We start from the raw sequence: 57,671 nt of genomic DNA on the forward strand, positions 1-57,671 counted from the left end.
TTTGGATAGCTGCAAGTGGAGAGAGATATTTTGATACGATGAAATAAAGGAGGATGACGCTAAATACTACTACAATAATGACAACAATAGCTTGAATAAATGCAGCTTTATGAATAGGTTTATTTATAATATCAGCGCTTTCGGTAATACAAGCTGTATAAGCAAAGACTTTAGTACAAGTTCCAAGTCTTTCTTGTCCTTTTAATCCATAGGTAAAAAAATTATAATTTCCATTAGCCTTATATGCATTTAAAACTGGAGAATGATCAATAGACGGATTTAATAATTCTTTATTGGTTGCAGCAAATATTTTATTTTCTTCATCAAATAAAAAAGTATTTCCAGGAGTTTTTGCAACTAAATTTTGTAAATCTTCAGATGGCATATCTATACCTAACACCCCAATAAATTTACCATCTTTATAAATAGCTTTAGAATATGTTATCACATATTGTTTTGTTGCAGTATCTAAATATGTTGGTGTAATAAAAACATTATTCGTTTTTAACGCTCCTTGATACCATTCTTTTGCTTTTATATCCAAATTATCATATAAATTAGGCATTATTTTTTTGTTATCATTAGCTTGTTCGCTGAGTAAAACTTTTCCATTTGCTAAACCTAAATAAGTATTTAATGCGTCTGTACTATGGCGATAATATTTCAATATTGGACCAACATTGTTAATAATATTTTCTTCGGTATTTAAAGATTGATAAGGTAAATTTATTATATCTTTTTCTAAATTCTCGGTAAAAGATATATTTGTTGACCTAAAATTTTCAACAGTAGATTGCGTAACTTTAAGCAGGTCAGTTTGATTTTTAAGAGTACTTTCATGTAGTGAGGTTTTTGTAAAATAAAAACTTACAATACCTAGAATAATTAAGGCAAAAATTGCAATTAAATTTGCAATGAGAGAAAGCTTAAATTTTATACTATTCATTTTTTTCCTTTATTTGTATTTATTTTTAAATTTAAAATTAAATCTAGTATTATTTTATCAAAAAATATAAAATATTTCTTGACTTTTATCTTGAAAATTTAAAAATTTAATTATATTAATTGAAAATTATATGTATTTTTCTAAAAAGTAGCATTAATATAAAATAATAAAATATTTAGTTAAAAATTGAATTGTATGAAATTTATATTTATAAAGGATTAGAATGGCTTATACGATCATAGAGGTAGAAAGAAAAACAGGAGTTTCTAGTAGAACACTTAGGTTTTGGCTAGATAAAGGTTTATTTCCCTTTGTGGAAAAAGATAAAAATGGAGTGCGTTATTTTAGTGAAAAAGATTTAGAATGGGTGATTTGGGTGGATTGTTATAGACAAATTGGCATGAGTATCGAGGATCTTAAAAGATATATTTTTTTATGTGCTAAAGGAAAGAGTACTGCAAAAGAGAGATTAGAGATTATTTTAAAATTAAAAGAAAAAACACTAAAGGATATGAAAAAATTGGAGAATATTATAAAAAAACTTGATTTTAAAATAGATTATTATGAAAAAATGGTTATGGAAAATAAAGATGAGCTAAATCCTTTAAGTAAAGATTATATTAAACGGAAAAAACGAGTAAAAATTTAAAAATATTTAATTTTATTCTTGACTTACACCAGATGTTAGGTTTTATACTTTTGATTAACATGATAGAAAAATGTTTTAATAATTAAGAACTATTAGTTTTTAATAAAAAATAAAAAAAGGATAAAAATGCAAAGAAGAAAATTAAGAAATTTGGAAGTAAGTGTCTTAGGACTTGGTTGTATGGGAATGAGCTTTGGTTATGGAGAAACTAAAGATGAAAAAGAGATGATAACACTCATTCATAGGGCAAAGGATCTTGGTATTGATTTTTTTGATACAGCCGAAGTTTATGGTCCTTTTATTAATGAAGAATTAGTAGGTAAAGCAATAAAACCTTTTAGAAATGAAGTGGTATTAGCAACAAAATTTGGTGTCAGGATTGAGGGTGTTAAGCAAATTGTCGATAGTACACTTAGTAAAATCAGACAAAGTTTAGAAGGTAGTTTGAAGCGTTTGCAAACAGATTGTATAGATCTTTATTATCAACATAGAGTCGATACAAATGTTCCAGTTGAAGAAGTTGCTAATTTAATGAGCGAGTTTTACAAAGAAGGAAAAATTAAGGCTTGGGGTATGAGTGAAGCAGGGGTGCAAAGTATTAAAAAAGCTCACGCAGTATTTCCGCTTAGTGCGGTTCAAAGTGAGTATTCTTTATGGTGGAGAGAACCAGAAAAAGAACTTTTAAAAGTTTTGGAAGAATTAAATATAGGTTTTGTTCCTTTTTCTCCTTTAGGAAAAGGATTTTTAGCAGGTAAATTTGATGCAAATTCTACTTTTGAAAATAATGACTTTAGATCACAAGTTCCACGTTTTAAAAGCGAGAATTTAAAAGCTAATTTGGATTTAGTTTATGCATTAGAAGATATAGCAAAAGCTAAAAATGCTACTTTAGCACAAATTGCTCTTGCTTGGGTTTTAGCACAAAAAACATTTATTGCACCTATTTTTGGAACAACAAATTTACGAAGATTAGAAGAAAATATTAATGCTGTTAATATTGATTTTACTCAAGAAGAATTAAATCATTTAAAGAGTATTTTAGAAAAAATAATAATCAAAGGGGATCGGTATGCCGGTGAAGCAGCTCTTAGAGTTGGGAAATAAAAAGTTTGGTTTATTTCTTATTGTAATGGTTTTATGTAGTTTTGTTAAAGGAGTGTAAATGCAAGAACTTGAAAGTAAAGGAATTCATGGAAGTTTTAAAGGCGATAGTAAATTTTTTAGCAAAAATGTAAAAGTTTCTATGATGTTTAAATCAAACGAGTGGAGAAATTTTAGTGGAGCTTTGGTTGAATTTGAAGCCAGTGCTAGAAGTGCATGGCATACTCATCCTCAAGGACAAACCTTAATCGTAACAGAGGGTGAAATCATCACAAAAGTTCTAGGTCAAAAAGCCTTTATAGCCAAAAAAGGCGATGTGATAAGCTGTCCTATAGGAGTAAAGCATTTTCATGGTGCGACTAATACAAGTAGTGGAGCACACATAGCACTTACAGGCGAGAAAGAAGGTAAAAATGTAGAATGGCTTGAGCTTGTAAGTGATGAAGAATATGAAAATGCCTTAAAAGAAGCAAGAGAGTAAAGAAATTTGTAAATAAAACGCAAAAATTTTATAAAAACTTTTATGTTTTTTGGAGTATTTTAAATGCTCTTTTTTCGCAAATTTTAAAAACCACAAAGGATAAAACCATGCAATTAAGACAAAAAGCAAGAGAAATTTTTGAAAAACTCTTAGGAGGAGCAAAAAAGGATCAATTTTTTGCAAGTGATAAAGAGTATTTTATCAATCACATAAATTTTACTTTTGACGAGAGTTTTGTAAAAGCAAATTTGGATACACAAAAATATTTTTTAATCACCCTTGCTTCTACTTTAGCAGTAGGTGGAAAAATAGAGTTTAAAGCTTTACTTCAAGGTGCAATCAAGAATGATATAAGTCCTATTGTCATCAAAGAAGTGATTTATCAAGCTACGCCTTATGTGGGTTTTGCTAGAGTATGTGATTTTTTAAGTCTTTGTAATAAAGCATTTAAAAAACTAAATATTGCCTTATCTTTGACTTCACAAGACACCACTACGCAAGAAAATCGCAAAATAAAAGGCAGGGAAATACAAAATGCTATTTTTGGTGAAGCCAATATCACTAAAATGATAGAATCTACCCCAGAAGATAAAGCTTTTATAAATGATTTTTTGAGTGCGAATTGTTTTGGAGACTACTATACACGCACAGGACTTGATCTAAAAACTAGGGAGCTTTTAACCCTTGTGTATCTTATCTCACTTGGTGGGCTAGACAATCAAGTAAAAGCTCACATACAAGGCAATCTTAACATGGGACAAAGTAGAAAAGATTTGCTAAATATCATTGCAGCTCTTATTCCATATATCGGTTATCCAAAGGCTTTAAATGCAATTGCTGTGTTAGATAGTTTGACTTTATAATTTTTTTATGTTAAAAATTTATGTTGCATTTTTATTGAATGAAAGGATTAAAAAATGGACTTTAAAACTTTATTGAATATAAAAGAAAAAAGATTACAAGAATGCCAAGAATTGATAAAAAAGCTTGAAAAGGAAAGAAGCAATTATGAAATTGCAAATTGTAAAAATATAAAAGAAATAAATATAAAATTAGAAAAATTGATAAAAAAAGAAATTTTATTTTTTGAAAATTTAGAATATGAAAAATTTAAAAATAATCCCCAAGAATTTGATGATTTAGAAGATGAAATTTATTTTTATTTTGATTTATATATGATAAATATTTCCAAACTAGAGTTAAAAGAGCTTGAGTTTAACTCTAAAGTTGAATTTAAAAAATATGAAGAACGCTATGAGACAAGAAAAGATAAAAAAGATTTTATTAAACTTTCAAAATCAATTTTGCAAACTTCAAAAGATTTATTTCAAGTTACAATTTTGGCTGGATTTTCCATAATTATTTTTATACTCATTCTACATTCTTTGCAAACAAAAACCATTCCTTTTTTGGATAGCCAAAAGGCAACTGCTTTGGCAATTACAGGAGTTTTATTTGGAGGAATTTTTAGTTTTTTCTACATGGGAATATTTTCTTTTTCAAGAGAACTATATAAACAATATTTTAAAATACCAAAAAGAATCCCTTTTATAATTTATATCACTTCATCCATTATCACTTTTATCACATTACAGAAACCCAGTATATTATTATTAATATCTATTGCTATTGTATTTATAGTTGCAAATGGTGCATTATATTTTTTTGGAAAAAAATATAGAATTTCATCAAATAACTTTGAAATTTTTGCAACACAAACAATGTTAATATTTGTAATATATATAGCTATTGCTATTATTAGTGTTTTTATCATCATTAAATCTCAAGAAGTTAATTATATTTATCTGGGTATTGGTTATTTAATTATTTTTATATTTTTTAGTCTTCAATTGTGTTTTAAAGACTTTAAAAGTTTTAAATTTTTTGCTTTGATTAACACTATTATCTTATTTTTATCTATTATGTTTTTAAATGAAAATATTACTTCTTATTTGAAAATAGGCAATTTTAAGGTAGAAGAAATGACACTAAGTAAAAATAAAATTGTAAAAAATAAATTATTAGATAATAATATCAGCTTTATTGAAAATGAAGAAGGTTTAAAAGTAAAAGATTTATATATTCTTTCAGATGCAAAAGATGTATATTATATACAAAGCAAAAAAGAAGAAAATAAGAAACTAAAAAAGTCATTTCTAATAGATAAAAAATATGTTTTAGATAAAGATTTTTGATAAAAAAGGAAAGTTAAAGTGCAAAGTATAAGTTAAAATATTTTACTTTAGTATAAATTGCACTTATTTTTAAATATATCAGTTTAAAAGAACTTAAAGACTATAAAAATGCGAAATAAAAGCAGTTTCTATTAAAGAAAAATAAAATAACTTTATAATTTTCTTAAAATTTTGCAATATTTTTTTACATTTTTTCGATAAGAAAAAAGCTTAAAGTCATTCTTTTTTGCTACAAATTTGGTGTTTTTGTGAAATAAATTTTCAAGCTTTTTTCTTGTTTTTTCAATTTGTTCAAGTGAAGTAGTATTAAAAGAATTTAAGATAATTTTTATTTCTTTTTGCTTTAAAAAGTTTAGAATATCAGTATTTTGTTTACCTAGCCAAATTTCAAAACCAAATTTAAGTCCGACTTTAAAACTAAGCATATCAAAAAGTGTTTCACGCATAGAATTTAACAAATAATTTGACATTATAAATTGTTTTCTTAAAAGAGCTTTTTCTAATTTTGTAAAAGTAAAATAAAACTCATTGCATATTTCATCAAAATCTTTTTCTGTTGGTTTCTTAATGCAAAAAACATTCTCATTTTGAGTTTTCTTAAATCTTTGATCTTTATCTATAAGCGCTTTGCTTAAAGGTTCAAATTTATAATAATGTTTCAATGATTTTAGGGGGATAAATTTAAAGTCTATTCTCACTCCATTTTTAAAAATTACCAAAAAACTCACCCAATTTTTAGGCAAATCAGCTTTATAGAATTCAAAGCTTTCAGGCGCTTGATAAAATAAAATTTTTCCAAAATTTTTAATAAATTTAGGTAATTTTGCTTTTTTGATATCTTTGCTTTTGTTTAGGTTTAATAATTTTCTCAAATTTTTAGATTTTAGAAAAAATGAAATATCATAATCTTGATATTTATCCTTTTTAGCTTTCTTATTTACTCTTGAACCTTCAAGTGTTATAAGACGAATTTGTTTATAAATAAAAGCAATATTTTTAATTTTTTCTAAAATTCTTTTTTTGCTTTGCATCTAAAAATTCCTTTTAAAAAAAATCTTAAAAGTTTTATATTTATATAATAATGATTTTTATCCATTTTGATATACTTTAAAAATATTAAATTTTCATAAATTTTTAAGATATTTTTATATTTTATTAAAAATTCTATCCTTGTTTAAGGATAAGAAAATAAAATCTCTAAGAAATCTTCGCTATAAAAATTTGTTTTATTTTATATATTCCATTCATTTAAAATCGCTCCTTTATCACACAATTTCTTTATATTTAGAAGTAGCTTTGGCGGTATAAATTCTTTTATATTTTAAAATTTCTAAAGATTTTTAACATTATAAAAAAATACGTTAAACAATCAAAAAATTTTAACACATCAAGTATTTTTCTAATTTTTAAAAAATTATTTTCACTCTTGACTTATAGCTACTCTAATGTTTTATAATTATAAAAAATCAAAAAAGGAGCAAAAATGCAATACAAAATTTTAGAAAACAATCGCATCGCAAGTAAAGGCTATGCAATGCTTAGCAAGGATGCGAAATTCACACCTTTTGAATTTAGTCGCCATGCTATTGGCGATAATGATATTTTGATTAAAATCCTATATGCAGGTATTTGTCATAGCGATATTCACACTGCAAGAAGCGAGTGGGGAGAGGCTACTTATCCTTGTGTGCCTGGGCATGAGATAGCAGGAGAAGTGATTGCTGTGGGTAAAAATGTGAGTAAATTTAAAGTAGGAGATTACGCAGGGGTTGGTTGTATGGTAAATTCATGCGGTGAATGCGATGCTTGCAAACGCTCACAAGAGCAGTTTTGCGAAAATGGCAAAACCATCTTTACTTACAATAGTTGTGATGTATTTCACGGCAATGAAAACACTTATGGGGGCTACTCAAACAACATAGTTGTAAGTGAAAAATTTGCCATTTGTGTGCCAAAAAGTGCACCGATGGATAAGGTTGCACCTTTGCTTTGTGCGGGTATTACCACTTACTCGCCTTTAAAATTTTCTAAGATAAAAGAAGGCTCAAGCGTTGCTATAGCAGGCTTTGGCGGACTTGGTATGATGGCTGTAAAATACGCTGTTAAAATGGATGCAAAGGTTAGCGTTTTTGCTAGAAATGAAAACAAAAAAGCCGATGCTTTGGCTATGGGTGTAAGCTCATTTTACACAAGCACTGATAAAAACGCCGTAAAAGAACGCTTTGATTTAATCATCTCAACCATTCCAACGCCTTATAATCCTGCCATTTATTTGGATTTACTTAAATTTGGTGGCGAAATGGCTATAGTTGGCTTACCTCCTGTGGAAGATAAGGTAAATATAGGCATAAATGAGCTTGTGCATAAGGCAGGCAAAAAGGTTTATGGTTCGTTAATTGGCGGTATTGCTGAAACTCAAGAAATGCTTGATTTTTCTTTAAAACATGGAATTTATCCAGAAACCGAGCTTATTACCCCACAAGAAATCGATAAAGCTTATGAAAATCTAACCTCAGGAAAGGCTAAATTTCGCTATGTTATTGATATGACAAAAGAATAATTTAATACTTATCAAAAACTACATCGCTAATGTCAAATCCTCTTTGCTTAGCGATGTCTAAAAGCTCTTTTGTGCTTTTTTCATCTATTATATTTCTTGCTAAAATCCAAAGATATTTTTTATCAGGACTACCCACAATGGCAACTTTATACTCGCTATCAATAAAAATGATTTCATAATTTACTCTATTAAAAAGGTTCATAAAGATATTAAATCTCACTGCTAATTGTCTATTTGAAACGATTTTTGCCTTACCTTTTATGCTTGAAATTTCATTTTCTTTACTGCAAAAATTCTCAATCTCTACATAAGGAACACCATTTTTATATTTAAGCTCGTATTTTGCCTTTGAATTTAGGCAAGATTTTTGAAAAAAGGCGGGTTTTCTAGCCATTTCAAGCCATTCTCCCATATAATTTTGTAAAGAAAGTTCGCCAATTAATTCAAGCATTTTTTTCCTTTTTGTCTTTCTCGCCCCATTTGCACATAGCTTGTAAAATGGGAATTAAACTTTGTCCGCGTTTGGATAAGCTATATTCTACCTTGGGTGGAATTTGAGCGTATTCTTTTCTGATAATTAAACCATCATTTTCTAGTTCTCTTAAGGTATTGGTTAAAGTTTTAAAAGATATGGAGCTTAAAAAGCGTTTGAGTTCATTATAACGCACGATTTCATAGCGAAATAAGCAGTATAAAATACTCATTTTATATTTTCCATTAATTAATGCTAGAGTATAGTTAAATCCACATTCTTCGAAATTGCACTGAGAATTCTCTTTAGTCATTTAACATTCCTTTAGTATAGTATCTTACTTTATTTTCTGTATTGAAAATGATATTATGCTAAGTTATAATTGTATCATAAAATTTAAAAAAGGATAAAAATGAAAAATATACTCTTGCTTAATGGTGCTAAAGAATTTGGAAGTTCAAAAGGACAGCTTAATTTAACATTGCATAATCATGCTTTAGAAATTTTAAAAACATTAGGATACGAAGTAGATCAAACTCACATAGATCAAGGATATGATCCTAAAGAAGAGATACAAAAATTTATAAAAGCTGATGCTGTGATCTATCAAATGCCAGCTTGGTGGATGGGCGAGCCTTGGATAGTTAAAAAATATATCGATGAAGTGTTTGGTTTGGGTGCTGGAGTGCTTTTTAAAAATGATGGAAGAACTCATGAAAATCCTAGTAAAAACTACGGAAAAGGTGGTTTAGATCATGGTAAAAAATACATGTTTTCTCTCACTTGGAATGCACCTCTTGAAGCCTTTAATGATAAAAATGAATTTTTTGAAGGAAAGGGTGTAGATATGGTGTATTGGCATTTGCATAAGGCTCATGAATTTATAGGTATGAAAGCTTTACCAACTTTTATGTGTAATGATGTGGTAAAAAATCCTCAAGTGGAAAAATATCTAAACGAGTATGAACTACACTTGAAAAAAATTTTTTAAAAAATTTGACTTAAAAATTTCAAGGTGTAACATTGACTCGAACAAAGTATTTGTATATCTTGCTTGTTTTAGTTATGTTTTTATGGGGCTCATCTTGGCCTACTTCTAAGATTTTATCAGCTTATGCTGATACTTCTGTGATTACTTTTTGGCGTTTTTTCTTTGTTTTGCTAGGCTCTTTGATGGTATTAGGCTTTTTAAGAATTCCTTTAAGGCTTGAAAAATCTATTTTAAAATGGGTGCTGATAGCAGGAATTTTAAATGGGTTTTATACTTTTGTATTTTTTATTGCCATTAAGCATGGTTTAGCTGGAAAAGGCGGTGTTTTGGTTACAACTATGATTCCTATTTTTTCTTATTTTATATTTATGATAGCGATATTATTTCAAAAAGATAAAAAATCAACTCACAAGATCACAAAGAGTGAAATTTTAGGATTATTTTTAGGTTTATTATCTGGATTTTGTTTGTTAAATTTAGGGAGTTTAGAAGATTTATTTGGTAAATTTAATATTTTATTTTTAACTTGTTCTTTTATTTGGGCTTTGATAGCAGTGTTTAATCATAAAGCCAAAGGAGCTCACCCTTTGGCGATTAACTTTTATATTAATCTCATTTCTGTTTTAATGTTTTCTTGGGTATTGTTTGATGTAAAAAGTTATGAAATTTTTCATTTTGAATTTAAATTTTGGATCAGTATGTTTGTCGTTGCTTTTTTATCAACTATTATAGGTACTAGTATTTATTATTATGGGATTCACATTTTAGGGAGTGTTAAGGCAAATTCTTTTGTTTTAATCACTCCTGCTAGTGCTTTAATTTGCAGCTATTTTATACTAGATGAGGTGCCAAATGCACTTACCTTGTTAGGTTGTGCCTTGGCTATAGGTGCTATATATTTTATCAATATTTATGGCAAAAAAGCTTAGATCATTTTCTATAACCGTGGCTATTTTTGTATAGTCTCCTGTGCTTTGTCCTACTGCCATTAAAATGATAGGAATACCACTTTTTGGTACCTGTATGCTTCCAAAAACTGCAGGATCTGAAATAATATCTGTTGAGTTTTTATGCTCTATACTTTTGCTAGATTCTGTATAAATCACCATTCTATCACACTTTATAACTAGTATTTAAAAAAGCATCTATGCCTTTTTGAGTAAAAACATCTTTATTTGTTCCTAAAATAACGCGTATAATAGGATCTTTTGAGCTTTTAAAAATAGGATTTTCACATTCTCTAGCTTCTAAATTAAAAGGTGTAAAAGTATCATGAGTATTTAAAATATCATCTTTTTGCAAAGCTCTTCCTTTAAAAATTCCAACTCTCATTTTAGCATCGCTGGATTTAGAGTTTAAAAAACTTTTTACTTCAAAGCTACCTGCTACGCATAAATACCCACGAAAACCTATTTTTGCTAAACCAAGTTCTAAAATATCGCCTTTATTTGCTTTATATACCTTGCAAGTTTTTATTTTTTGATTATTAAGCTTTGCCTCAAATTCAGCCCCACTTAAAACAAAATAATTCTCATATAAAAATTTATATTTTCCACCCTTTAAATAAAGCTCAATTCCTGCTTCATCTTGTTTGTTTCCAAGTAAGATATTTGTCATTCTTAAGGCATCTTCATCCATAGCCCCACTTCTTGCTATGCCAAATTTAGCAAATTTTTTTCTACCAAAGTCTTGCAAACTCGAATTTATAAATGCTTCAATGATTTTATACTCATAAATTTCCTTTTGATAGATTTTTTAGCAACTTGCTCTTGGAACTCAAAAAATTCATCTTTTGAAATGGCTTTAAATTTTAAAAACATACCCGCTTTTAAAAGAGTGGAATTTTTTCATCTTCTTTATCAAAAAATTCCAAAGATGTTCTAGCAATGATTTACCAATCCCCTGGACTTGAAATAAGATAAACTCCTGTTTGTTTATTGGCTATACCTACACTTCCAGCTTCTATTTTTGCTCTAGGGCTTGAAAGGCGTGGGGTAAAAAGTTTTTTGTCCAAACCTCCAAGATAAGGAAAACCTGCCAAACCTAGCATAAAAACAAGATAGTAAGGCTTAGTGTGAAGAGATATAAGTTCTTCTTTTTAAATTTGATTGAAATTCTAAATCCAGTCCAAATTCTTCATCATAACAAAGTGGAACTTCTATACAAAGACTTGAGTTTTGCTCCGTAAGTTTAATATCCTTTTTAATTTTTTTCAAAAAATCAAGCAAAGAATTTAAAGAAAGTATACAAGGATTAAAGTATATAAGCAAGCTTGCATAAGTACTTATCAACTCATCAATATTATAAATTTCACCTTCTTTTAGGGCTTTTTGTATCCTTTGTTTCGTGCTTAAAACATAAGCATTGATTTGAGGTGAAATTTCTTGTTTAATAAAAAGCAAAAGCAAAGCCTTGCTTCCACTAAAATGCACACTAAACATTGTTAAAACCTATATAAAATTTTCCAAAGCACAAATTTGAATTTGTTCTTTTTCTAAATTTTCTTTGATTTTTTTAACAAATTCTAAAGCTTGTACATTATCCCCATGAACGCAAATACTATCCGCTTTTAAATCAATTTCTTTGCCATTTATGCTTGTAACTTTGCCTTCTTTTATCATTTTTACAACGCGTTTATCGCTAAATTTTTATCAATAGCTGCTATATTATAAAGTGTGCCATGAGCTTAAAATATTATATTTTCATACTTTTTGTTTTAGTAAAGCCAAAGCTCCTAGTTGATACAAGCATGGTTTTTGACTTCTTCAAAGCTTATTTGCATATTGCGTCTTCCAAAACCCAAAAGATCAGGATAAGATGGGTGTGCTCCTATGCAAACACCATTTTGCTTGGCTAAATTTAAGGTCTTATCCATTACACAAGGATCACCCGCATGAAAGCCACAGGCGACATTTGCTGAGCTTACAAATTTTAAAATTTTTTTCATCCATTCCCATTTTATAGGTGTCAAAACTTTCCTCTAAATCACTATTTAAATCTACTTTGAACATTATTTGACCTTGTATATTTAATTATTGATTTTATTGTATCTAAAGAAGAATTTTAAATAAGCTGAAAGTTTTGAAAAATAAATAAAAAAGTTACAATAAGTAAAAATAATATTTTAAGCAGGCTAAAACCTGCTTAATTTTAATCTTTCCTTGTTTTTGCATCAACTACGAATAAAGGTTTATAGAGCAGTTTAAATCCGCTAATAAAACTTAAAGTATCGTCACTTGTAAGCCAATTGATAAATTTTTTAGCTTCAGTATAATTAACATTTTTGCAATGTTTAGGATTTGTTGCTATAACAGAATAAAAATTTTTAAGGCTATCATTACCTTCATTTACAATGACTAAACTTGGATTTCCTTTTTCACTGGCTTCATATTTGATATAAGTGCCACGATCAGTTAAAATCACACCTTTTTTTTCTTCAGCGATTTTAATGCTTGCTAGCATACCTTGTCCACTTTGTTGATACCAGTTTTCTTTTTCAGGCACACCACCAAGATCTTTCCAAAGACTTTTTTCTTTATTATCAGTACCCGATTTATCGCCTCTTGAGATGAAAGTGAGTTTTTCATTTTTGATAAGTTCTAAACTTTCTTTTAAATTTTTGCCTTTAAATTTAGAAGCTATTGATTTATCCGCAATGATGATAAAATCATTATACATCACAGGGGTTCTATCCACGCCAAAACCTTTTTTTATAAATTCTTTTTCTGCTTTTGGAGAGTGTACAAAAAGTACATCAGCATTGCAATCTTCACCCATTTTTAAAGCCGCACCTGTTCCTACTGCAACCCATTTTAAGGTATTGCCGCTTTCTTGTTCATAAAGAGGCTTTAGAGCATCTAAAAGTCCTGTATTGTCAGTGCTTGTTGTGGTTGCCATTTTAAGTTCTGCTGCACTTGCACTTAAAGCTAAAGCAAGGGCTAAAGAAATGATTTTTTTCATTTTTTCTCCTTATAAATTTACATAAAAAAATATTTTAGCATAATTATGCTAAAATTACTTATTTTAAAAAGGATATTTTTGGATTATATTTTTGATGGTTTTAAACAAGCTTTATTTTTACTTTTTAATGCTGATGAAAGTGTAATTTCAGCTATAAAAACTACACTTTTAAGCTCAAGTATTTCTATAGTTTTAGCTTTGCTCATAGGTTTTCCTTTGGGATTTATTTTAGGCTTTTTTGATTTTAAATTTAAACGCTTTATAAAACTTATCATAGATACTAGCCTTTCTTTTCCAACAGTTGCGGTAGGACTTATACTTTATGCACTGATTTCAAGTCGAGGACCTTTGGGAGAATTTGGACTACTTTTTACTATAAAGGCTTTAATTTTAGGGCAGTTTATTTTAGCACTTCCTATAGTGATCGCACTTTTTTCAAATTTGATAGAAAATATGAATAAAAAACATTTTTTACTTATAAAATCTTTTCACCTAAGTCCTTTAAAACTTGTTTTAATGATGATTTATGAATTACGCTTTGCTTTGATTAGCGTCGTTGCACTAGCTTATGGACGCATTGTAGCAGAAGTAGGAGTAGCGATGATAGTGGGTGGAAATATTAAATACGACACTAGAACCATAACCACGGCTATTTCTCTTGAAACCAACAAAGGCGAATTTGCTAGTGGTATAGCTTTGGCTTTGGTTTTAATTCTCATTGCCTTTTGTTTAAATTTCATTACACACAAACTTAAAAGAACATAAAATGATAGAAATTTCTAATCTTTTTTTCAACTATCAAAACAAAGAAGTTTTAAAAATTAAAAATTTAAAACTTGATACAAGTAAAATTAGCATCTTAATGGGAACGAATGGAAGTGGAAAATCTACATTTTTAAGAATATTAAAATTTTTAGAAGGAGATTTTTCAAAAAATATTTCTTATTTTGGAAATTTTAAACTTAATAATAAACAAAAGCGTGAAATTTATTTGCTTTTTCCAGAGCCTATTTTGTTAAATCGTAGCGTAAGGGCAAATTTTTTATTTACTTTAAAAACTTATGGGATTAAAGAAGATATCGAAGAACGTATAAAAGAAAGTTTGATGTTTTTAAATTTAGATGAAAGTCTTTTAAGTAAATATCCTAATGAACTTTCATCAGGACAAAGTCAAAAAATAGCTTTTGCTATAGCTTTAAGCGTAAGAGCGAAGTATTATTTACTTGATGAACCGAGTGCTTTTTTGGATAAAAATACTACGCTTTTATTTAAAAAAGCTATTCTTAAAATGCACGAAAATTTCAATACAGGTTTTTTAATCGCAAGCCATGATAAACATTTTTTAGATTCTTTGGCTCAAAAAAAACTTTATTTACACAGTGGAGAAATTTTAGAATTTGAAAATACTAATGTTTTTGAGCTAGAAAATCAAGGTGTAAAATTTTGTAATTTTATAGATTTTAGTAATTGTAAAAAATATAAAGATTTTAAAAAACCTCCAAGTAAAATTGCGATTGATCCTTATAAAATTTCTTTTTTTAATTCTAAAAATATCCCAAAAAATAATTATGAGTTTATTTTAGAAAAATGTTATATTATAGCACTTAGAAGTAGGAAAAGTGATGTTTTTATAAGGGTAAGTTGTATGGATAAAATTTTAGAATTTGCTTTAGAAAAACAAGAATTTTTAAAATTCGATTTAAAATTATACAAAGAACTCAGTCTTTATTTTTATGAAGATGCAATATGTTTCTTAAATTAACATACATTATAAAATTTAAATAAAATATTACAAATATTCTCATTTTTTATAAAATTTATCTTAATTATTTTTTAAATTTGTATTTAATACAAATAAACTCTTATATAATGTTTAAAAATAATCATAAAGGAGTTTTTATGCTTAATCAAAATAATCAAGAGCTTTTTAAGCCAAGTAAAGAATTTTCTCGTAATGCTCGTATAAAAAATTTATGTGAATACTATGATTTATGCGATGAAGCCAAGGAAGATTTTGAAGGTTTTTGGAAAAGACAAGCACTTGAGAAGATCGAGTGGTTTTCGCCTTTTTCAAGAGTGCTAAATGAGGATAAAGCTCCATTTTATAAATGGTTTGAAGGTGGAACTTTAAATGTAAGCTATCAATGTCTTGATCGTCATATGAAAACAAGACGCAATAAAGCTGCTTTGATTTTTGAAGGTGAAATGGGGGATTATGAAGTTTATACTTATAGAAGATTATTGCATGAAACTTGCAAGGCAGCCAATTTGCTTAAAAAATTCGGAGTAAAAAAAGGCGATAGGGTTGTAATTTATATGCCTATGATTCCAGAAACAGCTATAGTAATGTTAGCTTGTGCAAGGATTGGGGCTATTCATAGTGTGGTATTTGGAGGGTTTTCTCCTGAAGCCTTAAGAGATAGAATTATAGATGCAGGAGCTAAACTTGTAGTAACGGCTGATGGTGCTTTTCGTCGTGGCAAACCTTATATGTTAAAACCTGCAGTAGATAAGGCTTTAAGTGAAGGGTGTGAAAGTGTAGAAAAAGTACTTATAGTTATACGCAATAATGAGCCTATAGAATATGTTAAAGGAAGGGACTATGTTTATAACGAACTTGTGAAAAATGAGTCTTATAAGTGTGAACCCGAAATCATGGATAGCGAGGATTTGTTGTTTTTGCTTTACACTTCAGGATCAACGGGCAAGCCAAAAGGAGTTATGCATGCAAGTGCAGGATATATACTTTGGGCACAAATGACTATGGAATGGGTTTTTGATATTAAAGATTATGATAATTATTGGTGTAGTGCTGATGTGGGTTGGATTACAGGACATACTTATGTAGTTTATGGGCCTTTAGCATGTGGAGCAACGACTATAATGCATGAAGGAACTCCTACTTATCCAAATTCTGGGCGTTGGTGGAGAATGATAGAAGAGTATCAAATAAGCAAATTCTACACTTCGCCAACTGCCATAAGAATGCTTCATGCTGATGCGCCTGATGAGCCAAGAAAATATGATTTAAGTACGCTTGAAGTGCTTGGAACGGTTGGAGAGCCTATAAATCCTAGTGCTTGGAAGTGGTTTTATGATGAAATAGGGGGAGCTAAAAGTCCTATAGTCGATACTTGGTGGCAAACAGAAACAGGTGGACATATGATCACGCCTTTACCAGGCGCTACTCCTTTAAAACCAAGTTGTGCTACCTTGCCTTTGCCAGGAATTTTTGCAGAAGTTATTGATGAAGAAGGCAATAAAAAAGATGAAGGTGAAGATGGATTGCTTTGTATAACCAAACCTTGGCCTTCGATGATTCGTGGAATTTGGGGTAATGATGAACGCTATATAGAAAGTTATTTTTCTCAAGCTAGAAAAGATGGAAAAGCTGTATATTTTAGTGGCGATGGTGCTTTTTATGATAAAAATGGTTATATTACCATCACAGGAAGAACAGATGATGTGGTTAATGTTGCAGGACATCGTATAGGAACGGCTGAAATTGAAAGTGCTATTGCTAAACATCCAAGTGTAGCAGAATCAGCTATAGTGAGTATTTTGGATGCGATTAAGGGCGAGTCACTGTTTGCTTTTGTGGTTTTAAGTCCTGCATCCAGTTGTGATCTTGGCGGAGCTATAGAAACTTTAAAGGAACTTAATGACATTTTAAGAGTAGAGATAGGACCTATAGCTAAAATAGAAAAAATTCTTTATACTCCAGGTTTGCCAAAAACTAGAAGTGGTAAAATAATGAGAAGAATTTTAAGAACTATAGCAAGAGGTGAAGAAATCAAACAAGATATTTCAACACTTGAAGATTCTGGAGTAGTAGAAACCATTGTTAAATTGGCTAAGGCCGAGTTTGAATAACCAAGGTAAAAAGAACTTTGCCTTGTTTTGTTGCATAAAAATTCATAAAAATAAGCTATAATGATAAAAAAATAAAAGGAAATTTTTATGCTTCAAACTTGTATTTTCCCTGCGGCAGGTTATGGGACGAGATTTTTACCTGCAACAAAAACTTTACCTAAAGAGATGTTGCCTATCTTAACTAAACCTTTGATTCATTATGGGGTTGATGAAGCTTTGGAAGCAGGAATGGAAAATATGGGCTTTGTCACAGGGCGTGGAAAAAGAGCTTTAGAAGATTATTTTGATATTTCTTATGAACTTGAGCATCAAATTTCAGGTACAAAAAAAGAATACTTACTTGATGAAATTCGTTCTTTAATCAATCGTTGTACCTTTACTTTTACAAGACAAAATCAAATGAAAGGTTTAGGTGATGCGGTTTTAAAAGGTAAACCTTTAGTTGGCGATGAAGCTTTTGGCGTAATTTTGGCTGATGATTTGTGTGTTAATGAAGAAGGCTTAAATGTTATGGCTCAAATGGTAAAAATTTATGAAAAATATCGCTGCACCATCATAGCTGTGATGGAGGTACCAAAAGAACAAGTTTCAAATTATGGAGTAATTTCTGGAAATTTTGTAGAAGAAAATCTTATTATGGTTAATTCTATGATAGAAAAACCAAGTCCTGATGAAGCTCCAAGTAATCTTGCTATCATAGGAAGATATATTTTAACTCCTGATATTTTTGGAATTTTAGAAAATACTAAAGCAGGAAAAAATGGCGAAATTCAACTTACCGACGCGCTTTTAACTCAAGCAACCAATGGTATGGTTTTAGCTTATAAATTTCAAGGGAAACGCTTTGATTGTGGAAGCGTAGAAGGCTTTGTAGAGGCGACAAATTATTTTTACGAGAAAAGTAAATGTTAAACAATACACTTTTTTTTAAGCAAAGTGAAATTCACACTATAAGTTCTTATGCAAATCGTATTAATGATGAGGTAAAAAGTGGAGATATAGGGTATTATCATCTTATTGACACAAGTTTGAATTTAATCGATAAGAGCTTGAAATTTATTCAAGATAAAGAATATGTAAAAAATGTCGTTTTAGTTGGAATGGGAGGTTCAAGTTGCGGTGTAAAAGCCTTGCGCGATATGCTTTTTAATGAAAAAAGTAACCAAAGAGAGCTTTTTATACTCGATAACACAAGCTCACATTCTTTTAATAAGACTTTAGAAAAAATCAAGCTTGAAGAAAGTTTGTTTTTAATCATCAGTAAAACAGGTAGCACTATAGAAGTCGTATCACTTTTTAAACTTCTTATTGAACATTTTAAACTTGATATGCAAGAATTAAAAAAATACTTTGTTTTTATTACTGATAAGGATTCAAAACTTCATAAAGAAGGTGAAAATTTAGGTATTAAATGCTTTTTTATCCCTGCAAATGTAGGAGGTCGTTTTAGCATACTTTCAGCTGTGGGTATAGTTCCACTTTGTTTTTGTGGCTATAATGCCAAAGCTCTTTTAGAAGGAGCTAAAGCTTGTTTTGAAGATTTTTTTACTCGCAAAAAAGATGAAATTTTACAAAAGGCTTATCATTATTGCACACACAAAAATGCCAATATCAATGTGCTTTTTTCATATAGTGATGCTTTTAAAGGCTTTAACGAATGGTATATCCAGCTTATTGCTGAAAGTTTAGGTAAAAAGCAAGGCTATAAACGCATAGGTTTAACTCCTGTTGCACTCATTGGAGCAAGAGATCAGCATAGTTTTTTACAACTCATCATGGATGGACCTAAAAATAAAACTGTAACTTTTTTAAAAATCAAAGACGCTCAAAAAGCACCTATTATCCCTGATATTCATTTTAAATTTTTAGATTCTTTAAGTAATAAAGTCAATCTTCACGAACTTTTAAACGCCCAATGTGATGCAACTATGCATGCTTTAATCGCCGAAAATTTGAGTGTTGATGTGATAGAACTTGAAAAACTTGACGCTTGGCATGCGGGATATTTGATGTATTATTATGAACTTTTTACTTCAACTTGCGGTGTTATGCTAGGGATTAACACTTATGATCAACCTGGTGTGGAAGTTGGAAAGTTGATCTTAAAAAATATATTAATTTCTTAATCAAAATTCATTAAAAAAAGAGTATAATAATTTTAAGTTAAAATTATAATAAAAATTTTTAATTAATAATAATTATTATTTAAGAATTTTATACTATAATTTTAAAAATCAAAAAAAGGAGTCAATCATGTCAGTTACAAAACAATTATTACAAATGCAAGCAGATGCTCATCATCTATGGGTTAAATTTCATAATTATCACTGGAATGTAAAAGGTTTGCAATTTTTTTCTATACACGAGTACACAGAAAAAGCTTATGAAGAAATGGCAGAACTTTTTGATAGTTGTGCTGAAAGAGTTTTACAACTTGGCGAAAAAGCTATCATTTGCCAAAAAGTTTTAATGGAAAATGCAAAAAGTCCAAAAGTTGCAAAAGATTGCTTTACTCCGCTTGAAGTCATAGAACTGATCAAACAAGATTATGAATATCTTTTAGCAGAATTTAAAAAACTCAATGAAGCAGCAGAAAAAGAAAGTGATACCACAACAGCTGCTTTTGCGCAAGAAAATATCGCAAAATATGAAAAAAGTCTTTGGATGATAGGCGCTACTTTACAAGGTGCTTGCAAAATGTAATTTAAGGGGCTTTATGCCCCAATTATACTAACTAGGTTATAATATCCTTTTTTTAAAGGATAAAATTGAAAGTACTTAATTTTTTTTATGAAAACCATCCTAAATTTGAAGTAAGTTATGAAAGAAAAATTCAAATTTCAAAACTAAATATTATCATAAAAGGCCCACGATTTTGTGGTAAAAAAACGCTTATTTTTAATTTTTTATCTCAATTTAAAGCAAGTGAAATTTTGTTTTTAGATTTATATGATACACGTTTTGAAAAACAAAGTTTAGAAAGACTTTCTGATTTTCTGAATGAAAATTTACAAATTAAAATTCTTTGCCTTTATAATTTGGATTTTATTCCTAATTTAGAAAAAATTAAAATTCCCATCATCTTAAGTACAAATATAAAAGATTTAAATGTAAATGGGTTTGAAGAACTTGAACTTGATTATTTTGATTTTGAAGAATTTATTAGTGTAAGTAAGAAAAATTTACCTATAAATAATTTAGTAGGTCTTTTTTTGCAAAGTGGACGGAGTAAATTTGGAGAAAAAAACATACTTTTAAGACAAAGCTTTACTCTTTTAGAATTAGAAATTTTAAAGTATTTAGCTTTAAATTTGGGTCAGCAAATCAGTATTTCTAAGATATTTATAGAACTCAAAAAAAGATTAAAAACTTCAAAAGATAGTGTTTATCAAGCTATAAAAAAATTAGAAAATACTTATGTGATTTATACTTTAAAACATGATGAAAAAAAACTTCAAAAGATTTATTTTAAAGATTTTGGCCTAAGAAATAATCTTTGTATTTCAAAGGATTTTTCACATTTATTTGAAAATTTAGTTTTAAGCGAGTTGTTTAAATTTAAAGAAGAATTTTTTTATAACAAATACTTTAACTTTTATAGCCAAATATCTAAAATTGCTTATATTTCAAGTCCAACTTTAGATATTGATTTGATCAAGCTACGTGCTAAGAAAATTTTACCAAAGGCTTTAGAACTTGGAATTTTTCATGTGATTTTTATCACTCTTTCAAGCGAGGATAGTTTTTTTGAGCAAGGGATTAAATTTGAAGTCATATCTTTTGATAAATTTTCACTTGGATTTTAGGCGTTGTTTGATTTTGTATCGTATTTTTCAAGGTTGTATCGTTTGATGATTTTTGTAATAAGATTGATATAATATCCCTTGCGTTCAGAATAAGAATCTAAAGTTTTAATAGCCTCTAGCCCTGTTATCTCTTTGTCTTCGCTTTCAAATTTAGCTCTTACATCGCGAAACTTTTCATAAGCAAAATGACGATTTAAATTTAAAACATAAGAGTCAACACTATCTTGCAGACTATCAAAAATTTTAATTTTGTGTTTTTTATCTGGATGTCTTAGATCAGGAATTAAACCTTTCTCACCCCAAGTCCATTCTCCAAAAAGATTGTTTGCTTCTCTTGCGAAGCGACTGGTACCTGTAGCACTTTCAACTAAAGCTTGGGCTATACCCATGGATTTTGGAATTTTTTGAATACGTTTTTTATATTCTGCAAAATCATAAAGATTTTCAATGCGATATTTGTTTTTTATCGTGATAAGTTTTTCAAGATTTATTTGGTTTGAAGTCCTAAAGCCTGTTTTGTAAGCATCTTTAAAAAAGGCTTCGATAAAGGCTCTTTCTTGTTCAATTTTTTTAAAGCTTTGATCAAACATTTCATTCATTTTTATAAAAAAAATTTGTCTTTTTTGATCTATATCAAGTTTGTAATATTCCTCTCCAAATCCACTCTTTAGATCATCAGCAAAAAGTGGGATTAGAAAAAGACTAAGAAAAATTATAATTGGCTTCAAAACAATACTTTACCTTTCCTTCAAAAAACAATTCTTCATTTTTATATGCAAACCCTACCTCTTCACCACTTTTAGGAGTTATTTTAACTTTATTTTGTACTTTTTTATTTAAAAATGCCAGATAAAAACAAGCCCCCATTCCTGTGCCACAAGCTAAGGTTTCATCTTCAACTCCGCGTTCATAAGTACGAACTTTTAAATGATTTTCATCTAAAATTTTTACAAAATTAACATTGGCATTATATTTTTGTCTCATTTTTTGACAAAGCATTGTATCAAATTCATCTAAATTTTGACAAAAATGTACTAGATGTGGAACTCCAGTGTTGCAAAGTTGCCAAGTTTTTCCTAATTCTTCAAAAGTATTTTGTACACTTTTTATTTTGCCTAAAGATACTTCAACTTTATCTTGATTTACCTTTGCTTTTATTACTCCTGCACCGGTTAAAAAACTCATGTTAGGATTTATTTTGTTAATATGATGTGCAAAATGTGCCGCAGCCCTTGAGCCATTGCCACACATAGCAGCCCTTGAGCCATCGTTATTATAAAATTCCCATTCAAAGTCGTATTTTTCATGAGGCAATATCACGATAAAGCCATCCGCACCTATGCCTTCATAACGATTACAAAGTTCTTTAGCTAAAGCACTTCTATCTTCTTTTCTATCAGCATTTGTTATGACAAAATCATTCCCACTTGCACAATATTTATAAAATTTCACATTTTTCCTTTAGAAATTTCTTGTATTACTTTAACACATTCTTGCCTAAAATCGGCATAAGAATTAGTATTTTTAATGATAAAATCTGCTTTTTTAAGTTTTTCTTCAATATCTATTTGAGAATCAAGTCTTGCTTTTGCAGCTTCTAAGCTGAGCTTATCTCTTTGCATGATTCTTTTAAGGCTTAATTCTTTAGGTGTGTAAATTACAATGACTTTGCCTAAATTTTCATAAGCACCGCTTTCAAAAAAAAGAGGAATTTCTACAAAAAAAGCTTTATTTTCCTTATCTAGAATTTGCATTTGTTCTAAAATTTTAGCTCGAATTTTAGGATGAGTGAAATTTTCTAAGATTTTTTTAGCTTCTTTATTGTTAAAAACAATTTCTCCAAGGATTTTTCTATCGATTTTCTTTTCTTTTGTGAGTAAATTTTTTAAACTAAAGGGAGAAAAAATCTTTTCAAGTTCTAAAGCATTTTCATCTAAAATTTTATGAGCGATTTTGTCTGCGCTAATGCTTTTAAAGCCTAAAGAATTCGCTATTTCTATAAAAGTGCTTTTACCGCAAGCAATTGAAGCGGTTACAAAAAAAGCATTTTTCATCTTATGCCTTATTAAAACTTTTTTCGTTAAAATACCTTTTTAGTTCTTAAAGGAAAATAAATGAAAATTTCATATAAAGATGCAGGCGTAAGTATAGATAATGGAAATGCCTTTGTAGAGGCTATAAAACCTTTGGTTAAAGAAACTTTTAATGATAATGTTGTAGGCGGAATTGGTTCTTTTGCTGGTGCTTTTAGAATGCCAAGTGGTTTTAAAAAGCCTGTGATTTTAGGTGCAACAGATGGGGTTGGTACCAAGCTTCGCTTGGCAATTGATGCTAAAAAATATGATACTATAGGGCAAGATTTAGTAGCAATGTGTGTGAATGATTTGATTTGTAATTTTGCTACGCCTTTGTTTTTCCTAGATTATTATGCTACAGCCAAGCTCGAAGTAGAAGTAGCAAAGGCTGTTGTATCAGGCATTGCCAAGGGATGTAAGATGGCAAATTGTGCATTAATTGGCGGAGAAACTGCTGAAATGCCTGGAATGTATGCAAAAGATGATTTTGATCTTGCGGGTTTTGCAGTGGGTATGGCTGAAGAAGATGAGATTGATAGAAGTAAATTTGTTAAAAATGGTGATATTTTATTGGCACTTCCTAGTTCAGGACTTCATTCAAATGGTTATTCTTTAGCTAGAAAAGTACTTTTTGAAAGTTTAAAATTAAAATTTGATGACAAGATAGAGGGTAAAAATTTAATTGATATTTTGTTAGAACCTACAAGGATTTATGTGCGTGATTTTCTTACACTAAAGCCTTATATCAGTGCTCTAGCACATATTACAGGGGGTGGTTTAGTAGAAAATTTACCACGCGTTTTACCTCGTGGTATGGGTGCAACTATACGCAAACATCATCTTAAAACTCCTGAAATTTTTTATACTATAGGACAGGCTGTAGAAGAAAGCGAAATGTATAGAAGCTTTAACATGGGAGCGGGTTTAGTAATGGTTGTAGATCCTTCTAATGTAAGTAAGGTTTTAGAAAATTCAGATGCCTTTATTATCGGCGAAATTTGCATTAATGAAGGTATTGTTTTAGAGTGAAAATAAAGCGTCAATACGCTTTATTTGTGTATTTTAAGTTCTATTTTTGTAGTGTTTTGTTCTTTTGGCAAAGGATTGGTTTGTGCTAGATAAAAGGCTACGAGTACATTTACAAGCATAGCGATAAGTAAAAGAGGAGTGGTTCGTTTTATAATATCCATTGGAGCTACTTTTGCAAATCCAGCTAAAGCTATGATTCCGCCTGCTATTGGTGAAGCTGCACGACCTAAACAAGATGCAATTTCTATAGGTAAAACTAGAGTAATAGGTGCAACGCCTAATTTTGTAGCTATATCAGGAGATAGTTTTCCAAAAGCATTAAAAGCAGCAATTCCACTTCCCATAATCACTGTGGCAAAATAAACTAAAAAGCTTAAAATAGCTATACTCAAAAGAATTCCAAACCATGCAAAATTTCCTGTTCCAAGATTTGAAACCGCGTTAGCAAGGATATTAACTCCACCAAGTGCTTTAATGCCTTCAGCAAATACTCCAGCGGCGATGATTATGCTTACGACTGAGATAAAAATTTCAGCCATAGCTTTTAAAATCACCATCATATCTTCGCCTAATTTTCTAGCATTTCTGTGTCTTGCAAATTCAACAAGAAAAACTAAAGAAATGCTTACAAAATTTGCTGTTACAACATCGAGCTTGATAGTAAAAAAATACGCTGTAAATAAAAATACAACAGGTAACCAAGGAAAGAGTATGTAAAAAGTAGGGCATTTAGGATCAATGATTTGCGGAATTTCAACTTCATCATTTAAAACACCTTTTTCTTTATCTCTTTTATCAATCCAAGCAAAATAAAAAGGAATCAAGATGGCAATAACTACAACATAGGCAATCACACTATAAATTTGGTAATTTAAAAAAAGCCCTACGACATTATCACTTTGTCCTACTATATCTGCCATATTGATTGAATTTCCATCTTTTGGACCATAATCAAGCGCAATTAAAGAAAGCACACATACAGCTGTAATAGGACGGATTTTAAGTGAGATTAAAACAGGATAAATACATGCTAACAAAAGCAAAAGCAATCCAGCATAGCTAGAAATGACGATTTTTAAAGCCATTCCAACAACAAAAGTTCCACTTAAAATCAAGTATTTATTTTTGATTTTTCCTAAGGGTTTATTTGCTAAAAAAGCAAGTTTTGCCGAAGCATTGATATGTTTCATATAGGCAGCAAAACCTGCCACACTCATGATAATAAGTCCTACTCCAGAAAGCTGACTTTTAAAAGTCGCTGTGATAAAAGCATAGCTATCAAGTAAAACATTCAAAAAGCTTGCATGTTCTCTGCTCGGGGCTTTTGGTATAGGTGCTCCTGTGATGTAAAAAGCAAAAATAAGCAAGATAATACCTGAAAGAAAAAATACAAAAATAGGATTGTATTTTTTGAGTATATAATAAGCAACAACAATTACCGCTAAAAGTGTAGAACATATCATAAAAATTGGCATGATTTCTCCTAAGGTTATTATTAGCTTTTATTTTATTTTAGCTAAAATTTAACTAATAAATATTTTTCATTTAAAATTTTACTTATTTTTTGCATTATAAAATTAATAATATGTATAGTTTGGTTACTGAAAGGTTTATGTTTGTATAAAAAATGATTTTTATATTATAATTATAAACAAATCATAAATATTAAAAAGGATCTAGTGTGGCAAGAATTTTGGCATTTGATATAGGAATAAGCTCTATTGGCTGGGCATTTAGCGAAAATGATGAGTTAAAAGATTGCGGAGTTAGGATTTTTACAAAGGCTGAAAATCCTAAAACAGGAGAATCCTTAGCCTTGCCAAGACGCCTTGCAAGAAGTGCTAGAAAACGCCTTGCTAGACGCAAAGCAAGGCTAAATCACTTAAAACATTTAATCGCAAATGAATTTAAGTTAAATTACGAAGATTATCAAAGCTTTGATGAAAGTTTAGCTAAGGCTTATAAAGGCTCTTTAATTAGCCCTTATGAGTTAAGATTTAGAGCTTTAAACGAGCTTTTAAGTAAGCAAGATTTTGCAAGAGTGATTTTACATATTGCAAAAAGGCGTGGCTATGATGATATTAAAAATAATGGTGATGAAGAAAAAGGCGAGATTTTAAAAGCTATCAAGCAAAATGAAGAAAAATTAGTAAGTTATCAAAGTGTAGGCGAGTATCTTTATAAAGAGTATTTTCAAAAATTCAAAGAAAATTCCAAAGAATTTATAAATGTTAGAAATAAAAAAGAAAGTTATGAACGCTGCATAGCGCAAAGTTTTTTAAAAGACGAATTAAAGCTTATTTTTCAAAAACAAAGAAAATTTGGCTTTTCTTTCTCAAAGAAATTTGAAGAAGAAGTGCTTAGTGTAGCATTTTATAAAAGGGCTTTAAAAGATTTTTCTCATTTGGTGGGAAATTGTAGTTTTTTTACTGATGAAAAAAGAGCGCCAAAAAATTCGCCCTTAGCTTTTATGTTTGTAGCGCTTACAAGAATTATCAATCTTTTAAACAATCTTAAAAATACTGAAGGAATTTTATATACAAAAGATGATTTAAACACGCTTTTAAATGAAGTTTTAAAAAACGGCACTCTAACTTATAAACAAACAAAAAAGCTTTTGGGCTTAAGTAATGATTATGAGTTTAAAGGAGAAAAAGGAACTTATTTTATTGAGTTTCAAAAATACAAAGAATTTGTAAAAGCCCTAGGTGAGCATAATTTAAGCCAAGATGATTTAAATGAAATAGCAAAAGATATTACCCTTATAAAAGATGAGATTAAACTTAAAAAGGCTTTAGCAAAATATGATTTAAATCAAAATCAAATTGATAGCTTAAGCAAATTGGAATTTAAAGACCATTTAAATATAAGTTTTAAAGCCTTAAAACTTATCACTCCTTTAATGCTTGAAGGTAAAAAATACGATGAAGCTTGCAATGAGCTTAATTTAAAAGTAGCAATTAATGAAGATAAAAAAAGACTTTTTACCCGCATTTAATGAAACTTATTACAAAGATGAAGTAACTAATCCTGTGGTTTTAAGGGCGATTAAAGAATATAGAAAGGTCTTAAATGCCTTGCTTAAAAAATACGGTAAAGTGCATAAAATAAACATTGAATTAGCAAGAGAAGTAGGTAAAAATCACAGTCAAAGAGCTAAAATAGAAAAAGAGCAAAACGAAAACTACAAGGCCAAAAAAGACGCCGAACTTGAATGTGAGAAACTAGGCTTAAAAATAAATAGTAAAAATATTTTAAAATTAAGATTATTTAAAGAACAAAAAGAATTTTGTGTTTATAGTGGGGAAAAGATTAAAATTAGTGATTTGCAAGATGAAAAAATGCTTGAAATTGACCATATTTACCCTTATTCTAGAAGTTTTGATGATTCTTATATGAATAAAGTTTTAGTTTTTACCAAGCAAAATCAAGAAAAACTTAATAAAACCCCCTTTGAAACCTTTGGCAATGATAGAGTAAAATGGCAGAAAATTGAAGTTTTAGCAAAAAATTTACCTACTAAAAAGCAAAAAAGAATTTTAGATAAAAACTACAAAGACAAAGAGCAAAAAGACTTTAAAGATAGAAATCTAAACGATACTCGCTACATCGCAAGGCTTGTTTTAAACTATACTAAAGATTATTTAGATTTTTTACCTTTAAGTGATGATGAAAATACAAAATTAAACGACACACAAAAAGGCTCAAAAGTGCATGTAGAAGCAAAAAGCGGTATGCTAACATCCACTTTAAGACACACTTGGGGCTTTAGCACTAAGGATAGAAATAACCATCTTCATCATGCCATCGATGCAGCAATTATTGCTTATGCAAACAACTCTATCGTAAAGGCTTTTTCAGATTTTAAAAAAGAGCAAGAAAGCAACACTGCAGAACTTTATGCAAAAAAAATTAGTGAATTAGATTATAAAAACAAAAGGAAGTTTTTTGAGCCTTTTAGTGGTTTTAGGCAAAAGCTTTTAGATAAAATTGATGAAATTTTTGTCTCAAAACCTGAGAGAAAAAAGCCAAGTGGAGCTTTACATGAAGAAACATTTAGAAAAGAAGAAGAATTCTATCAATCATACGGCGGAAAAGAAGGAGTTTTAAAAGCCCTAGAGCTTGGTAAAATCCGCAAAGTAAATGGTAAAATCGTTAGCAATGGTGATATGTTTAGAGTGGATATTTTTAAACACAAAAAGACAAATAAATTTTATGCTGTGCCAATTTATACCATGGATTTTGCTTTAAAAGTATTACCAAATAAAGCCGTGGTGCAAGGTAAAGATAAAAAGTCAGGTCTTATAAAAGATTGGATTTTAATGGATGAAAATTATGAGTTTTGCTTTTCTTTATACAAAGATAGTTTGATTTTAATTCAAACTAAAGATATGCAAGAGCCAGAACTTGTTTATTATGAAAGGCTGGATAGCTCAAATGCTAGCCTAACTGTTTCAAAACACGATAATAAATTTGAAACGCTAAGCAAAAATCAAAAAATATTGTTTAAAAATGCAAATGAAAAAGAAGTAATCGCAAAAAGCATAGGAATTCAAAATCTAAAAGTATTTGAAAAATATATAGTTTCAGCACTTGGAGAAGTGACAAAGGCTGAGTTTAGACAAAGAGAAGATTTTAAAAAATGAGTTACGATGAAGCTTTTAAAACACTACTTATTAGCTCTAATGCCAAGCTAAATTTAGAGCTAAATCATCTTGTGATTAAGCAAGATGAAAATGTAGCAAAATTGTTTTTAAAAGATATAAACATCATCGTTTTAGAAAGCTTGCAAGCAAGCCTGAGTTCCGCACTTTTTAACGCTTTTGCAAAGCATAAAATCATCTTGCTAACCTGTGATGAAACTCATAGTATAAATGGTGTTTTTACTCTTTTTTTAGGGCATTTTCAAAGTGCAAAAATCGCAAAAGAGCAAATGAATGTAAGTGCTCAAAAAAAGGCTATTTTATGGCAAAAAATCATTAAAAACAAAATCCTAAATCAAGCCTTTGTTTTGAAAAAACACAATAAAATAGAGCAAAGCAATGAGCTTGTAAATTTGGCTAAAAAAGTAACCTTAAATGATAGTAAAAATATTGAAGCTGTTGCGGCGGTGTTGTATTTTAAAACTTTGTTTGGTGCTTCTTTTTCAAGAGATGAGCTTTGCTTTGAAAATTCTGCTTTAAATTATGGCTATGCAATCATTAGGGCTTGTATTATTAGAGCAGTTTGTATCAGTGGACTTTTGCCTTGGCTTGGCATAAAGCACAATAATATTTATAATTCTTTTGCGCTTTGTGATGATTTGATAGAAGTGTTTAGGGCTAGTGTTGATGATTGTGTTTTAGAACTTGTGGGTGAAAGTGAGTTTTTAAACAAAGATGACAAAAGAGCGTTGATTGGTCATTTACAAAGCAAAATCAATTTTGATGGGCAAAATTATCCTTTAAATAGAGCGATAAATCATTATGTGGCAAATTTTAAAAATGCTTTATTGTATGAAGATGAACTAAAGATAGTGAAATTTGATGATTGAAGATAAATTTATGCGTGTGCTTTTGATGTTTGATGTGCCAACTAAAAGTAAAAAAGAGCAAAAACTAGCAAGTAAATTTAGAAACAATCTTATAAAATTAGGTTATTTTATGCTGCAATTTAGCGTTTATATGCGTATTTGCAAGGGTTTAAGTTCCGCAAAAAGTTCTATTGAAAATGTAAAAAAGATTTTGCCACCTTATGGAAATGTAAGGGCTTTAATCATCACTGAAAAGCAGTTTGATAAAATGGAGCTTTTGCTTGGTGGCATAGTTTTTAACGAAAAAGTTAATAACGAAACTAATTTAACGCTTTTTGATATAGATAGTCATGGAGAATTTAAATACAAAAATTCAAATAATGAAGAAATTCAAATAAACAAAAAACAAGAAAAATATCACCAGCAAAATTTATTTGAATTTTAAAAGCGGTTTTAGAGGATTGTAACCCCGCAGAGTCCCGCAAACTCTTTATTTTAGTCCCTTTTTAAATTTCTTATGAGATTATAGCAATTTTTGCTATTTTTATTAAAAAACCCTGAAATTTTCATTATCTGGTAAATATCTATTTTACCATAAAGAAATTTAAAAAGGGACTAAAAACCCTAGTGGATTGAAACTCCGCTAGGGCTAATTACTCCACTAAAAGGAGGTTGCAAATTTGAAATTTATTGAAATTTATGGTTGATTAAAATCGAAATAAAATTATTTAAATAATTTCAAGGCATAAAGATAATATCCACTAAACTTTCATTTTCTAACATTTCACATTCTTTTGGCACCACCATAAGGGCAGCTTTATTGTTAAGATTGTTTATAATCGCACTAGAGCCTTCTTTTTTACCTTCAAGATTAGCTAAAATGCGTCCATTTTCAAACTTTATGTTACAAGCGACAAATTCCAAATAAGGTGTTTTTTTCTTGTAGCTTCCTTGTAAGAAGGCTTTGCAAATATAGTCTTTAGGCTGAAGTAACCAAGAGTTTAAAATCTCTCTTGCGTAAAGATTAAACATTACCATAGCCGAGTAAGGAAAACCTGGTAAGGCGATAATGAATTTTTCATTAGCCTTGGCTATTTTGATATGTCTACCTGGTTTTATGTCGGCTTTATCGATGATGATTTCGTATTCTTTGACAGCTTTTTTCAAAAAGTCAAAATCCCCCATAGAAACTCCGCCAGTTGTAACTAAAATATCACAACTTTGCAAAGCACTTTCAAGGGTAGAAAAAGTGGCTTTTTCATCATCTTTTAAAAGAGGAAAAACCCTTGTATCACAATTTAAATTTTTAGCTAAATTAGCTATGGCGATATGATTTGAAGAGCGGATTTGAGCGGGATTTTCTAAGGCTTCTCCTAGATCTTTGATCTCACTTCCACTACTTAAAACTCCTACAATAGGCTTTATAAACACACTAATGTGAAAAAATCCAAGTTCAGCCAAAAGAGCTATTTCGCTATAATTTAACCTTGTGCCTTTTTTGAGTAAAATTTCATCTTTTTTATAGTTTTCTCCTACCGCACGCACGGCAAAAGTTTGGGGAACTTTTTTTTCTATAAAAAGAGTATCATTTTCTACGCGTACATTTTCAACAGGGACTAAAGTATCGCTTCCTTCGCTCATGAGTGAGCCTGTAAAGGTTTTTACACAAGTACCATTTTGCACGCTAAATTGTGGCATAGTGCCCGCAGGTGTGAGGCCTAAAATTTTTAAAGTTTTATTTTGATCTTCAAATTTGATCGCATAACCATCCATAGCCGAAGTTGGAAATTCAGGCTGATTTTTAGGGGCTTTTATGTCTTGAGCTAAAATGCGTCCTAAACACTCTGTAAGAGCTATTTTTTCAATCTTTTCATAGGTTTTGATATGAGAATGTAAAATTTTTAAACTTTCTTCATAAGACATTAACATTTTTTATCCTTTTAAAAGTCCTGCACCGCAAAGTTTGGTTGATCTTTCTTTGGCATAAATTCTTTCTTTGTTTATCACATCATACTTCCAAATAGGTGCACTCGCTTTAAAATCTTCAACAAATTCATTAAGAAGTTTAAGTCCTAATTTTCTTTGTTTGCTTAAAATTCCTGCAAAATAAGAGCTTTCATGAACCGCCACATCGCCTATAGAGTGAGCAAAAAGCAAGCTAATACCATCAAAATCTACTCTTTTTTGCCACTCATTAAACCATTTTTTTAAAAGCGGTTCATAAATATCAAAACTAAGTGCCTCAATGCCTTCTTCTTCACGCACAATACCACAAAAAGTCAGTAAAGCACCGCAGTTTTTATCCTTGGCAAATTCATACCATTGGCTATAAATTTTAGGAATATCTAAAGAACCTTGATAAAGTGTAAAATGTTTCATTTAACCCCCACAAACTGGCGGTAAAAGTGCTATTTTATCACCATCTTTTAACTTAGTGTTTTCATCAAAAATGATTTCATCGTTTAAAGATACGGCACAAAGTTCTAGCCATTCTTTTAAACTCTCATCTTTTTGCAAAATTTCTTTTAATTCTTTTAAATTTTTTACCTCAAGTTCTAAATTTTCTTTATTTATGGGGCCTAAAAATTCCACTTTTACCATTTTATTCCTTTACTTCTAAATTTCCCATCATTCCTAAATCTTCATGTTCTAAAATATGACAATGATACATTCTAAGCCCTTTAAAATCTTGTTTCATTCTAAGTCTTAACTCTTCATTAGGACGCACATTTATAGTATCTCTTAAGGCTCTAAATTCGGATTTTTGAACTTTGCCATTGAGTTTTGATGAGATGAGTTCAAATTGCGTGCCATGTATATGGAAAGGATGATCCATGTGAGATTTATTTATCACTATCCAGTCTTCAACTACTCCAAGTTTGGAGCTTAAATCAATGCGTTTTAAATCATAGCTTTTGCCATTGATTAAAAACATAGACGCAAGAGCGATTTTTAATTCGCTTTCACTTTTTCCCATCATACCATGCATTTGCATATGATCTTCACTCATGATTATTTCTTTAAATTCCTTAGGTTCTTCTGAAGGTTTGAAAATTTTTAATTTTTTTGGAAGTTTTACATTTTCTTTTTTTAGGTTAATATTGGCTAGAAATAGGGTATTAGGTTCTTCTTTTACCATCATTTTATCCCTATCATAATAAGCACTTTCTAGCTTAAATTCCCCATCTTTTGGAGCGTCGATTAAAACTTCTACACGAGAAGCAGGACTTAAGAAAAGTTCTTCTTTATAAATAGCTTTTTCTATAAGTCCACCATCAGTACCAACAAGTATAAACTTAGCTCCTTGTATGCGTAAATTTAAATATCTTGCTGCAGTAGCATTATAAATGCGTATGCGTTCGTTTGTGGCGAGTTTGATTTTAGGTTTAAATTGTCCATTAATGAGTACAAATTCTCCTTCTCTACCATTTAGCCAATCATTTAGGTTATTGTTTGGAATTTGAGCGTTTTCATCAAGACGCAAATCGCTAATCATCAAATCTTTTTCTTTTAAATGACTTAAAGCATCTTTTTTTGCTTTGATCACAAAAGCCCCTGCTAAACCCATAAAAACTTGTTTAGAAGCCGTATAATGAGGATGTGGATGATACCAGTAAGTTCCTGCGCTATCTTGAGGAATTTCAAAACGATATATTCTTTCTTCTCCTGCTAAGATAGGATCATGTGGGCTTCCATCTTGATCAGGTGGCACAGGAACGCCATGCCAATGTATAGTTGTAGCTTCTTTGAGTTTGTTTTTGACTAAAATTTCAAGTTTATCTCCTTCAAAAACTTCTATTTTTGGAGCAGGCACGAGGCCATTGTAAGTATAAAATAAGGTTTTTTTACCTTTGATAAGCTCTATATGATTTTCTTTGATTTCTAGGGTAGCACGAAAAATATTTTTTTCTTTACTTTCATTTTTGAGTAAAGGCAAGGCTTTTAAAATTTCTCCTTGGGGGAATTGTTTTGGATCTAAAAGCTTTAAATTTTTTGGAGCAAAGTTTATAAAAGAAGTATCTAAGTCATGATTTATAGAATGATTTTTATGCATGGAGTGTATATCGTGCATAGGATTTGCATAGGCTACACCCATACTTGCTAGAGTGAGTGCATTAAATTTTAAAAAATTTCTTCTATTCATTAGTTTTTCCTTTTGCTTGATTTTTTATATTATAGTCATTATTTTTTTAGTTTTAGTAAATATTTATTTTGAAAATTTGGTTTAATTTTGTTATGATTTTAGCAATTTAATCAAGGAAAAATAATGTTTTATGAAAAAATTCAAACTCCAGCTTATATTTTAGAAGAAGATAAATTAAGAAAAAATTGTGAGCTTTTAGCAAGTGTTGGTGAAAAAAGTGGTGCTAAAGTGCTTTTAGCTTTAAAAGGTTTTGCTTTTTCAGGAGCGATGAAAATTGTCGGAGAATACCTAAAAGGTTGCACTTGTAGCGGACTTTGGGAAGCAAAATTTGCTAAAGAATACATGGATAAAGAAATTCATACTTATTCGCCTGCTTTTAAAGAAGATGAAATAGGTGAAATAGCCAGTTTATCTCATCACATAGTGTTTAATTCTTTAGCTCAATTTCATAAATTTCAAAGCAAAACACAAAAAAATTCCTTAGGTCTTCGTTGTAATGTTGAATTTTCTCTAGCCCCAAAAGAACTTTACAATCCTTGTGGAAGATACTCAAGACTTGGAATTCGTGCTAAAGATTTTGAAAATGTGGATTTAAATGCTATAGAAGGACTTCATTTTCACGCACTTTGTGAAGAAAGTGCTGATGCTCTAGAAGCTGTTTTAAAGGCTTTTGAAGAGAAATTTGGTAAATGGATAGGGCAAATGAAATGGGTGAATTTTGGAGGAGGACATCACATCACTAAAAAAGGCTATGATGTTGAAAAACTTATTGCTTTGTGTAAAAATTTCAGTGATAAATACGGTGTGCAAGTTTATCTTGAACCAGGCGAAGCGGTGGGTTGGCAAACAGGAAATTTGGTGGCTAGTGTAGTAGATATCATAGAAAATGAAAAACAAATTGCCATTTTAGATACTTCAAGCGAAGCACATATGCCAGATACTATCATCATGCCTTATACAAGTGAAGTTTTAAATGCTAGAATTTTAGCCACAAGAGAAAATGAAAAAATTTCAGACTTAAAAGAAAGCGAATTTTCCTATTTGCTTACTGGAAATACTTGTTTAGCGGGCGATGTAATGGGAGAATACGCCTTTGATAAAAAGCTTAAAATCGGCGATAAAATTGTTTTTTTAGATCAAATTCATTACACCATTGTGAAAAACACAACTTTTAATGGTATAAGACTTCCAAATCTCATGCTTTTAAATGTAAAAAATGAACTTCAAATGATAAGAGAATTTTCTTATAAGGATTATTCTTTAAGAAATTAGTATTATTTATAATTTGCATAAAATGTTAATTTTATTTGGAAGAGAATCAAAGATATAAATTTTATGCAAAGTATTTTATTTTTTCAAATATAAAATCAACTCAAATATCTAATTTTCAATATTTTGGTATGATTTTTTAATATTTTAAATCCTTGTGGAATTTTATTGAAATTCAGTGATTTTTAAATCAAATAGTATTAAGATAAATCGATTTAAAAATCGGCTTTAAAATGAATATTAGGTATATTTTGCATAATATTCATTCAAGCAAAATTTAAAGCTATTTTTGAAAATTTTGAATGCATGGGGGCTTTAATGGATTTGGAAAAATTAAGATTAGCTAGAAGTCTTTATTATCAATGTCTAGGAGAGCTTTTTGTTTTTTCATTTTCTGAAGAAAGATTGTCAAAATTACAAGAGTATTTAAAGACAATGCAAGAATGTTTATTTGATGAAAATTTAAAATCAAATTTTGATATCTTGCTTAAGCATTTAGATGATGAAAATTCTATACAAGCATTTTTTAAAGAATATGATTTGCTTTTTTTAAGTCTTAAAAATAGCATTCCAACGACTTTTTCTTACATAGAAGAAGGTTTTGAAAATTCAAATCCTTTACTTTGCGTGCGTCAAATTTTAGTCAAAAGTAAAATAAGACGCAATGAAAAATTTTTTAAAGAAAGTGAAGATAGTGTTGGATTTTGTTTATTGTTAATGAGTGAATTTTTAAGGCAAAATGAAGATGATTTAGCCAAAGAGCTTTTTGAAAAAGTGATCAATAAAAGCATTGATGAGTTTTTAGGCGATGTTTTCATGAATAAAAATGCGAATTTATATAAGGAAATTGCAAGTATTGCATCGGCTTTTATGGAATTTGAAAGACTTTGCTTTGAAGTGGAAAAACCTGCAAAAATAAATTCTAAAAAAGTGCAAAACGATCTATCGCGTTCAGAATTTTTAAGAAGAGAAGCAAATAAACAAAGGAGGACTCGTGAAAAATCGCAGGGAATTTCTTAAAAAATCCGCTTTTGCCTTAGGGGCTGCTGGAGTGCTTGGTAGCACAACTTTAGCTCTAGCTAAAGATGAAGAAAGAAAAGATTTGGTTAAAGGTAAAAGTAAGAAAAAAGAAGTGCTTTTTCAAAGAAGTGCTAATTGGGAAAATTATTATATAAAGGCTGAGTAATGTCAAGTGTAGGTGAAAATATCAAGCTTACGCGTCGTTCTTTTCTTAAAATGGCAGCACTTTCAAGCCTAGCAACACCGTTGCTTGCTAGAAGTGAAACTTTAAGAGAAGCGAGTGCTGATGAGCTTAAAGAAGCTTATGAAGGTAGTAAAAAAGTAAAAACAGTTTGTACAGCCTGTTCTGTAGGCTGTGGGATTATTGCAGAAGTGCAAAATGGTGTTTGGGTGCGTCAAGAAATCGCTCAAGATCATCCTGTGAGTTCAGGTGGACATTGCTGCAAGGGATCTGATATGATCGATATGGTGCGTTCACATGTGCGTTTAAAATATCCTATGAAAAAAGAAAATGGAGAATGGAAACGCATAAGTTATGAGCAAGCTTTAAGTGAGATCGGAGAAAAACTAGCTGCTTATCGTAAAGAAAATCCTGAAAGTGTTATGTTTTTAGGTTCTGCAAAACTTAATAATGAACAAGCTTATTATATAAGAAAATTTGCAGCATTTTTTGGAACGAACAATGTAGATCATCAAGCTAGAATTTGACACAGCGCAACAGTCGCCGGTGTGGCGAATACATTTGGTTATGGCGCTATGACAAACCATCTTGGAGACATCCAAAGAAGTAAATGTATCATTATCATTGGAGCAAATCCAGCGGTAAATCACCCTGTGGGTTTTAGACATTTCTTAAAAGCAAAAGAAAAAGGTGCAAAGCTTATCGTTGTAGATCCTAGATTTACAAAAAGTGCAGCAAAAGCGGATATTTATGCAAGAATTCGTCCAGGAACTGACATTGCTTTCATGTATGGAATGCTAAAAATCATCTTTGATGAAGGTTTAGAAGATACAAAATATCTTGATGAAAGAGTTTTTGGAATTGATAAAATTCGCGAAGAAGCAGCAAAATGGACAGCCGAAGAAGTAGAAAATGTTACGGGAATTTCTAAAGAACTTTTGGTGCAAATCACTCACGAAGTAGCTAAAAACAAACCAACTACGCTTATTTGGGCTATGGGTTTAACTCAACATACTGTAGGAACTTCAAATACACGTTTAGCACCTATTGTGCAAATGGTACTTGGAAATATAGGTAAATTTGGTGGCGGAGTTAATATCTTACGCGGACACGATAATGTTCAAGGTGCTTCGGATATGGCTTGTTTGAGTGAAAATTTACCTGGTTATTATCCTTTAAATGAAGCGACTTGGAGATACTATGCCAAAATTTGGGGTGTGGATTATGAATGGCTTTTAGGAAATTTTGTAAGTAAAGATTGGATGCATAAAACCGGACTTTCACTTGCTAGATGGTGGGCAGCAGCTTTAAATGGAAAAGATGGAAATGATGCTATCGATAATGCAGGAACGCCTTTAAAAGCTTTAGTAGTTATGGGAAATGGTATCACTTCAACCGCACAACAAGTAAAAGTTAAAGAAGGTTTGGAAGCTTTAGAGCTTTTAGTTTTGGCTGATCCTTTTGTAAATGAAGCAGGGATTATCGCAGAAAGAAAAGATGGGATTTATCTTTTACCTGCAGCAACACAGTTTGAAACAAGCGGAAGTGTAACAGCTACAAATCGTAGTGGACAATGGAGATTTAAGGTTGTAGATCCACTTTATGAAAGCATGGAAGATCAAGAAATTTTATTTGAGCTTTCTAAAAAATTAGGTTTTTATGAAGACTTTACCAAGACTTTACGCGATGAAAAAGGTGAGATCGTTTGGCCTGAAAATGCAACAAGAGAAATTGCAAAAGCAGTTAGAAGTATAGGGCTTAATGGTTGGAGTCCTGAAAGGCTTAAAAAACATACTTTATACTGGGATAAATTTGATGAGGTAACTTTAGAAGGAAAAGACGAAGTTGCTGGCGAGTATTACGGGCTTCCTTGGCCTTGTTGGAGTGATAAGCATCCAGGTTCTCCTGTGCTTTATAATACCGACATTGAAGTAGCAAAAGGTGGTATGGGCTTTAGAAACAATTTTGGACTTGAGTATGAAGGAGAGAGTTTACTTGCTAAAAATGCGCCTTTAAATTCGCCTATTGATACAGGTTATCCACAAATTACTAAAGATAATATAGAAAAAGTTTTAGGCATTACTTTAAGTGCTCAAGAAAAAGAAAAAATGGGATCAACTTGGTCTTATGATGATAGCAATATCATAGCAACTAAATGTATAGAAAAAGGCATAGTTCCTTATGGAAATGCTAAAGCTAGAGCTGTAGTTTGGACTTTTAAAGATAAAATTCCACTCCACCGTGAGCCTTTACATTCTCCAAGAAACGATTTGGTGCAAAAATATCCAAGTTTTGAAGATCAAAAAGCACTTTATCGCGTGGATACTAAATTTGTTTCTGTACAACAAGCTAAGGATTATTCTAAAGAATTCCCGCTTAATCTTGTTACCGCAAGACTTGTGAATTTAAATGGTGCAGGTATGGAAAATAGAGCGTCTATGTATCTAACGCGTTTAACACCTGAAATGTTTTGTGAGATCAATCCTGAATTAGCAAAAGAGCAAGACATTAAAGCAGGAGATATGATTTGGGTACATTCTCCAGAAGGCACTAAAATTCATGTAAGAGTGAAGGTTAATCCAGGTGTAGCAAAAGATATGATTTTCTTGCCTTTCCATTTTACAGGAGTTATGCAAGGCGTGGATTTAACGCACAATTTCCCAGAAGGAACTAAGCCTTATGCAAGCGGAGAAAGTGCTAATACGGTAACAAATTATGGTTATGATATCATGTGTCAGATTCCAGAGACTAAAGGTGGGCTTTGTAGAATCAGTAAGGATGGAAAATGAGTAAGGTAAATTTTGCAAATTTAGAAAAAGAACGCTTGAAATTCTTTTGTGATAATGAGCGTTGTATTGATTGTAATGGTTGTGCGGTAGCTTGTGATGAAGCACATGAGCTTCCTATTCATATTCGCCGCCGCCGTGTGATTACTTTAAATGAAGGAATTCAAGGAAAAGAAGTTTCAACTTCTATTTCTTGTATGCATTGTGATGATGCTCCTTGTTCTATCGTTTGTCCTGTGGATTGTTTTTACATCCGTGCTGATGGTATTGTTTTGCACGATAAAGAAATTTGCATAGGTTGTGGATATTGTCTTTATGCTTGTCCTTTTGGTGCACCACAATTTCCAAAAGATAGTGTTTTTGGAAATAAAGGCATTATGGATAAATGTACTATGTGTGCAGGTGGCCCTGAAGCAACGAATTCAGAAAAAGAAAGAGAACTTTATGGTCAAAATCGTATCGCAGAAGGAAAAGTTCCTGTATGTGCTGCGATGTGTTCGACAAAAGCACTTTTAGTAGGTGAAAGTTCTAAAATAGAAGAGATTTATCATAATAGACTTATGAATAGAAATTATGGCATTCCAAATCCTTCAGAAAGTTTGGAGTGGAAGATTGCTTACACAGGAAAGGAACGCTTATGAGAAAAGTATTTGTAACGCTTTTGTTAAGCGTGGTAAGTTTATTTGCTTATGGTAGCGAGAGAATGGGACAAGATACTCAAATTTGGGATTTTCATCGTATTACAAATATCCCAAATTATGATACTTTTGGCAAACTTTGGACAACTTTGCAAGGTGAATATATAGCTACTATAGCTTTAATCGCTGTTATTGCGGTATTATCTGCATTTGCTTTGCATTATATGGTTATAGGACCTAAGCAATTTTCACACGATGGAAAGAAAATTTATGCTTTTACATTATTTGAAAGACTTTTTCATTTTATCGCGGCAATTTCTTGGGTGATTTTAGTGCCAACTGGTTTTGTGATGATGTTTGGGGCGACTTTTGGAGGCGGACTTTTTGTAAGGGTTTGTAAAAATTTACATGCTTTTGCAACGGTTTTATTTATCATCTCTATAATCCCTATGTTTTTATGGTGGATTAAAAGAATGCTTCCTGCAAGTTATGATATCAGATGGATGATGATAGTAGGTGGTTATTTAAGCAAAGTAAAACGTCCTGTACCTGCAGGTAAGTTTAATTTTGGTCAAAAATCTTGGTATTATATAGCTGTATTTGGTGGATTTTTGATGATAATTACAGGTGGATTTATGTATTTTCTTGATTTTAATTCCACGGCAATTCAAGGTCTTTTTGGTTTAACTCAAATTGAACTTTTAAGAATTTCAGCTATAGTGCATAATTTCTTGGGTATAGTGTGTGCAGTGTTTTTTGGCGTGCATATTTATATGGCAGTATTTGCAATCAAAGGCAGTATCCATTCTATGATTAGTGGTTATAAAGAAGAAGAAGAGGTTTATATTTTACATTCTTATTGGTATAAAGAATTAAGCAATAAAAAGCAAATTGAACCTAGTTTTTCTTATGATCCTAATGTGAAAATTTAATTTTTTATCAATCTCTCTTAGTTTAAGAGAGATTTTTAAATTTAAATATTTATAAAATTCTTATACTTAAATTCGATATTTTATATTAAGGACTTTTTTTCATTAATAAAATAAGTTTAATTAAATTAGATTTTTATTTTGGGGTGAGATTTGATCTAGGCTAAACTCTCTACCAAAGCCTAGTAAGAATTTGTGTTTAAAGATTGACTAAGTAAGGTTTTAACATATTTTATTGTTTGATTAAATTAGCTATAAGAATAAGAACAATTAAAGCAATTATAAATATTGTTCTTTAATCATTCTAATCTCCATAAACACTAGGTTTTTTAAACTTTAGCATTTTTTATCTTTTTTTATTAAGGAATATTATTAATTTTTAAGATGTTTTTAAATTTAGTCAAAGTAAAAGTGATTAAAAATATTTTAAAATAAATTTATTTCTAATTTAATTTCTTAAAAACATTTACATTTTAATCTACACTGCGTAGTAAAAAAGCGTGTTTGTTATATCTCTTTTAATCCTATGCACGGCAGAGATTGCCGTACTATATAGGTTAAAACTTTTAAATTCTTGTGTTTTAACAAGAATTTCGTTGTAAAGAATTCTCAAAAAGTTTAAGATTAAAATTTATACTTAAGTCCTACTTGACCACTTAAGTAAGTTTCATTTTTATTATCTACTTTACCTGCTAGTATTTGTTTAGCACCAAAGCCAAGATTCATACTGAGTTGATTTGTAAAATCTACATTACCCCCTACGATAATTTGTCTGTATGTTTTTTTCTTGTTGTTAGCTTCTACACTAGTAAAGAAAGCATTATTTATAGCTAAATTAGCTGTGTAATCATCACCATTATTGATAACAAATTGTTCTATTTTTGGAGTTACAAAAATATAAGAGTTTTCATTCATATATTTTCTAAATTCAGCACCCACTTCAACACTTACAGAATTGTTTTTCATAGAATCAATATCTTTAGCAATAGCACCATTTTCTGTATGAGATGGAGTATAACTAAAATAATAATTTATCCCTGCAAAAGGTTTAATAAATAAAGTATTATCACTAAAGTCAAACACACGACCTACATTAGCACTAAATCCTAAGAATTTGCTTGTATAATCTGAGTTATATGCACCATCTGTTTGAATATTGTCTTGTTTAGTTGGAGAAACTTGAGCATAAGCTTTAAGATTAAGTTCCCATTGTGGAGCTATATTGATAGTAGAATACATACCTAATTGGAAGTTATCGCTTTTTTGTTCTAAATTATTGTCTTTGATTTTAGCATTTGCATAAGTAAAATAAGCACCCCATAAAACATTATCATTAGCTTGTTTATCTACCCCTACGGTAGCACCATACATTGCACCACTATCTCCATCGATAATGTTAGCATCACCAAAAGCATTAGCCCAAATACTATTGGTATATTCATTTACATAGCTTGGTCTCATATCACTATCTAAAGCAGCAAATTTAAGGCCATTCATTTTAGAAGCATAAGTTCCAAAAGGATTGTTTAGCATTGCTACACGAGAACCTATAGAAACATCATTAGAAATATTCATAGTGGTATTTACTGCACTAGAAGCTGAATTGAGATTAGATACAGATTTACCTGTATTGTCTGTGTCTTTTTTGATTTGTAGGGCTAGTTTTACACCGCTAAAACTTTTTAAATCTAGTCCTAAACCTTGTCTACAAGTTTGTCTGCGATTTCTCTAAGATTAAGTACAGCATTATATTCAGCACTTCCTTCTTTAAGGTTGTATAATTTTACTACTTCTTTGTCTAAGTTTGGATTGTTTTCGCCTTTTTGTATTATTTCATTTAATTTATTTTTTTGGTCTTCAAGCTGTTTTTTTTATTTGTTCATTATCATTAAATTGTTTTATTAGTTTTTCTAGCATTTTTAAGTCAATTTTTAATTGAGTTAGAGTATTTTTTAAATGCTCAGTTGCTGTTCCATTTGCTACCAAGCATTTGTTAGATCCGCAATTTACTTCTTTTAAATTGTAATCTACTAATTCCATATCCAGCAAATTTTTATCAAGTGTTATACTTTGAAAGGTGTCTTGATTTTTATCTATATCGATATAATCACTTGCAAATTTGCCATATGAAGCTTCAGCTGTATTTGATGTGCTTATATCCTTATTAAATCCTTGTGCTTGGATTAAAAGTGTGTTTTTAGCAAGCAAATCTCTAAAAGATGTACCATTTACGCTAAATTTAGAATTAGTGATATTCGCATTATTAGCAACTTTTATAGAATAATTTTGCACTGCATAAGGATTGCCAAATTCAAAAAAGGTTTTGTCTGCATTTAAATTTCCATTTACGACAAGGTTATTTCCATATACAGATACTCTTGAGCCTTTTTGTGTATCATCTTCTACTAAATTAGTTCCGCTAAGGCTTAAATCTCCATTGAACACCGAGCCGCTTTGATTGACATATAAATTCATATCTTTAAGTATGGTTTCTTTAGCATTTACATAAAGATTTGCAATGTAAGAACTTTCCATACCAACATTTTCGATATTTAAAGTATTTTTATCACCCAAATCAAAGACATACTTAAATTCATCAGTATCGATATCTTTATCATCTGGATTTAAAAAGCTTTCATCATCAAATCTAGGAATGTTTGATTTTATGGTTAAATCATTGCCTTTTAAACTATCTCCATTTATTAAAACTACATCTTGCCCTTTAACTTCAAAATAATCTTGCAGATTTTTTCCGCTAATCCCATCTAGTTCTATTTCAGTTGGTGTTGTCTGAGCTTCAACTAAGGTATTTTTAGAATTTAAATCTACTGCCATTACATTGCTACAAAGTGCAGCACCTAAGCCAAAACCCACTAAAACTTTACTCGCCGAAAACGAAAGCTTCATAAATTCTCCTTATACAAAAAATAAAAAACCATTATACCCCTCCCCATAAAAAAGAGCTTAAGAAGTAATTTTATAAAGAGAAAATTTTATTTTTGTTTTTAAATTTCAAATTGTTAGTATATTTTCACTTGAAGAGTTTAAAGAGTAAATTTATGTTTTTTTGATATAAAATGCTTTAAAATTCTTAAAAATTATAAATTAAATCCCTATTTTTTTATCAGTATTACTTTTAATTATGTTTTTTTGATATAATTAAATTTTTAAAATAACGCGAAAAGAGAAAGCTTATGGAACCCTTATTTACAACCCAAATTTTAAAATATAAAGGTGATGAATCTTTTACATGCGATGATACTTTAGTACGTGAAATTAAGCTTGAAATTTTTATTAATGATGAAAAAGTAGGTGCTTTAATGGCAACTCCTGTAGATGAACAGGCACTAGCAATAGGGTATTTAATGAGCGAAAATATCATTGCAAAAGTAAGCGATATTGAGAACATAGAAACAAAAGATGATGGTATGAGTGTGCATATCAAAGCAAAGATTGATAAAGAAAATTTAGCAAAGCTTAATGCTGAAGGCGTAGTTATAAGTGGTTGTGGTAGAGCACATACTGCAAATATCGATTTAGAAGCCATTGAAGCGAGTAAAATTAGTTCTGATGTAAAATTTAGCAAAGATGAAATTTTAAAACAAATGAGTACTTTTTATACTCAATGCGAGCTTTACGAGAAAACAGGCTGTGTGCATACGGCTAAGCTTTTTGTAGATGAGAAAACTTTTTTTATAGGTGAAGATATAGCTCAACATAATACCATAGATAAAGCTTTAGGAAAAGCACGTTTAGCTGGGGTTGATTTAAGTCAATGTTTTTTAATGGTTAGTGGAAGGCTAAGTTCTGAAATGGTAGCTAAAGCAGTTATGCATAAAATTTCAGTGCTTGTTTCACGCACGGCTCCTACTTGTTTAGGGGTTATGATAGCAAGAAAATTTGATTTAACGCTTTGTGGTTTTGCTAGAGAAAATAAGATCAATATTTATAGTGGAGAATTTAGAATTCATGGATAAAAATCAAGAAAAAGAAATCATCTCATACATGAGAGAATTGTTAAATAGTAATGAAAAATTAGATTGTGGTACGGCTTTTAAAATTGCAAAGAAATTTAATATAAATATAGAAAAAATCGGACAATTAGCCGATGAAAATCACATGAGAATTGATAATTGCGAGTTGGGGCAATTTGGACATTTAGATTTTGAAAAAGCAAAGATTGAAGTGCTTAAAAAAATAGAACCTAGTTTAGATGAAAAGCGTAGAATTTTTTGTAAAGATGCAAGAGATATTGCTAAAGAAGGTTGTGGACTTAAAAGTATGCGTTCAGCTTTAAAAGCTTATAAGGTTGATGTAAAGTATTGTCAACTTGGTTGTTTTAAAGAAAAAAAAGGTAAGCAATTTATAGTAAGAACAAAAACTTGGATTGAAAATGCGGATGGAGATTTGCTTTTTGGACGAGGAAAAACAGAACTTTTAGAGCTTATCGGACAAACAGGTAGTTTATTGCATGCTTCTAAACTTATGGGGATTAATTATAAAAAAGCTTGGATGCATTTACAAACCTTACAAAAAAATTCTCAAGAAATTTTAGTTAGCACACGACAAGGACGCTCTAAAGAATCAGGAACAAAACTTACTCCTAGAGCTTTGGAATTAATGGAAAATTACTCTATTTTGCAAAAGGATATAGAAGAATACGCTAATAAACGCTTTAAAGAATTGTTCTTAAAAGGAAAAAAATAAATCTTCTATCAAAAAATACTAATACATAATATTTTTATAATTAATTAATAGTATTTTTTTAAAAAATATGTTAAAATATAAAATCCAAAATTTTATTTTAGGAGTTATTAAGATGTTTAAATCTTTAAATATAGGTTTAAAACTTATTTTTTCTGTAGCAACTGTTGTTGTTATTGGGCTTATTATTCTAATTTCATTAATCACAAAACAAGTAAGTCAAAATATTACCAAAAATACAGAAGATATTCTAGCTTCTATCACGAAAGAATATGCTACCCAAACTCAAGGAATTTTTGGGGAAATGATTGCTTTAAATAAAAGTATTTCAGGTACTTTAACAGAAATGTTTAGATCAACTTCAAAAGAAAATTTAGATATAGACAGTATAACAAATATTATAACCAATACTTTTGATAATAGTGCTTATTCTAATTTTACTTATTTGTATCTTATCGATCCGCCAGAATATTTTAAAGAGGAGAGTAAATTTTTCAATACTCAAAGTGGAAAATTTGTTATGCTTTATGTTGATGAAGAAAAAGATAGTAAAGGCGGGATAAAAGCAATACAAGCTAGTGATGAAATAGCTAATTTACAAGTTGTGCAAGATATATTAAAAAAAGCAAAATATGGGGAAAATAAAGTATATATAGGACGTCCTATTAGGATGAATTTAGAAGGTCAAGATTTTGATGCTGTAAATATTGCTATGCCTATATTTGACCGAAAGAATCAAGTTGTAGGTGTTATCGGTATGACTTTGAATTTTTCGGCTATTGCTACTTATCTTTTAGATCCCAAGAGTCAAAAATATGATGGAGAATTAAGAGTTCTTTTAAATTCAGATGGTCTTGTTGCAATTCACCCTAATAAAAATTTGGTTTTAAAAAATTTAAAAGATGTCAATCCTAACAAAGGCGCACAAGAGACTTATAAGGCTATGAGCGAAGGAAAAAATGGAGTTTTTAACTATATAGCTTTTGATGGTGATGATTCTTATGCCGCGATTAATAGTTTTAAAGTGCAAGATAGCTCTTGGACAGTTTTGGTAACTGCCCCTAAATATTCAGTTTTTGAACCTTTGAAAAAATTACAATTAATTATTATTAGCGCATCTTTTATTTTTATTTTTGTTGTTTTGGGAGTGGTTTATTATTGCGTAAGAAAAATTGTTGCAACAAGATTACCAATTATTCTTAACTCTTTAGAATCTTTTTTCCGTTTCTTAAATCATGAAAAAATTGAGCTTAAATTAATTAAAATTCGAGCCAATGATGAATTAGGGGCAATGGGAAGAATCATAAATGAAAATATTGAAAAGATTCAAATATCTTTAGAGCAAGATCAAAATGCTGTAGATGAATCGGTGCAAACTGCTAAAGAAATTGAAAAAGGTAATTTAACTGCAAGAATTACTAAAAATCCTATAAACCCTCAATTAGTAGAACTTAAAAATGTTCTTAATAGAATGCTTGATGTTTTGCAAAGTAAAATTGGTTCTAATATGAATGAAATTAATAGAGTTTTTGATAGTTATAAAGCGCTTGATTTTAGCACAGAGGTGCTTGATGCTAAAGGCGAAGTTGAGATTACAACTAATATTTTAGGTAAAGAAATTAAAAAGATGCTTGTAGCTTCTTCAAATTTTGCTAAAGATTTAGCCAATCAGTCAGAAGAGTTAAAAAATTCTATGCAAAAACTTGCTGATGGCTCTAATGCACAAGCGAGTTCTTTAGAACAATCGGCTGCAGCTGTAGAGGAGATTAATTCTTCTATGCAAAATGTAAGTGGAAAAACAGTTGAGGTTGCTTCGCAAGCTGATGATATAAAAAATATTGTCAATGTGATTAAAGATATCGCTGAGCAAACGAATCTTCTTGCTTTAAATGCAGCTATTGAAGCTGCACGTGCTGGAGAACATGGGCGTGGTTTTGCAGTTGTTGCAGATGAGGTAAGACAGCTTGCGGAAAGAACAGGGAAATCCTTATCTGAAATCGAGGCAAATATTAATATACTTGTTCAAAGCGTAAATGAAGTAGCAGAATCTGTAAAAGAACAAACAGCAGGAATCACACAGATTAACGATGCTATAGCACAACTTGAAACTGTAACTAAGGAAAATGTCGAAGTTGCAAATGTTACCAATAATATAACAAATGAAGTCAATCAAATTGCTGCAGCAATTCTTGAAGATGTGAATAAAAAAAGATTTTAAAAAAGCTCATTTTTGAGCTTTTGAATTTTTTCTATATTATTTAAAATTTTTAAACACAAAACAAGTAATAAAATAATATTATTTTTCAAAGCTAATATCAAGGAAAAATAATGAAAATTGATTGTCGCAATCTTTCTTGTCCTCAGCCTATAGTTGAAACAAAAAACGCTCTTGAAAAACTTCAAGAAAATGAAATTTTAGAAATTGTTTTAAATTCTATTATTTCAAAAAATAATGTTGTAAAATTTCTTAACTCTTTAAATTTAAATCCTATTATAGATGAAAATGCACAAGAGTTTTGCATCAAAGTGCAAAAAAAGAATTTTAATTCTAGTGAAGTAAATATTCACGATTATAATGTTTTATTTTTAAAAACCGACAAAGTGGGTGAGGGTGAATTGGGACAAAATTTACTTGTAGGATTTTTAAGTACCTTAAAAAATTTAGATCATGCTCCAAGTAAAATTCTTTGCGTAAATGAAAGTGTTTTAATCAATGTTGATGAAAATCATAAAGCACATTTAGCTATGAAAGAACTTGAAAATTTAGGTATTGAGATCATAAGTTGCGGAGCTTGTTTGGAATTTTTTAATAAAAGCAAAGAACTTAAAATAGGAAATATAGGCAATGCTTATGAAATTTTAAACGAGCTTTTTGGTAAAGCAAAGATTATTACTTTGTAAAGGAAAAACACTGCAATATAAAAATCAAAATTTAACGCATTTTGTTAAAGCAGCAGGCTGAGCAGCGAAATTAAGCCCGGGTGGTCTTAAAACAATTTTAAATTTCATGCAAAAAACCCCTGCCTTACTTAGCGATATTGGAAATAATGAAGATGCAAGTGTATATCAAATCAGCCGCGATTTAGCTTTGGTGCAAACGCTTGATTTTATCACTCCTATAGTAGATAGTGCTTATCATTTTGGTACTATTGCCGCAGCAAATGCTTTAAGCGATGTTTTTGCTATGGGTGCAGAGGTGATTAATGCCTTAAATATAGTAGGTTTTGATACTTGTAATCATGATTTAAATATCTTAAAAGAGCTTTTAGAAGGTGCAAATGATAAGATTCAAGAATGCAATGCTTTAGTTGTGGGTGGCCATACTATAGAAAGCACTGAGCTTTTTTTTGGACTTAGTGTTACAGGAAAAGTACATCCTAGTAAATTTATTGCTAATAATACTTCTAAAGTTGGAGATTGTATCATTTTAACCAAGCCTTTAGGAACAGGAATTTTAAGTACAGCTTTAAAGGCACAAATGCTAAATCAAAAACATTTAGATATAATGCTTAAAAGTATGATGGAGTTAAATTATAAAGCCAGTCAAATTGCTCTTAAATTTCACCCAAGCGCCATGAGTGATGTCACAGGTTTTGGACTTTTAGGTCATTTAAAAGAAATGCTAAATAAAAATATTTCTTTTGAAATTTTTGAAAGTGAACTTCCTTTTTTAGATGGAGTAAAAGAGTATTTTAATATGGGTTTAATTCCTGCTGGAGCTTATAAAAATTTAGAATTTATAAAAGAACTTATCCCTGATTTAAATGAAGAAAAATTATTACTTTGTGATCCGCAAACTTCAGGAGGACTTTTAATTTCTATAAGTGAAAAAGAATCCTTAGAATGTTTAAAAAAACTAGAAGATGAAAATATTCAAGCTAAAATTATTGCTAAGGTTGTAAATAAGCAAGAAAATGATATTATCATTTCTTAATTTTTGTTACTTATATACCCATTAAAATTTTTTTTATCATTTTTTATACATTTTCTATGATTTAAAATATTATTTTTATCTTATTTATATATTATTTATTAAAATTTATTTTATCTTAGGAGATACGAAATGATACAAAAAGCTTTAGCCTTAGCTGAAGAATTGCAAGGACAAATAGAAGCTAATATTTCAAATTCTGAAAAAGAATTTCATGCTAAAATGCAAAAACTTCTTAATAATCCCAAAAATAAAGTTATGCTTATAGAACTTTTAGATCGTTCTTTTAGATGTAAAGATAAAAATGCAAGTTTTGAGCTTATAGAATATATTTTGAGTAAATATGGCATAGCGGATTTTTTTAGCACTTTTGAAAAATTCCTACTTTTTAGCTTTTTAAATTTTGGCAAATTTGCTCCTAATTTAAGTGTACCTTTTTTTGTCAAACATTTAAGAGAAGATACTAAAGCTATGGTTCTAGATGCAAACCCTAGTGTTTTAGAACCACATATTAAGAAAAGAAAAGAGCAAGATAAAATTACCTTAAATGTGAATTTAATCGGTGAAGAGGTTTTAGGTGAAGCTGAGAGTAAATATCGTATGCAAAAATATGAAGAGGCTTTAAAATCAAGTTATATCACTTATATTTCCATAAAAATTACTACTATTTTTTCACAAATTAATATTATAGATTTTGATTATTCCAAAGAAGAGGTAGTAAAAAGACTAGATTATCTTTATGCTTTGGCCTTAGAAGAAGAGAAAAAACAAGGTGTTTCTAAATTTATCAATCTTGATATGGAGGAATTTAGAGATTTAGAACTTACTGTTGTAGCTTTTATAGAAAGTGTAGCCAAATTTGATATTAAAGCGGGGATTGTTTTGCAAGCTTATATTCCTGATTCTTATGAGTATCTTAAAAAACTTTTTGCTTTTTCAAAAGAGAGGGTTTTAAAAGGTATGAAGCCTATTAAGATCCGTTTTGTTAAGGGTGCTAATATGGAAAGTGAAGAAACTATTGCATCTCAAAAAGGCTGGGAACTTCCTACTTTTTACAAAAAAATAGATACTGATAGCAATTATAATAAAATGCTTGATTTTATTCTTGAAGGAGATAATTATAAATACATCAACATAGGAATTGCAAGTCATAATATTTTTGAGATTGCTTATGCTTATACACGTATAAGTGAAGCGGGTGCTTTAGATTCTTTTACTTTTGAAATGCTTGAAGGTATGAGTTTGCAATGTTCTTATCAATTATCCAAAATGCATGATTTAATCCTTTATGCCCCAGTTTGTGATGAAGCACATTTTAACAATGCTATTGCTTATCTTGTAAGACGCCTTGATGAAAATACAAGTGAAGATAATTTTATGCGTTATTTTTTCAATCTTAAAGTAGGAGATAAAAACTGGAATATCCAAAAAGAACTTTTTTTAAAATCTTTAGAAGGCATAAAAACTCTTGATAATACTACACATCGCAAGCAAGATAGAAATAAAGAATCAAATATCATAAGTTCTTATGAAAGTAAAAAATTTAGCAACGAAAGTGATACGGATTTTATTTTAGTGCAAAATAGAGCATGGGCTAAAGAAATTAAAGCTAAATATGAAAATTTAAAAGATTATGATGTTTATCCTGTCATAGGTGAGTTTGATTTTAAAGCAGAAAATTTAAATGTTTTAGAGGTTAAAGATAAGATTGAAGATAGAGTAATAGGAAAGGCTTATTTAGCAGGAGAAAAAGAAATTAAACAAGCTTTAGAAGTAGCTAAAAATTCCAAATATACACAAAAAAGTCATGATGAAATTTATCAAATTTTAGCTAAAAGTGCAAAACTTATGAGAGAAAGAAGGGGAGATTTGATAGGTTTGGCAGCTTTAGAGGTGGGCAAAACCTTTTTAGAGATCGATCCTGAAGTAAGTGAGGCTATCGATTTTATAGAGTTTTATCCGCACTCTTTAGAAGAGCTTAAAAAACAAAATCCAAAAGTTAAATTCAAGCCTAAGGGCATAGGGGTTACCATAGCTCCTTGGAATTTTCCTATAGGGATTTCAGTGGGCACCATAGCTGCACCACTAGCTGCAGGTAATGTGGTGATTTACAAACCTTCTTCACTTTCAACCCTAACAGGTTATATGCTTTGTAAGTGTTTTTGGGATGCAGGTATTCCAAAAGATGCTTTGATTTTCTTACCTTCAAAAGGAAGCGATATTTCTAAATATTTACTTGTTGATGAAGCGATTAAATTTTCAATTCTTACAGGAGGAGAGGATACTGCTTATGCTATGTTAAAAGCTAATCCAACCTTGCTTTTAAGTGCTGAAACGGGAGGAAAGAATGCGACTATAGTTTCTAAATTTGCTGATCGTGATAGTGCGATTAAAAATATCATTCATTCTGCGTTTAGCAATAGCGGTCAAAAATGTTCAGCTACTTCTTTGCTAGTCTTAGAAGAAGAGGTTTATCATGATGAAGAATTTAAAAAGACTTTAGTGGATGCTGCAAGTTCTATGGCAGTGGGCAGTCCTTTTGAATTTAAAAATAAATTAGGTGCTTTAGCTGATAAGCCAAGTTCTAAAGTTCAAAAGGCTTTGGATGAATTACAACCTTATGAAGAATGGGCATTAAAACCTAAGTTTTTAGAGGATAATCCTTATTTAATGACTCCAGGCATAAAATACGGCACTAAAAAGGGTGATTTTACCCATATGAATGAACTTTTTGTGCCGATTTTAAGTGTAATGAAAGCTAAAGACTTAAAAGAAGCTATTGATATAGTAAATTCCACAGGTTATGGTTTAACTGCAGGTTTTGAAAGCTTAGATGAAAGAGAATGGGAGTATTTTCACACTCATATAGAAGCAGGAAATATTTATATCAATAAACCAACCACAGGGGCTATAGTTCTGCGTCAACCTTTTGGTGGGATTAAAAAATCTGCCATAGGTTTGGGTAGAAAAGTGGGAATTTATAATTATATCACTCAATTTTTAGAGATTAAGCAAGAAGATTTTGATGATCATTTAATTGAAGATAAATTTTCAAAAAAATTAGCACAAATAGATTTAAAAGAAGCACAAGATTTTATGAATGATTTAATTAAAATGTCTCAATCTTATGCTTATCATTATAAAAATGAGTTTAGTGTTTCAAAAGATTATGTCAATATACGTGGAGAAGATAATCTTTTTTCTTATACTAAAATAAAGAATATGGTTTTAAGACTTTGTGGAAATGAAAGCTTAAAAGATGTTTTAGGGGTGGTTTTAGGTGCAAATATTGCAAATATTGATCTAGGTATCAGTTATGATGAACAAGATATTAGTATGATAGAACGAATTGTTCAAAGCATAGGAGCAAAAGTATTATTTTTAAAAGAAAATAAAGAAAATTTTATCAAGAGTATTAAAGAATATGAAAGAGTGCGTTATTTGGCAAAGCCAGATGTAAATGATGAGATTTATAAAGAGGCTGCAAAGCTTGCTAAAATCATCATAAGAGAAAAGCCATTGTTAAATGGTCGTTTTGAACTTTTAAATTATTTTAATGAAAAAGCTTTAAGTATATCTTTTCATCGCTATGGAAATTTAGGCATTAGAGCAATATCTTAATGATTAAGGAGAGTTTGATGGAAGTAGTTCAAATTAATACCCCAATAGCAGTGATGTTTGTAGTTTATGCCTTATTGATGCTTTATATAGGTTTTTATTTTTATAAGCAAAATAAAAATTCAGAGGATTATTTTTTAGGTGGGCGTACTATGGGGCCTGTGATATCTGCACTTAGCGCAGGGGCTTCTGATATGAGTGGTTGGCTTTTAATGGGATTACCAGGAGCTTTATATGTAAGTGGTTTTATAGATTCTTATATTGCGATCGGGCTTACCATAGGGGCTAGTTTAAATTGGATTTTTGTAGCAAAAAGACTTAGAATTTATACCAGTGTTATTGCCAATTCTTTGACTATTCCTGATTATTTTGAAACTCGTTTTGATGATGACAAACATATACTTCGCATAGTATGTGCGGTGGTAATTTTGATATTTTTTACCTTTTATGTTTCATCGGGGCTTGTAAGTGGAGCCAAACTTTTTGAAAGTACTTTTGGTATCAGATATGATTATGCTTTAACTACTGGAACGATTATTATTGTTGCTTATACTTTTTTAGGTGGATATAAGGCGGTTTGTTGGACGGATATGATACAAGGGCTTTTAATGATGATGGCTTTAATTATTGTGCCTTTGGTTATGCTTTATCATTTAGGTGGCTTTGGCGAAGCGATGAATATAGTTAAAGAAATTAAACCACAAGCTTTATCTATGGGCGAAGGAGTAGGAGTTGTAAGCATTATATCTGCACTTGCTTGGGGTTTGGGCTATTTTGGTCAACCACATATTTTAGTGCGTTTTATGTCGATTCGTTCTACTAAAGATATTCCTATGGCCACTTTTATAGGTATTGCTTGGATGGTGGTTTGTCTTTTAAGTGCTTGTATGATAGGTGTTTTGGGTATAGCTTATGTGTATAAATTTGAATTAAGCCTGCAAGATCCTGAAAAGATTTTCATCGTGATGTCGCAGCTTTTATTTAATCCTTGGATAGCAGGCATTTTACTCAGTGCTATTTTAGCGGCTATTATGAGTACGGCAAGTTCACAATTGCTGGTTTCAAGTTCTACTATAGCGGAAGATTTTTATAAAAAGATTTTTAGAGAAGATGCGCCAAGTCATGTTGTATTAAATTTAGGTAAATTAGGTGTTTTACTGGTAGCTGTAATAGCGTTTTTGATTTCTACTGATAAAAATTCAAGTGTTTTGAGTATAGTTTCTTATGCATGGGCTGGATTTGGAGCTTCTTTTGGTTCTGTAATGCTTTTTTCTTTATTTTGGAGTAGGATGACAAGAGTAGGAGCGATTTTAGGTATGATAACAGGAGCTGCTACTGTGGTACTTTGGAAGAATTTTGCAAATTCGGGTCTTTATGAAATAGTTCCAGGGTTTTTAGCAGCTTCTGTGGTAATTATTATTGCAAGTTTGTTTACAAATGTAAGATCTGGAACTAAAGCAGCTTATGAAAAGATGTTAAAAGAGCTTTGAGAACAAAAGCCTTTTTTAAGGCTTTTGTATTAAAAATCTTAGCGTGGGTCCACTTTGATCGATTTCAAGCACTTTAAAGCCACGGTTTTTTGCATCTTGAGGTATGGAATTGATACTTTGTGGGCAATCGCAAAGCACTTCCAAAATTTCTCCACTTTGAAGCTTAGGTAAGACATCAAGTGTTGCTATAGCAGGATAAGGACAAGCTTCACCTTGTAAATTTAAACTATAAGTAATTTTCATTGTTTATCCTTTAAGTTGATTTTTAAAGAAGTGTTTTTTGTAAAATACTACAAAAACAAACATTAAGATGAATAAAATAAGATTGATAAAAAATCCATTTAAATTGCCAAATTCAGTTAAAAGATTGATTTTTATACCTTCTTTAAAAGCTTTTGGTAAAAAGTCATAACTTAAGGCTAAAATCATAGTTCCTATTATATTTGCAATTCCTACTATCATAAAATGACTTTGCCCTTCAAAGGCACGATAAGCCCAACCACACTCGCAACCTCCGGCAAAAACTATGCCAAAACCAAATAAAAATGCTCCTACAGCTACAGCAGGAGAAAGTTCTATGAGTTTGCTAGTATGGCCTTGTAAGATAAAAGCAAAAGCGATTAAAGAAGCGATAATCATGCCAATTAATGCGCCTTTTATAGCATTATCTCTACCAAATAAAAACAAATCTCTAAAGCAAGAGGTAAAACAAATTTGCCCCCTAGAGATAACAAAACCAAAAACAAAACCAAAAATCAGTGCTAAAGCTTTGTTTTGTGTGCTGATATTGCCGTTTGTAAAAACAAGATAAAACACCCAAGCTAAAAAGGCTATGAAAAGTAATATGCCTAAGTTAAAATATAGTTTTGTACGCAAACTTTGCTTGTTTAGCGGCAAGTTTTCTTTATTTACCCGTTCTAATTTAGCTTTAGGTTTAAAAAAGGAAGTGTTGCAAATTTTCACTCCTAGATAAATTCCTAAAACCATAAAAACAGTAAAAAGCCAAGTGTGTAAAGAAAAATAAGGTAAACCTGTAAAAAAATTAGCTAAATTACATCCAAACGCAAGTCTTGCTCCATATCCTGAAAGAATTCCACCTACTATTGCTTGAAAAATTCTTATATTGCTAGCAGGTAGACGAAATTTGACTTTGTTAGCTAAAAGTGCGGCTACTAAACAACCTATAAACATACCTATGAGCATAATACCATCAGTTCTTGTTAAAGGGGTTCCATTTAAATTTTGCTTTTGGTAATAAGAATATCCATCTAAATTCATACCTAAAAGTTCTAGAAATTCACCGCCCCAACGCGTCATTTCTCCAGTAACAGCCCAAACGCCACCAAAAATCCCAAAATACACTGCACTTAAAATTCCAAGTGCAATCATAGAATGGGAATTGTCCCAAAAATTGATTAAATATTTTTGTTTAAAAGAATTCAAAGAAAGATCCTAATAATGTAATCATCAAAACTTGATGCTAAAAAAGAGTGAGATTATAGCTTAAATTTAATATGAAGTCAAAAAGAATATTGATAAATTTATTTTGTTTTTCATTAAAAATCGCTATAATTATCGCTTTGGAAGATTAGCGTATCTGGTGATCGCCACTGACTTCAAATCAGATGAAAGGATAGTTGACTATTCTTTGGGGAGTTCGATTCTCTCATCTTCTCGCCAATATTAAAGTAAAATCAAGGAAATTTTTATGAGCAAAGCAGATATTATTGTCGGCATTCAATGGGGCGATGAAGGAAAAGGTAAGGTAGTTGATAAATTATGTGAAAATTATGATTTTGTTTGCAGAAGTGCAGGTGGACACAATGCAGGACATACGATTTGGGTAAATGGTGTAAGATATGCGCTTCATCTTATGCCAAGTGGAGTTTTGCATCCAAGATGTATTAATATTATCGGAAATGGAGTTGTGGTTTCTCCTGAAGTATTGATTGCTGAAATGGCTCAATTTGAAAATTTAAAAGGTAGATTATATATCAGCGATAGAGCTCATTTAAATTTAAAACATCATTCTTTAATAGACATTGCAAAAGAAAAACTCAAAGGCAAAAATGCCATAGGAACAACAGGTAAGGGTATAGGACCTTCTTATGCAGATAAGATTAATCGTACAGGACATAGAGTTGGAGAGCTTTTAGAACCACAAAGACTTTGTGAGGCTTTGATGAAAGATTTTGAAGCTAATAAAACTTTTTTTGAAATGCTTGAAATTGAAATTCCAAGTGCTGAAGAATTGCTTGCTGATTTAAAACGCTTTAATGAAATTTTAACTCCTTATATTACAGATACTACAAGAATGCTTTGGAAGGCTTTAGATGAAGATAAAAGAGTACTTTTAGAAGGAGCTCAGGGCTCTATGCTTGATATTGATCATGGAACTTATCCTTATGTTACAAGTTCAAGTACTATTTCAGCAGGCGCTTTAACAGGACTTGGGTTAAATCCTAAAGAAGCGGGAAATATTATAGGTATTGTAAAAGCTTATGCAACGCGTGTGGGAAATGGAGCTTTTCCTACTGAGGATAAGGGCGAAGATGGAGAAAAAATTGCACAAATTGGAAAAGAAATTGGCGTAAGCACAGGACGTAAAAGACGCTGTGGATGGTTTGATGCGGTTGCTGTAAGATATACAGCAAGGCTTAATGGTCTTGATGCTTTATCTTTGATGAAGCTTGATGTTTTAGATGGTTTTGAAAAGATAAAAATTTGTCGTGCTTATGAATATAAGGGCATGGAAATCGACTATATACCAAGCGATTTAGAAAATGTTCAACCTATTTATGAAGAAATGGATGGTTGGGATAAAGTTTTTGGTATAAAAGATTATGATTTATTGCCAGAAAATGCTAAAAAATATATAGCAAGACTTGAAGAGCTTGCAGGGGTTAAAGTAAAGTATATTTCCACTAGCCCTGAAAGAGATGATACTATCATCTTATGAAAAGTAAATATAATTCTGTTGTAAAAGTAAGAAAACAACAACTTGATAAAGCAGAATCAAATCTTAATCAAGCCAAACAAAGACAGCTTGAACATGAAAAAGCTTATGAACTTTCACGCCAAGAGTGTGAAAGTTTAGGCGTATTGCCAAAATCAGGATCTATAGCAGAGTTAAGATCAAATTTAAGTATGGCGCAAGTAGGACGCGAGGCTTTGGCAAGAGCTAAGGAGAAAGTAGAGCTTTCTAAAAAGGAAATGAATCATTATCAGTTTTTATATCAAAAAGCGCATTTAGATTATGAAAAAATGAAGGCTTTGGAAACTGAAGAAATTAAACAAAAACAAAAAGAACT

48 protein-coding genes, 1 tRNA gene and 6 pseudogenes (1 of these 55 running past the window's edge) are annotated in these 57,671 nt (G+C 30.3%); 35 read left to right on the plus strand and 20 right to left on the minus strand.

Going from position 1 to position 57,671, the window contains the following annotated elements:
* The coding region (locus AJ885_RS08070) for a cache domain-containing protein (protein ID WP_214283772.1) at positions 1–946 on the minus strand (946 nt) is incomplete at its 3' end.
* Between the two features lie 223 nt (positions 947–1,169).
* On the opposite strand from AJ885_RS08070, the gene AJ885_RS08075 reads away from it, so the two are divergent.
* The 5 genes from AJ885_RS08075 to AJ885_RS08095 all read left to right on the plus strand — a co-directional run bounded on the left by AJ885_RS08075 (position 1,170) and on the right by AJ885_RS08095 (position 5,372).
* Entirely contained in the window at positions 1,170–1,595 is a 426-nt protein-coding gene (locus tag AJ885_RS08075; protein WP_044794524.1) for a MerR family transcriptional regulator, read from the plus strand.
* A 126-nt stretch (positions 1,596–1,721) separates the two neighbouring features.
* Complete coding sequence (locus tag AJ885_RS08080) at positions 1,722–2,699, plus strand: aldo/keto reductase (protein WP_070274640.1); 978 nt, start codon at positions 1,722–1,724, stop codon at positions 2,697–2,699.
* Positions 2,700–2,757: 58 nt separating this feature from the next.
* Positions 2,758–3,177 carry a cupin domain-containing protein gene (locus AJ885_RS08085; protein ID WP_052858450.1) on the plus strand — a complete coding sequence of 140 codons (420 nt, stop codon included), beginning with the start codon at positions 2,758–2,760 and terminating at the stop codon, positions 3,175–3,177.
* Between the two features lie 107 nt (positions 3,178–3,284).
* Positions 3,285–4,040, plus strand: coding sequence for a carboxymuconolactone decarboxylase family protein (locus tag AJ885_RS08090; RefSeq protein ID WP_070281076.1), 756 nt, complete (start codon positions 3,285–3,287; stop codon positions 4,038–4,040).
* Positions 4,041–4,094: 54 nt separating this feature from the next.
* On the plus strand, positions 4,095–5,372 hold the full coding sequence (locus AJ885_RS08095) for a hypothetical protein (RefSeq protein WP_070281079.1): 1,278 nt from the start codon (positions 4,095–4,097) through the stop codon (positions 5,370–5,372).
* A 152-nt stretch (positions 5,373–5,524) separates the two neighbouring features.
* On the opposite strand, the gene AJ885_RS08100 is transcribed toward AJ885_RS08095, so the two are convergent.
* The gene (locus tag AJ885_RS08100) at positions 5,525–6,403 is read right to left on the minus strand and encodes an aminoglycoside 6-adenylyltransferase (RefSeq protein WP_070274150.1); all 879 of its coding nucleotides are present in this window, start codon (positions 6,401–6,403) and stop codon (positions 5,525–5,527) included.
* A 452-nt stretch (positions 6,404–6,855) separates the two neighbouring features.
* Between AJ885_RS08100 and AJ885_RS08105 the strand changes: the two genes are divergently transcribed.
* Entirely contained in the window at positions 6,856–7,932 is a 1,077-nt protein-coding gene (locus AJ885_RS08105; protein ID WP_070281081.1) for an NAD(P)-dependent alcohol dehydrogenase, read from the plus strand.
* A gap of 1 nt (position 7,933) precedes the next feature.
* On the opposite strand, the gene AJ885_RS08110 is transcribed toward AJ885_RS08105, so the two are convergent.
* Together AJ885_RS08110 and rrpA are read right to left on the minus strand one after the other, a co-directional pair.
* Complete coding sequence (locus AJ885_RS08110; RefSeq protein WP_070278710.1) at positions 7,934–8,383, minus strand: lipocalin family protein; 450 nt, start codon at positions 8,381–8,383, stop codon at positions 7,934–7,936.
* Positions 8,371–8,717 (minus strand): annotated as a pseudogene (gene rrpA / locus AJ885_RS08115) (MarR family transcription factor RrpA). Before rrpA ends, AJ885_RS08110 begins: the two are co-directional and overlap by 13 nt.
* A gap of 99 nt (positions 8,718–8,816) precedes the next feature.
* Between rrpA and AJ885_RS08120 the strand changes: the two are divergent.
* On the plus strand, positions 8,817–9,395 hold the full coding sequence (locus AJ885_RS08120) for an NAD(P)H-dependent oxidoreductase (RefSeq protein WP_002867872.1): 579 nt from the start codon (positions 8,817–8,819) through the stop codon (positions 9,393–9,395).
* A 32-nt stretch (positions 9,396–9,427) separates the two neighbouring features.
* Positions 9,428–10,324 (plus strand): DMT family transporter, encoded by an 897-nt coding sequence (locus AJ885_RS08125; RefSeq protein ID WP_070281082.1) that lies wholly within the window; start codon positions 9,428–9,430, stop codon positions 10,322–10,324.
* On the opposite strand, the pseudogene AJ885_RS08130 reads toward AJ885_RS08125, so the two are convergent.
* The 4 genes and pseudogenes from AJ885_RS08130 to tupA all read right to left on the minus strand — a co-directional run.
* Positions 10,310–11,132 (minus strand): annotated as a pseudogene (locus AJ885_RS08130) (biotin-dependent carboxyltransferase family protein); the annotation flags it as partial. The gene AJ885_RS08125 and the pseudogene AJ885_RS08130 overlap by 15 nt on opposite strands.
* Positions 11,118–11,836: pseudogene (locus tag AJ885_RS10515) on the minus strand (5-oxoprolinase subunit B family protein); the annotation flags it as partial. The pseudogenes AJ885_RS08130 and AJ885_RS10515, both read right to left, overlap by 15 nt.
* A 9-nt stretch (positions 11,837–11,845) precedes the next feature.
* Positions 11,846–12,406, minus strand: a pseudogene (locus AJ885_RS08140) (5-oxoprolinase subunit PxpA).
* Positions 12,407–12,545: 139 nt separating this feature from the next.
* Positions 12,546–13,355, minus strand: a complete 810-nt coding sequence (gene tupA, locus AJ885_RS08145) for a tungstate ABC transporter substrate-binding protein TupA (RefSeq protein ID WP_002862184.1) — start codon at positions 13,353–13,355, stop codon at positions 12,546–12,548.
* Between the two features lie 78 nt (positions 13,356–13,433).
* On the opposite strand from tupA, the gene tupB reads away from it, so the two are divergent.
* The 7 genes from tupB to AJ885_RS08180 all read left to right on the plus strand — a co-directional run bounded on the left by tupB (position 13,434) and on the right by AJ885_RS08180 (position 21,034).
* Entirely contained in the window at positions 13,434–14,120 is a 687-nt protein-coding gene (gene tupB / locus AJ885_RS08150; RefSeq protein WP_002871132.1) for a tungstate ABC transporter permease TupB, read from the plus strand.
* A 1-nt stretch (position 14,121) separates the two neighbouring features.
* Entirely contained in the window at positions 14,122–15,117 is a 996-nt protein-coding gene (gene tupC / locus AJ885_RS08155; RefSeq protein WP_044778913.1) for a tungstate ABC transporter ATP-binding protein TupC, read from the plus strand.
* 137 nt (positions 15,118–15,254) lie between these two features.
* Positions 15,255–17,228 (plus strand): acetate--CoA ligase, encoded by a 1,974-nt coding sequence (gene acs, locus AJ885_RS08160; RefSeq protein WP_070210374.1) that lies wholly within the window; start codon positions 15,255–15,257, stop codon positions 17,226–17,228.
* A gap of 87 nt (positions 17,229–17,315) precedes the next feature.
* Complete coding sequence (gene galU / locus AJ885_RS08165) at positions 17,316–18,140, plus strand: UTP--glucose-1-phosphate uridylyltransferase GalU (RefSeq protein WP_002871129.1); 825 nt, start codon at positions 17,316–17,318, stop codon at positions 18,138–18,140.
* Entirely contained in the window at positions 18,134–19,354 is a 1,221-nt protein-coding gene (locus AJ885_RS08170) for a glucose-6-phosphate isomerase (RefSeq protein WP_070210373.1), read from the plus strand. Before galU ends, AJ885_RS08170 begins: the two co-directional genes overlap by 7 nt.
* A 127-nt stretch (positions 19,355–19,481) precedes the next feature.
* Entirely contained in the window at positions 19,482–19,931 is a 450-nt protein-coding gene (locus AJ885_RS08175; protein WP_052858423.1) for a Dps family protein, read from the plus strand.
* A 65-nt stretch (positions 19,932–19,996) separates the two neighbouring features.
* On the plus strand, positions 19,997–21,034 hold the full coding sequence (locus tag AJ885_RS08180) for a DUF4143 domain-containing protein (RefSeq protein ID WP_070210372.1): 1,038 nt from the start codon (positions 19,997–19,999) through the stop codon (positions 21,032–21,034).
* On the opposite strand, the gene AJ885_RS08185 is transcribed toward AJ885_RS08180, so the two are convergent.
* The 3 genes from AJ885_RS08185 to coaE are packed head-to-tail and all read right to left on the minus strand — an operon-like array spanning position 21,031 to position 23,088.
* A complete protein-coding gene (locus AJ885_RS08185) occupies positions 21,031–21,762 on the minus strand; it encodes a glucosaminidase domain-containing protein (protein WP_002862176.1) in 732 nt (243 codons plus the stop codon). The two genes, AJ885_RS08180 and AJ885_RS08185, sit on opposite strands and share 4 nt — an antisense overlap.
* Positions 21,737–22,486: a diaminopimelate epimerase gene (dapF, locus tag AJ885_RS08190; RefSeq protein WP_002855997.1), complete on the minus strand. Its 750-nt coding sequence runs from the start codon at positions 22,484–22,486 to the stop codon at positions 21,737–21,739. The genes AJ885_RS08185 and dapF overlap by 26 nt, the downstream gene beginning before the upstream one ends.
* Positions 22,483–23,088, minus strand: a complete 606-nt coding sequence (gene coaE / locus AJ885_RS08195) for a dephospho-CoA kinase (protein WP_002826882.1) — start codon at positions 23,086–23,088, stop codon at positions 22,483–22,485. The genes dapF and coaE overlap by 4 nt, the downstream gene beginning before the upstream one ends.
* Positions 23,089–23,148: 60 nt before the next feature.
* Here coaE and purM point away from each other — a divergent pair, with 60 nt between their 5' ends.
* Positions 23,149–24,138: a phosphoribosylformylglycinamidine cyclo-ligase gene (gene purM, locus AJ885_RS08200; protein ID WP_002881121.1), complete on the plus strand. Its 990-nt coding sequence runs from the start codon at positions 23,149–23,151 to the stop codon at positions 24,136–24,138.
* 20 nt (positions 24,139–24,158) lie between these two features.
* On the opposite strand, the gene dcuC is transcribed toward purM, so the two are convergent.
* Positions 24,159–25,613, minus strand: a complete 1,455-nt coding sequence (gene dcuC / locus AJ885_RS08205; protein WP_002881123.1) for a C4-dicarboxylate transporter DcuC — start codon at positions 25,611–25,613, stop codon at positions 24,159–24,161.
* 206 nt (positions 25,614–25,819) lie between these two features.
* On the opposite strand from dcuC, the pseudogene cas9 reads away from it, so the two are divergent.
* The 3 genes and pseudogenes from cas9 to cas2 all read left to right on the plus strand — a co-directional run bounded on the left by cas9 (position 25,820) and on the right by cas2 (position 30,095).
* Positions 25,820–28,784: pseudogene (gene cas9, locus AJ885_RS08210) on the plus strand (type II CRISPR RNA-guided endonuclease Cas9).
* Positions 28,781–29,671 (plus strand): type II CRISPR-associated endonuclease Cas1, encoded by an 891-nt coding sequence (cas1, locus tag AJ885_RS08215; protein ID WP_070281084.1) that lies wholly within the window; start codon positions 28,781–28,783, stop codon positions 29,669–29,671. The pseudogene cas9 and the gene cas1 overlap by 4 nt, the downstream one beginning before the upstream one ends.
* The gene (cas2, locus tag AJ885_RS08220; RefSeq protein WP_002797817.1) at positions 29,664–30,095 is read left to right on the plus strand and encodes a CRISPR-associated endonuclease Cas2; all 432 of its coding nucleotides are present in this window, start codon (positions 29,664–29,666) and stop codon (positions 30,093–30,095) included. The genes cas1 and cas2 overlap by 8 nt, the downstream gene beginning before the upstream one ends.
* 293 nt (positions 30,096–30,388) lie before the next feature.
* Here the strand turns inward: cas2 and AJ885_RS08225 are convergent, their stop codons facing one another.
* Genes AJ885_RS08225 through cueO form a run of 4 tightly spaced genes read right to left on the minus strand, consistent with a single transcriptional unit; the run spans position 30,389 to position 33,794 of the window.
* Positions 30,389–31,579 (minus strand): molybdopterin molybdotransferase MoeA, encoded by a 1,191-nt coding sequence (locus AJ885_RS08225; RefSeq protein ID WP_002881768.1) that lies wholly within the window; start codon positions 31,577–31,579, stop codon positions 30,389–30,391.
* Between the two features lie 3 nt (positions 31,580–31,582).
* A complete protein-coding gene (locus tag AJ885_RS08230; protein WP_002871117.1) occupies positions 31,583–32,029 on the minus strand; it encodes a molybdopterin synthase catalytic subunit in 447 nt (148 codons plus the stop codon).
* Positions 32,030–32,251: a MoaD/ThiS family protein gene (locus AJ885_RS08235; protein WP_002779488.1), complete on the minus strand. Its 222-nt coding sequence runs from the start codon at positions 32,249–32,251 to the stop codon at positions 32,030–32,032. It lies immediately after the preceding gene.
* Between the two features lies 1 nt (position 32,252).
* Positions 32,253–33,794, minus strand: coding sequence for a multicopper oxidase CueO (cueO, locus tag AJ885_RS08240; RefSeq protein ID WP_002871116.1), 1,542 nt, complete (start codon positions 33,792–33,794; stop codon positions 32,253–32,255).
* Positions 33,795–33,917: 123 nt separating this feature from the next.
* Between cueO and nspC the strand changes: the two genes are divergently transcribed.
* The 6 genes from nspC (at position 33,918) to AJ885_RS08275 (ending at position 40,620) form a co-directional block, all read left to right on the plus strand.
* Positions 33,918–35,066 carry a carboxynorspermidine decarboxylase gene (gene nspC / locus AJ885_RS08245; protein WP_002881767.1) on the plus strand — a complete coding sequence of 383 codons (1,149 nt, stop codon included), beginning with the start codon at positions 33,918–33,920 and terminating at the stop codon, positions 35,064–35,066.
* Between the two features lie 303 nt (positions 35,067–35,369).
* On the plus strand, positions 35,370–36,083 hold the full coding sequence (locus AJ885_RS08250; RefSeq protein WP_002851502.1) for a molecular chaperone: 714 nt from the start codon (positions 35,370–35,372) through the stop codon (positions 36,081–36,083).
* A complete protein-coding gene (locus tag AJ885_RS08255) occupies positions 36,058–36,249 on the plus strand; it encodes a twin-arginine translocation signal domain-containing protein (protein ID WP_002851537.1) in 192 nt (63 codons plus the stop codon). Before AJ885_RS08250 ends, AJ885_RS08255 begins: the two co-directional genes overlap by 26 nt.
* Positions 36,249–39,053: a formate dehydrogenase subunit alpha gene (locus AJ885_RS08265; protein ID WP_079264430.1), complete on the plus strand. Its 2,805-nt coding sequence runs from the start codon at positions 36,249–36,251 to the stop codon at positions 39,051–39,053. Before AJ885_RS08255 ends, AJ885_RS08265 begins: the two co-directional genes overlap by 1 nt.
* Complete coding sequence (gene fdh3B / locus AJ885_RS08270; protein WP_002851264.1) at positions 39,050–39,691, plus strand: formate dehydrogenase FDH3 subunit beta; 642 nt, start codon at positions 39,050–39,052, stop codon at positions 39,689–39,691. The genes AJ885_RS08265 and fdh3B overlap by 4 nt, the downstream gene beginning before the upstream one ends.
* Positions 39,688–40,620, plus strand: coding sequence for a formate dehydrogenase subunit gamma (locus AJ885_RS08275; protein ID WP_002867229.1), 933 nt, complete (start codon positions 39,688–39,690; stop codon positions 40,618–40,620). Before fdh3B ends, AJ885_RS08275 begins: the two co-directional genes overlap by 4 nt.
* Before the next feature lie 621 nt (positions 40,621–41,241).
* Here the strand turns inward: AJ885_RS08275 and AJ885_RS10990 are convergent.
* Both AJ885_RS10990 and AJ885_RS10995 read right to left on the minus strand, forming a co-directional pair.
* Positions 41,242–42,356 (minus strand): annotated as a pseudogene (locus AJ885_RS10990) (autotransporter outer membrane beta-barrel domain-containing protein); the annotation flags it as partial.
* Between the two features lie 118 nt (positions 42,357–42,474).
* Positions 42,475–43,524: a hypothetical protein gene (locus AJ885_RS10995; protein ID WP_002881764.1), complete on the minus strand. Its 1,050-nt coding sequence runs from the start codon at positions 43,522–43,524 to the stop codon at positions 42,475–42,477.
* Between the two features lie 287 nt (positions 43,525–43,811).
* Here AJ885_RS10995 and fdhD point away from each other — a divergent pair, with 287 nt between their 5' ends.
* The 7 genes from fdhD (at position 43,812) to putP (ending at position 54,360) form a co-directional block, all read left to right on the plus strand.
* Positions 43,812–44,594 carry a formate dehydrogenase accessory sulfurtransferase FdhD gene (gene fdhD / locus AJ885_RS08290; protein ID WP_070210370.1) on the plus strand — a complete coding sequence of 261 codons (783 nt, stop codon included), beginning with the start codon at positions 43,812–43,814 and terminating at the stop codon, positions 44,592–44,594.
* Positions 44,587–45,324: a winged helix-turn-helix domain-containing protein gene (locus tag AJ885_RS08295; RefSeq protein WP_002862159.1), complete on the plus strand. Its 738-nt coding sequence runs from the start codon at positions 44,587–44,589 to the stop codon at positions 45,322–45,324. Before fdhD ends, AJ885_RS08295 begins: the two co-directional genes overlap by 8 nt.
* A 112-nt stretch (positions 45,325–45,436) precedes the next feature.
* On the plus strand, positions 45,437–47,539 hold the full coding sequence (gene ccaA / locus AJ885_RS08300; RefSeq protein ID WP_002862158.1) for an aspartate chemotaxis receptor CcaA: 2,103 nt from the start codon (positions 45,437–45,439) through the stop codon (positions 47,537–47,539).
* 110 nt (positions 47,540–47,649) lie between these two features.
* Positions 47,650–48,222, plus strand: a complete 573-nt coding sequence (gene yedF, locus AJ885_RS08305; RefSeq protein WP_002867054.1) for a sulfurtransferase-like selenium metabolism protein YedF — start codon at positions 47,650–47,652, stop codon at positions 48,220–48,222.
* A gap of 10 nt (positions 48,223–48,232) precedes the next feature.
* The gene (gene selD / locus AJ885_RS08310) at positions 48,233–49,255 is read left to right on the plus strand and encodes a selenide, water dikinase SelD (protein ID WP_079396812.1); all 1,023 of its coding nucleotides are present in this window, start codon (positions 48,233–48,235) and stop codon (positions 49,253–49,255) included.
* Positions 49,256–49,384: 129 nt separating this feature from the next.
* Positions 49,385–52,873 (plus strand): proline dehydrogenase family protein, encoded by a 3,489-nt coding sequence (locus AJ885_RS08315; protein WP_070281086.1) that lies wholly within the window; start codon positions 49,385–49,387, stop codon positions 52,871–52,873.
* A gap of 17 nt (positions 52,874–52,890) precedes the next feature.
* Complete coding sequence (gene putP / locus AJ885_RS08320) at positions 52,891–54,360, plus strand: sodium/proline symporter PutP (protein WP_002880463.1); 1,470 nt, start codon at positions 52,891–52,893, stop codon at positions 54,358–54,360.
* A 15-nt stretch (positions 54,361–54,375) separates the two neighbouring features.
* On the opposite strand, the gene yedF (AJ885_RS08325) is transcribed toward putP, so the two are convergent.
* Both yedF (AJ885_RS08325) and yedE read right to left on the minus strand, forming a co-directional pair.
* Positions 54,376–54,603 (minus strand): sulfurtransferase-like selenium metabolism protein YedF, encoded by a 228-nt coding sequence (gene yedF, locus AJ885_RS08325; RefSeq protein ID WP_002867050.1) that lies wholly within the window; start codon positions 54,601–54,603, stop codon positions 54,376–54,378.
* Between the two features lie 3 nt (positions 54,604–54,606).
* Positions 54,607–55,803, minus strand: a complete 1,197-nt coding sequence (gene yedE / locus AJ885_RS08330; protein ID WP_002880461.1) for a selenium metabolism membrane protein YedE/FdhT — start codon at positions 55,801–55,803, stop codon at positions 54,607–54,609.
* A 139-nt stretch (positions 55,804–55,942) separates the two neighbouring features.
* Between yedE and AJ885_RS08335 the strand changes: the two genes are divergently transcribed.
* From AJ885_RS08335 to AJ885_RS08345, 3 genes are all read left to right on the plus strand, one after another.
* A tRNA-Sec gene (locus AJ885_RS08335) sits at positions 55,943–56,040 on the plus strand.
* 28 nt (positions 56,041–56,068) lie between these two features.
* On the plus strand, positions 56,069–57,319 hold the full coding sequence (locus AJ885_RS08340; protein WP_002862151.1) for an adenylosuccinate synthase: 1,251 nt from the start codon (positions 56,069–56,071) through the stop codon (positions 57,317–57,319).
* Positions 57,316–57,671: the 5' portion of a flagellar export protein FliJ gene (locus AJ885_RS08345; protein WP_002880459.1), read on the plus strand. 73 nt of this gene lie beyond the right edge of the window; 356 of the gene's 429 nt are visible here — the first part of the coding sequence; it begins with the start codon at positions 57,316–57,318; its stop codon lies off the right edge, out of view. The genes AJ885_RS08340 and AJ885_RS08345 overlap by 4 nt, the downstream gene beginning before the upstream one ends.

The organism is Campylobacter sp. BCW_6464, assembly GCF_001762775.1.
Classification (GTDB): Bacteria; Campylobacterota; Campylobacteria; order Campylobacterales; family Campylobacteraceae; genus Campylobacter_D; species Campylobacter_D jejuni.

Coding starts and splice junctions, on each gene's coding strand:
- AJ885_RS08075 (WP_044794524.1), top strand. CDS start 1,170: ATGGCTTATACGATCATAGAGGTAGAAAGAAAAACAGGAGTTTCTAGT.
- AJ885_RS08080 (WP_070274640.1), top strand. CDS start 1,722: ATGCAAAGAAGAAAATTAAGAAATTTGGAAGTAAGTGTCTTAGGACTT.
- AJ885_RS08085 (WP_052858450.1), top strand. CDS start 2,758: ATGCAAGAACTTGAAAGTAAAGGAATTCATGGAAGTTTTAAAGGCGAT.
- AJ885_RS08090 (WP_070281076.1), top strand. CDS start 3,285: ATGCAATTAAGACAAAAAGCAAGAGAAATTTTTGAAAAACTCTTAGGA.
- AJ885_RS08095 (WP_070281079.1), top strand. CDS start 4,095: ATGGACTTTAAAACTTTATTGAATATAAAAGAAAAAAGATTACAAGAA.
- AJ885_RS08100 (WP_070274150.1), bottom strand. CDS start 6,403: ATGCAAAGCAAAAAAAGAATTTTAGAAAAAATTAAAAATATTGCTTTT.
- AJ885_RS08105 (WP_070281081.1), top strand. CDS start 6,856: ATGCAATACAAAATTTTAGAAAACAATCGCATCGCAAGTAAAGGCTAT.
- AJ885_RS08110 (WP_070278710.1), bottom strand. CDS start 8,383: ATGCTTGAATTAATTGGCGAACTTTCTTTACAAAATTATATGGGAGAA.
- AJ885_RS08120 (WP_002867872.1), top strand. CDS start 8,817: ATGAAAAATATACTCTTGCTTAATGGTGCTAAAGAATTTGGAAGTTCA.
- tupA (WP_002862184.1), bottom strand. CDS start 13,355: ATGAAAAAAATCATTTCTTTAGCCCTTGCTTTAGCTTTAAGTGCAAGT.
- tupC (WP_044778913.1), top strand. CDS start 14,122: ATGATAGAAATTTCTAATCTTTTTTTCAACTATCAAAACAAAGAAGTT.
- acs (WP_070210374.1), top strand. CDS start 15,255: ATGCTTAATCAAAATAATCAAGAGCTTTTTAAGCCAAGTAAAGAATTT.
- galU (WP_002871129.1), top strand. CDS start 17,316: ATGCTTCAAACTTGTATTTTCCCTGCGGCAGGTTATGGGACGAGATTT.
- AJ885_RS08170 (WP_070210373.1), top strand. CDS start 18,134: ATGTTAAACAATACACTTTTTTTTAAGCAAAGTGAAATTCACACTATA.
- AJ885_RS08175 (WP_052858423.1), top strand. CDS start 19,482: ATGTCAGTTACAAAACAATTATTACAAATGCAAGCAGATGCTCATCAT.
- coaE (WP_002826882.1), bottom strand. CDS start 23,088: ATGAAAAATGCTTTTTTTGTAACCGCTTCAATTGCTTGCGGTAAAAGC.
- purM (WP_002881121.1), top strand. CDS start 23,149: ATGAAAATTTCATATAAAGATGCAGGCGTAAGTATAGATAATGGAAAT.
- dcuC (WP_002881123.1), bottom strand. CDS start 25,613: ATGCCAATTTTTATGATATGTTCTACACTTTTAGCGGTAATTGTTGTT.
- cas1 (WP_070281084.1), top strand. CDS start 28,781: ATGAGTTACGATGAAGCTTTTAAAACACTACTTATTAGCTCTAATGCC.
- cas2 (WP_002797817.1), top strand. CDS start 29,664: ATGATTGAAGATAAATTTATGCGTGTGCTTTTGATGTTTGATGTGCCA.
- AJ885_RS08225 (WP_002881768.1), bottom strand. CDS start 31,579: ATGTTAATGTCTTATGAAGAAAGTTTAAAAATTTTACATTCTCATATC.
- AJ885_RS08230 (WP_002871117.1), bottom strand. CDS start 32,029: ATGAAACATTTTACACTTTATCAAGGTTCTTTAGATATTCCTAAAATT.
- AJ885_RS08235 (WP_002779488.1), bottom strand. CDS start 32,251: ATGGTAAAAGTGGAATTTTTAGGCCCCATAAATAAAGAAAATTTAGAA.
- cueO (WP_002871116.1), bottom strand. CDS start 33,794: ATGAATAGAAGAAATTTTTTAAAATTTAATGCACTCACTCTAGCAAGT.
- nspC (WP_002881767.1), top strand. CDS start 33,918: ATGTTTTATGAAAAAATTCAAACTCCAGCTTATATTTTAGAAGAAGAT.
- AJ885_RS08250 (WP_002851502.1), top strand. CDS start 35,370: ATGGGGGCTTTAATGGATTTGGAAAAATTAAGATTAGCTAGAAGTCTT.
- fdh3B (WP_002851264.1), top strand. CDS start 39,050: ATGAGTAAGGTAAATTTTGCAAATTTAGAAAAAGAACGCTTGAAATTC.
- AJ885_RS08275 (WP_002867229.1), top strand. CDS start 39,688: ATGAGAAAAGTATTTGTAACGCTTTTGTTAAGCGTGGTAAGTTTATTT.
- AJ885_RS10995 (WP_002881764.1), bottom strand. CDS start 43,524: ATGAAGCTTTCGTTTTCGGCGAGTAAAGTTTTAGTGGGTTTTGGCTTA.
- fdhD (WP_070210370.1), top strand. CDS start 43,812: ATGGAACCCTTATTTACAACCCAAATTTTAAAATATAAAGGTGATGAA.
- AJ885_RS08295 (WP_002862159.1), top strand. CDS start 44,587: ATGGATAAAAATCAAGAAAAAGAAATCATCTCATACATGAGAGAATTG.
- ccaA (WP_002862158.1), top strand. CDS start 45,437: ATGTTTAAATCTTTAAATATAGGTTTAAAACTTATTTTTTCTGTAGCA.
- yedF (WP_002867054.1), top strand. CDS start 47,650: ATGAAAATTGATTGTCGCAATCTTTCTTGTCCTCAGCCTATAGTTGAA.
- AJ885_RS08315 (WP_070281086.1), top strand. CDS start 49,385: ATGATACAAAAAGCTTTAGCCTTAGCTGAAGAATTGCAAGGACAAATA.
- putP (WP_002880463.1), top strand. CDS start 52,891: ATGGAAGTAGTTCAAATTAATACCCCAATAGCAGTGATGTTTGTAGTT.
- yedF (WP_002867050.1), bottom strand. CDS start 54,603: ATGAAAATTACTTATAGTTTAAATTTACAAGGTGAAGCTTGTCCTTAT.
- AJ885_RS08340 (WP_002862151.1), top strand. CDS start 56,069: ATGAGCAAAGCAGATATTATTGTCGGCATTCAATGGGGCGATGAAGGA.